This window comes from Dermacoccus sp. BD5 (assembly GCF_044878485.1).
GTDB lineage: Bacteria > Actinomycetota > Actinomycetes > Actinomycetales > Dermatophilaceae > Dermacoccus > Dermacoccus nishinomiyaensis.
On sequence record NZ_JANJER010000010.1, the window covers coordinates 57,043 to 113,839 of the forward strand.

Here is a 56,797-nt window from a genome sequence, read left to right on the forward strand (position 1 = left end):
CGCGTTCAGCCAGACGTATGCCGTCGATGCCGCGGAGATGCGGCGCGTCATCGACCCTCTCGCCCGCAAGCTCGCGGCGCGGATGGCGGCCAAGCGGCGCCGCGCGTCACATGGCCGCATCGACATCCGGCGGACGCTGCGGGCGTCGATGTCGACGGGCGGCGTACCGATCGAGCCGGTGTTCACACATCACGCGCCGAACCGTGCGGAACTCGTCATCCTCGCCGACATGTCGAGTTCGGTCGCCGGGTTCAGCCGCTTCACGATCCTGCTCATGCAGGCGATGCAGACGCAGTTCGCGCGCGTGCGCGTCTTCGGGTTCGTCAACACCGTCGACGAGCTGACCGCGGTCGTCAAGGAGGTCGGGCGCGACGGCGACCTCGTCGAAGCGCTCAAGGGCAACCGGCGCATGACGCGCGGGCACCGCAACAGCGACTACGGCCAGACGTTCGCCGACTTCGTCGAACACCACCTCGACGCGGTGACGCCGCGCGCCACCGTCCTCATCCTCGGCGACGCGCGCACGAACAACACCGACCCGCGCCACGACGCGCTGCGCACCATCGCGCAGCAGGCGAGGCACGCGATGTGGCTCAACCCGGAAGCCGAACCACAATGGGGCCAGGGCGATTCCGTCGCACACCGATACGCCGCGATCGTCGACATGCACGAGGTACGCACCATCACCGATCTGCGGGAGTTCGTCGCCCGCGCCTTGTGACGCCTGTGCCCCTCGAGTGCCGCCACGCCGACGACGTGCCATCACCTGCACGAGAAATGTGCAGCTGACGACGCACCATCAGCACCCCTCGGCCACGACTTACTCGATGAAGCCCTCGCTCTTCAACCACTCCTCGGCGACCTTGCCGGGATCCTTGCCCTCGACGTCGACGCGGGCGTTGAGATCGATGAGGGTGTCGTTGTCGAGCTTCTTCACGACCGGTTCGAGGATCTGCGCGATCTGCGGATACGTGTCGTAGATCGTCGTCTTGACCACGGGCGAGACGTTGTAGTTGGGGAAGAAGTGCTTGCTGTCGCTCATGACGTCGAGGTGGAGACTCTTGATCCGCCCGTCCGTCGTGAAGACCTCACCGAGGTTGCAGACCTTCTGGTCGATCGCCGAGTAGATGGCGCCGGTGTCCATCTTGCGGATGTTGCCGGTCGGCACGTCCTTGCCGTACGTCATCCCGTACGCCTTGAGCATGGGTTGGAAGCCGTCGTTGCGGTTCGCGAACTCCGACTCGATGCAGAACGTGCGCTCGCCGACAGGCACCTTCTTGAGATCCGACAGATCCTTGAGCCCGTACTTCTTCGCGAAGTCCTGACGCATGCCCAGGCTGTACGTGTTGTTCATGGGCGCAGGTTCCAGCCAGGTGAACCCGTTCTTGGCGTCCTCCGCCTTCACGGCCTCGTACTGCTTGCGCGAATCAGCGATGGGGTCGGTCTTGCCCATGTAGGTGATCCACGCCGTGCCCGTGTACTCCATGATGAGCTGCACCTGCCCCGTCAGCTGCGCCTGGCGCGAGGCCGCAGAACCGGGGATGGCGGTGAAGTCTTTCACCTTCGCGCCGCCCGACTGCAGCATGATGACGGCGATCTTGCCGAGGATCTGCTGCTCGGTGAAGTCCTTGGAACCGACCGCGATGTCGAGCCCGTCGAGTTTCTTCACCGAGGCCAGGGGGCCCGCGAGCTTGGCACTCGTCGTCAGCCCGCCCGAGGTGCCGAGGCCACAGGAACTCAGCGTCACGGCCGTCGTCACGGCGACGACGGCGCCCGTCGCTCGCCTCATTCGCTGGCGTGTCATCCGATCACATTCCCTTCGGCGTGAGCAGGGCTTCGAGCAGGCGCCCGGCCCATTCGAACGCGAGGGCGAGCAGCGCGATGAGGATGCCGCCGCTGACGAGCACGGGGTAGCGGAACAGCTTGATGCCGGTCGTGATGAGCTCGCCCAGGCCACCGGCGTTGATGAAGGCCGCGAACGAGGCCGTGCCCGCGACGAGCACGAGCGCGGTGCGCACGCCAGCCATGATGATGGGCGCAGCCAGGGGCATCTCGATGCGCAGGAGCGTCGCCATCTGGCTCATGCCCATGCCGCGTGCGGCTTCGACGAGCGTCTGGTCGACCTGCTGCAACCCCACCATGGTGTTGCGCAGCACCGGCAGGAACGCGTAGATCGCGAGCGCCAGCACCGCCGTCCAGAAGTCGAACGCGATCCACATCGCGAGCAGCACGATGAGGCCGATGACGGGCGTCGCCTGTCCCGCGTTCGCGATGGCGATGACGGGGCCGGAGAATCGCCGGAATGTCGGACGCGTCAGCAGCACTCCCAGCGGGATGGCGGTGACGAGCACCGCGACGGCAGCGGCCGCCGTCACCTTGAGGTGTTGCCAGAACAGGGTGCCGAGCAGGCTCCACTCGAGCTGGCGGGCCTCGATGTCGTCGAGGTCGGCGTTGAGGCGCCAGATCACCCAGCCACCGCCGACGAGCAGGATGAGGATGGGCAGGCCGACGATCATGCCGAACCGCTCACGCCCCAGGCGCTTCCTCATCGCTGCTCCCCCTCGTCGGCCTGAGCGTCGAAGTCGGTGGTCGAGGAGGTGTTGGCGACGACCGTCGAGCTCGCGTCAGCCTCTCCGTCGACGCGTTCGCTGAGTGCGGCCGCCTGCTCCTGCACCTGACGGATGTGCTCCATCACCTGCTGGAACGACGCGACGCCGCGGTACTCGCCGCGCCCGCCGGTGACGACGACGGCGCCGTGGCTCGAGGTGAGCATCGCGTCGAGGGCGTCGTTGAGGGTGGCACGCGAGTCGACGGTGATGAGGTTGACCCCACGGTTCTCGACCCGGGCGCCGCGCATCCGCTCGACGTTGATGAAGTCGACCGGGCGTCCGCGTTCGTCGAGCACGACGACGTTGGGGGAACCGCCACACTGGGCGGCCTCGCGCGCCTCGGACGCGTCGGCTCCGACGGTGACGGTACCCAGCTGCGTCGCGCCGATCTCGTCGAGGCGTGTCAGCTGCAGCGACTTCAGCGCGGAACCCGAGCCGACGAAGTCCTCGACGAACTCGTTGGCCGGCGCCGCGAGGATGTTCTCGGGGGTGTCGTACTGCTCGATCCGCCCGCCCTCGGAGAGGATGAGGATGCGGTCGCCCAGCTTCAGTGCCTCGTCGATGTCGTGCGTGACGCAGATGATCGTCTTGCTCAGCTGGCGCTGGATGCTGAGCATCTCGTCCTGCAACCGCTGCCGGGTGATCGGGTCGACGGCGCCGAACGGCTCGTCCATGAGGATGACGGGTGGGTCGGCCGCCAGGCCACGGGCCACGCCGACGCGCTGCTGCTGCCCGCCCGACAGCTCGCGGGGGTAGCGGTCGCGGTAGCGCGCAGGGTCGAGACCGACCATGTCGAGCAGTTCGTCCGTGCGCGCGGCGATGCGCTTCTTGTCCCACTTGAGCAGCCCCGGCACGACGCCCACGTTGTCGGCGACGGTGAGGTGCGGGAACAGCGAGCCACCCTGGATGACGTAGCCGATCTTGCGGCGCAGGTCGTCGACCTTGTGGTTCTTGACGTCGTCACCGTCGATCGTGATGCGCCCACTCGTCGGGTTGATGAGCCGGTTGATCATCTTGAGCGACGTCGTCTTGCCGCAGCCGGAGGGGCCGACGAACATGACCATCTCGCCGGCGGGGACGGTGAGGCTGAGGCCGCCGACGGCCGCCTTCGCCTGGCCCGGGTACTTCTTGACGACGTCGTCGAAGACGATCTCGGCGCCCGTGACGTCATGGCTGGCGGGCTGCTCGTTGACGGTCTCGGTGACGGGAGCGTCGTGGTCGGTGCGGAACAGATCAGGCACGGATACCCCTGGGGATCGTCAGTCGGCCGATGCCGACGAGAATGAGGTCGAGCACGAGGGCGAGGATGACGATGCCGATCGTGCCGACGAGGGCGAAGTTGATGGCGTTGACGCCACCGTTCTGAGACAGGCCGGTGAAGATGTAGCCGCCGAGGCCGGGGCCGAGGGCATAGGCGGCGATGGCCGCGACGCCGAACGACATCTGCGTCGAGGTGCGCACCCCCGCGAGGATGACGGGCCACGCAAGTGGCAGACGCACCTTGAGCAGCGTCGCCACCTTGCTCATGCCCATGCCGCGCGCGGACTCGAGCAGGTTCGCGTCGACAGCCTGCAGACCGACGACGGCGTTGCGCAGGATCGGTAGGACGGCGTAGAAGGTGACGGCGATGACCGACGGCACCGCACCGATGCCGACGAGCGGCAGCAGGATGCCGAGCAGCGCGAACGATGGCAACGTCAGGCCGATCGCCGAGAAGATGTTCGCGAAGCTCTCGAGCTTCTTGTTGCGGATGACGATGACGGCCAGGACGAGCGCGATGATCGTCGCGAGCAGCACGGATTGCACGACGAGCGACGTGTGCTGGTAGCTGCGGTAGGCGATGTCCTCCCACCGGTCGGCGATGAAATCCCACACAGGCCTCACCCTCCCTTCCTTGACGGTGACGCAGAGCGTCCTGGGCCGCCGTCATGGGCTGGAGAAGCCACACCCAGGCGGGCTGGATCGCCCGGATCACGCGGGCTGCAGTTCGCTTCAGCCTATGGGCAACCTCGGCAACACGAGCCGTTCGACGTCGTTGTCAGGGTTGGACCGCGCCTCTTGACGCCGCCTCGACGCGTCGCCGTGCCGTGTGCTGACGGCGAATGCGGCGCGCAGGTAACGAATAGCTCACGATGCGCTGAATACGGCGAATCACCGTGTCGCCGGCGCGATCGGGCGGCGACACGGCTGTGCCTCGGCGCTGACCGATCGCTGCCTCTTCGACCCGATCCGGCGGTAGCGGCTTCGCGTTGACGGGTCCACGCCGCGTCACGAGACTGGGCGTCATGACTGTTCTCCCTGCCGGTGCCCTTCCGTGGCAGACCTACCGTGACGTGCGGCTGCGGGCATTGTCGACGAACCCAGAGGCTTTCGGGTCGACGTTCGCCCGTGAGAGCGAGTTCACCGAGCAGGTCTGGGCCGAGCGCGCGATGAGCCCCGGCACGTACCTGTGGATGCCGGACGCGGGTGAGCCGGAGGCGTCGAGTCAGGTCGCGCCGCGCGCCGACGGGCTGATCGGCCTACGACCGGGCCAGATCTACTTCGACGACCCAGCCGTCGTCGGCGCACTGGGGTACGAGGCGCACGCGATCGCGTTCGTCGTGCAGATGTGGGTGGAGCCGGCGCGCCGCGGCGCCGGCGTGTTCGACGCGCTCGTCGACGCCGTCATCAGCGATGCGCGCGAGCAAGGGCTGCGCGCCATCGGGCTGCACGTCTACCGCGCCAACGAGCGCGCGGCTGCGGCGTACCGGCGTCGCGGGTTCCGGCTCGTCGAGAACCCGACAGCCGAGTGTCCGGCCGACGAGGCCGAGTACCTGCTCCCTCTATGACCCGCTGCAATCCTCCGGCCCCCAGCGGCCGTGCCCGTCCCCATCCGCGATTCTTGGTCACTTCTGCGATTTTCGTCCCCATCTGCGATTTTCGGTCACCTCGACGAATGTGACCGAGAATCGCAGATGTCAACGAAAATCGCAGATGGGTGCAGGGAGCGGGGGCTCAGAAGAACCAGCCCTCCGGCAGCGGCTCGCCGTCGGGGCGCGCGCCGTGGGCGTGGCCGTCGAGCGACGGGATGCCTGACGCCTCCATCGCCGCGACGTCAACGTAGTGCTCCCGCCCGAACGCGAGCGGGAAGACCTCGTCAGGCATCTCGAGGATGCCGCGCGCGTCCGACTGCGAGGCGTGCGCTGCGAGCGCCGCGCGCTTGCTCTCGAGCCAGGGCGTGACGTCGACGTAGAACGAGATCTCGCGCTCGGGCAGGCCGAGCGGGTTGCCGTCGTCCATGGGCTGATCGGGGTTGAACCCCTCCCCCTCGGGGTAGACGCCCGCCTCGACGGCCTTGCGATACATGACGCGCATGCGATCGCGGTTCATCGTCGATTCGAAAAGCCTCGGCGTCGCGCGCGTCAGCTCGAGCGCCCGGTGCATCACCGGGTGCACCTTGACGTGGTCGGGGTGGCCGTACCCGCCATGCCAGTCGTAACCGACGACGACGTCGGGGGCCTCTTCGTCGAGGATGTCGGCGAGCCGCTGGCCCGCTTCGGTGAGGTCGGCGCCGTGGAACGCCTTCTCGCCAGCGTTCTGCTCCCACCCCATCATGCCGGAGTCGGCGTAGTCGAGCCACGCGACGCGCGCCGTGCCGAGCACCTGCGCCGACCCGGCGGCCTCGGCGCGTCGTCGATCGACGACGCTCTCGCCGGGCGCGAGGTCGTCGGGGGCATCCCCGTGATCACCGTTGGTCGCATACACGACGACGACACGATGTCCCTCGGAAACGGCTCGCGCCATCGCCCCCGAGGTCTGGCTCGCTTCGTCATCAGGGTGAGCGTGGAAGAAGAGAATCGTCGACACGCCCCATAGTTTCCGCCATCGGGCGGCATCAACCGCAATCGTGACCGGCGCGCGAGGACGATCTGTGGCCGCGGCGACCCACGATCCCGGCCCGCGTGCACTCCACGAGTCGGCGCTGCGACGATCGAGGACGTGCCTACTGGGCGGCCGTCTGCGTCACGTGACCAGCCACCGCACCCGCCGGGAACACGCCGGAGCCCCCCGGCTCGTGCGCCGGGGGGCTCTCGCGTCGAGGACGAGGCTCTTCAGAGGGAGCGTGCGCGGCGACGCAGCTGCATCGCGCGGATGATCTCGACGATGCCGGTGACGAGCAGGAACACACCCGCGATCCAGACGAGGGTCGCCAGGGACGAGATGGGCGAGGCGACGAGCACGATGCCCGCGAGGATGCCGATGACGCTGGAGACTATGATCCACCCGCGGTCCTGGCCCTTCGTCGACAGGCCGAGGGCGAGCATCGTCATCGAGTTCATGATCCAGCCGATGCCGATCCACAGCCCGAGCAGGGCGACGGAGTGCGTCTCGCTGCGGAAGCAGAGCAGACCGAGCACGACCGACAACGCAGAGACGAGCAACGACGCGGCGCGCACGAACCCCGGCATCGGCGCCGCCAACCCGACGAACAGCCCCACGAGGCCGCTCAGCAGCAGGAAGACGCCGAACAGTACACCGATGACGACGGTGGTCGGCCCCGGCCAGATCAGGGCGATCAGACCGACGATGATGCTCACAGCGCCGACGCCAGCGATCGCCTGCCACGCGTGCGAGGCGAGACGATGCAGCGGCGTCTCGACGATGGTGCCTTCGAGGCTCATAGTAACTCCTTCGCGACGGGTGGGTCACGAGAAAGCGCTCGGTGTGCGCCTCCCGCCCCACATCCCGATTGTCCCACAAGCTCATGGGCGAACCCTGGAAGCAGGACATGCCCTACAGACTCACCCGGCCCAGGCCATAGCTCGCGGCCGAGCCGTCACTGCAGGACTTTCTCGATCACCTCACGCAAGTAGGGCGCCGTCGCGCTGTTGTCGTCTGCCGCGACGTCGGCCGGCGACCCCGCGACGACGACGCGGCCGCCGTCCCTGCCCGCGCCCGGCCCCATATCGATGACGTGGTCGGCCTGCGCGACCATGCGCATGTCGAGCTCGGCCATGACGACGGTGTTGCCCGCGTCGGCGAGGCCCTGCAGGTGGCGCATGAGGCGGTCGCTGTCAGCCGGGTGCAGGCCGGCCGTCGGCTCGTCGAGGACGTAGAGCGTGTCTCCGCGCGAGGCGCGCTGCAGTTCGGAGGCTAGCTTGACGCGCTGCGCCTCACCACCGGACAGCTCGGTGGCGGGCTGCCCCAGCCGCAGGTAGCCGAGGCCGACGTCGCGCAGCACCGCGAGGCTGTGATGGATCGAGCCTTCACCGTCGAAGAACGCGTGCGCCTCGTCGACGCTCATCGCGAGCACGTCGGCGACGGAGCGTTCGTGCCACGTCACCTCGAGCGTGCTCGCCTCGTACCGCGTGCCGTGGCAGTCGGGGCACGGCGTGTAGATGCTCGGCAGGAACAGCAGCTCGACCATGACGCTGCCCTCCCCCTCGCACGTCGGGCAACGACCGCCGGGCACGTTGAACGAGAATCGACCCGCCGTGTAGCCGCGGCGCTTCGCCTCGTCGGTCGCCGCGTAGAGCTTGCGGACGTGGTCGAACAGGCCCGTGTAGGTGGCGACGTTCGAGCGCGGCGTGCGTCCGATCGGTTTCTGGTCGATGACGACGACGCGGCGCACGCCCGGGGGCGCCTCGGTGACGCGTCCGCGAACGTCATCGACGTCGTCGCCGAGCAGCAGATCGGTCTCGGGGTCACCCGTCAGCTCGGGTTCGGGAGCGCCGCCGCTGCCGAGGTGCTCGCGCAGCAGCGCGGGCACCGCCTGGCTGACGAGGCTCGACTTGCCCGAGCCGGAGATACCCGTGACAGCGCTCAGGCATCCGACGGGAAAGCTGACGTCGAGGCCCTGCAGGTTGTTGCGCGTCACGTCCGCGAACGCCAGCCAGCCTTGCGGCTCGCGGGGCGAGCGCCGCGAAGAGGCGCCGGGGGCGTCGTCGTCGCGGGGAAACAGGTAGCGGCGGGTCTCGGACTCGGCGACGTCAGCGAGCCCGGACGGCGTGCCGCTGTAGAGCACTCGGCCGCCCTGCTCACCGGCTCCGGGGCCGATGTCGACGAGCCAGTCGGCTTCGTGGATGACGGTGAGCGAGTGCTCGACGACGAACACGCTGTTGCCGCGCTCCTTCAGCCCGTGCAGGATGCCGATGAGCGCGTCGAGGTCGCGCGGGTGCAGCCCGGCAGACGGCTCGTCCAGCACGTAGACGACGCCGAACAGCTTCGACGACAGCTGCGTCGCGAGGCGCAGGCGCTGACGTTCGCCGCCGGAGAGCGTCGGCGTCGTGCGATCGAGCGAGAGGTAGCCCAGGCCGAGGTCGATCATCGGTTGCAGGCGCGTGACGAGGTCGGCTGCGAGACGTTGCGCTGCCGCGCGCTTCTCGACCGAGAGATTAGGCGTGCGCCGCACGTCGGGCGCGGCATCGTGCGATGCTCCGCCACCTGCCACGCGAGCCTGCGTCAACGCTTCCCGAGCTTCGGCGTCGAGCACGTGATCGTCCTGGTGCGCGACCTCGGCCGGGCTCCAGTCGTCAGCGGTGACGGAGCGCGCGATCTCGGCGAGGCGCTCGAGCGGCAGGTGCGAGAAGGCGGCGATGTCGAGCCCCTCGAACGTCACGGACAGCGCTTCGGGCTTGATCTTGGCGCCGTGGCAGGTGCCGCACAGCTCGCTCGTCAGGTAGCGCGAGGCGCGCTTCTTCGTCGTGGCGCTCTTGGCGTTGGCGAACGTGTCGAGCACGTAGCGTCGCGCTCCGATGAAGGTTCCCTGATAGCTCGGCTCCATGCCCTGCTTCTGCGCACGCCTCGTCTGCTCCGGCGTCAGGCCCGCGTACACGCCGACGCTGGGGCGCTCCTCGGTGAACAGGATCCAGTCGCGGTCCTTCTTCGGCAGGTCCTGCCATGGCGTGTCGACGTCGTAGCCGAGCGCGACGAGGATGTCGCGCTGGTTCTGCCCCGCCCACGCGACGGGCCAGGACGCGACGGCGCGCTCGCGGATCGTCAGCGACGGATCCGGCACCATGCTCTTCTCGGTGACCTCGTAGACACGGCCGATGCCGTGGCACGTCGGGCAGGCCCCTTGGACGGTGTTCGACGAGAAATCCTCCGCGTAGAGCATCGCCCGCCCCGGCGGATACCACCCGGCACGCGAGTAGAGCATGCGCACAAGGCTCGACAATGTCGTCACCGTCGCGACATCGGAGCGCGCGCCGCCCCCACCGCGCTGTTGCTGCAGTGCGACGGCAGGCGGCAGGCCTTCGACGACATCGACGTCCGGCACGCCCGCCTGGTCGATGAGGCGCCGCGCGTACGGCGCGACGGACTCGAGGTAGCGCCGCTGCGACTCGGCGAACAACGTGCCGAACGCCAGCGACGACTTGCCCGAACCGGACACACCGGTGAACACGACGATCGAATCGCGCGGCAGGTCGAGCGCCACGTCCTTGAGGTTGTTCTGCCGCGCGCCGCGGACGACGACGCCGTCACGCCACGCGCTCGGCTCCGCCCGGTCGAGTGTTGATGCCTGCTCCTCATTCACGCCTGCGACGTTACCCGCCGGCGGCGAAAACCCCGGAGTTCCGCGGAATCTCGAGACGCCGACACCCGGTTGTCGGGGGTCGGTCCCAGACTGCGAGCGTGACCGACATCACACCCTGCATCTGGCTCGACGACACGGCGGAGCCGGCCGCCGATCTCTACCTCTCCTTGCTCTCGAAACTCGCGGCGCGTCGACACCATCCGCCACCCCGACGACCCCAAGGCCCTGGGCCCCAACGCCTCTCGCGCCGGGCAGGTGATGCTCGAGCACGTCGAGCTCGACGGCCATCCGTTCACCCTGCTCAACGGCGGCCCGGTCTTTCCGCAGACTGAGGCCGTCAGCTTCCAGGTTTCCTGCGCCGACCAGGACGAGGTTGATCACTACTGGAACGGCCTGACGGCAAACGGTGGCTCCGAGAGCCCGTGCGGCTGGTGCGAGGATCCGTTCGGCGTCAGTTGGCAGATCATTCCGCGCCGTTTCACCGAGTTGATGCAGACGCCCGACCCCGCCGTCGTCGCACGCGTCTCACAGGCGATGTTCTCGATGACGAAACTGGTCGTCGCCGACCTCGAAACGGCGGCCGCCGGCTGAGCGGGGCAGGCACGACGAAGGCCCCCACCGCGGTGAGGGCCTTCGCTCGAGAGACTTGGATCCCCCGACCGCCTGGTGCTCTGGGGTCATCAGGTTGCCGGGGGCTTCACCCATTGTTACCCAGGACTTAACCTCGCAACAGTCTTGGGGGTGAAATTTCTGCGAAATGTGAGCGGTGAGACACCGGCCAGGGCCGTGGGGAGGGGCAGGTGGCCCTGGCCGGTGTCGTGGGCGAGCGGTCGTCCATCCGCTCGCGATTCGCGCCGACGACGAGGAGATGGACGTCGATCGGTCACGAGGTTCCTGCGATCCGGCGTGGTGGCGCCCCGGTGCGCGCCGAACACCACGAACGTCGCGCGGCGTGTGGGGCGCTCATCTCGGCGTCACGATCTGCGTGACTCACCGGTGCAGGAGGTCTGTGGGGTCGGCGGGGTCGGGCCCCGTCAGGAGGCGACGATCTTGCCGTTGCGGATGACGTAGGCGGCGCGGCGGTCGAGTTCGAGACTCGTCGCGGCGTTCGTCGTCGACGTCACGGTGCTCGCGTGCCGGACGCCCGTCGCGACGCCCGCGGCGGAGGCGTCGGCGGCGCTCAGTGTGCCGACGCCCATGACGGCGACGGCGGAGCTGACGGCGATGCCGCGTCCGAGCGACTTGAGGGAGCCGAAGATCGAGGTGGACTGTTGGCTGGTGTGCTTCGTGGTGTTCATGACGTTCACTCAACGCCCGGTGTCTATGGGCTTTCTGTGACGCTCTTGTGGCGTACCTACGGGCGTCGCAGACCGCCCCGCGACTCAGCCATGGCCTACGACGTGCGCACGATTCAACCACGATCGTCAGGCAGGAGATAGGCGTCCTCGCGACTCGGAGGGCGAATCAGGCAGAACGGAGAGCGCAGGCCCATGGCGGCAGAGCAGAGGCGCAGCGTCACCGGGCGCACGCGGGCCAGCCGCCCGGCCTCATGGACCGTCCAACGCTCAGCCCTGCTCCGGGGAAGCGGGGCGATCGGCCCCGCCGCCTCAGCGCTCGACCCCACGAAGGCCTCCCGAGACAGCCGGCAGCCCTCGACCGTCATGAACCACGTAGGCTCGCCCTCGTGAAGAGCGAATTTGCCACCATCGCCGCCGGCGTCGTCATGCTCGTGTTCGGGCTCGCTCTCGTCGCGGCGCTGGGCAAGGGCATCGCAGGGGCGATTCGTCGTCGCAGCTGGCCCGTCGTCGACGGTCATGTGCGTCTCGGCACCGGCAAGGACGGGCGCGAGAACTCGCTCGCACGCATCCGCTACACCGCGCCCGACGGCAGCCGTCAGCTCCTCGAGACCCCGACGGGTGGCATGAGCACGAACGGCCGCGACGGCCAGACGCTGCCGCTGCTCGTCGACCCGCACGACCCGGCGCACGCCGTGCCGAAGGCGTCGGGCGGCACCCTCGCGACGATGGGGTGCTTCGCCGCGATCAGCCTCTTCTTCGCCGTGTTCGGCGCGGTCGCCATCATCACCGTCCTCACCTGATGACGGGCACGCAGGCGCCCCCTGCCACCTCGCCAGCCGACGACCGGCTACGTGCGACGCGTCTGTTCCTGCTCGCCGCAGGTCTGTTCGTCTTCCTCACCGCCGAGATGTACCCCGTCGGCGCGATGCCCGACATGACGCGCGACCTCGGCGAGAGCGACGCCGCCGTCGGACGCCTCGTGACCTGGTACGCGGTCGGTGTCGGCGTCGCCGCCATCCCGCTCGTCATGCTGACGCGACGCCTGCCGCGCCGCCGCGTCATCGTCGCGTGCCTGCTCGCCCTGTTCGTCTCGATGGCGATTGCGGCGCTCGCGCCGAACCTGCTCGTCGTGACGATCGCGCGCTTCATCGGCGCCGCCGCGCATGGCGTGATCTTCGCGGTCGTGCCCGTGGCCGCGGCGAGTCTCGCGCGCCGGGGCGCCGAGGCGAAATCAGTCGCGAGCGCCTTTCTCGGCGCGAGCGTCGGCGTCGTCGCGGGGCCGCCGTTCGTCGCCGCCGTCAGCGACCATCTGGGGTGGCGCGTCGCGAGCGGCATCATCGCGGCCATCGCGCTCGGCGTCGCGATCGCGAGCCAGCTGAAGCTGCCGCCCCTCGAACCGGAGGCGCCCGGCGAGTTCTCGCTGCGCCTGCCGCGCGCCATGGCGGGGCCGTTCTTCACGCTGTGCGCCGTCGTCGCGGTCGTCGTGACGGCGCACAACGCGGCGTGGGCGTTCATCGCGCCGATCCTGGCGGCGAAGGGCATCTCGGGCACCGCGTTCGCCGTCGAACTGTTCGTCTATGGCGTTGCCGGCGCGCTGACGACGGCGTACGCGAGCCGACACCTCGACGCGCATCCGATGCGCGTCACGCTGCTCGCCCTCGGCTGCATGGTCGTCGCGCTGCTCGCGCTGACGTTCTCGCCTGCCGCCGCGGTCGCCGCCATCGCCGCAGCTGCGTGGGGTGGTGCGTTCGGTGTGCTGCCGGTCGCGTTCCAGACGCGTGCGCTGTCGATGACGCCGGGTTTCACGGACGCGTCGACGCCGATCTACGTCGTCGCGTTCCAGGTCGGCATCAGCCTCGGCGCGCTCGTCGGCAGCGCGCTCATCACGCACGTCGACGCGACGACGCTGCCGCTGTTCGCCGCCATCGTGACGGCGCTCGCCGCATCAGCCCTCGCGCAACAACATCGCCCGGAATCGAGTCGTCCCTGACGTGTTTTCGGGCAAAGAGCTCTGCCGTGCACGGCCGCGCAGGAGGTCAGGACCAATGGCCCCCTCGGGCGCCCACCGTTCGGAGGCCGAACCCCCTAGGCTTGAGGGTGGCAAGTTTCGCGCGACCGCGCGAAACGACGGGGCGCGCTGCGCCCACACTTCGGGAGATGCGATGCGAGACAACACCGGCCTCGGCCTCGGCTACCGATTCGCCTGGCGCCTCGAGTACATCGGCGTCTCGTGCTTCGGCCCGGCCCAGCACATGCCTGCGACCGATCCGAAGCGACGCCTGCGCCGCGAGCGCGCCGCCCGCGTCATCGCCGCGCACGAGGCGCGCGGCACCGAGGCGCCCGAGTGGGTGCGCCAGATCGTCGAGACCGGCGGGGACGCCCCCGTCAAGCAGCGTCGCGCCGGCAACGCACCGGCGGCCTGAGCTCACCCCGACGAGGTTGTCGGTGCCGGATGCAAGACTGACGGCATGTTCTCCTTCGAGAGTCTCGAGCTCCCTGTGATCGCCGCGCCGATGGCGGGCGGCCCTTCGACGAGTCGGCTCGTCATCGACTCATCGCGCGCCGGCGGGTGGGGCATGCTCGCCGGCGGCAACAAGAACGTCGACGCGTTGGCCGACGAGGTCCGTGACGTTCAGGACGCGGGCGTCGCTGCCGGCGTCAACCTCTTCATCGCGGGGCCGCAGAGCACGGATGCCGCGGCCCTCGCGTCGCTGCGCGCGAAGATGCAGCCCGTGGCCGAGCGTTTCGACGTCGAGCTCGGTGAGCCGACGTGGGACGACGACGACTACGCCGCGAAGGTCGCGTGGCTCGTCGCGCATCCTGTCGACGTCGTGACGTTCACGTTCGGGCTGCCGTCCGACGCCGACGTCACCGCGTTGCATGCGGCGGGTTCCTCGCTGGGGGCCACCGTCACGTGCCTCGACGACGCGCGCACCGCCGTCGCACGGGGGATGGATTTCCTCGTCGTCCAGGGCCCTGACGCTGGCGGTCATCGCAGCACGTTCGACCTGCACGCCGACCCCGACGAGGCACCCCTGCCCGATCTGCTCGAACAGATCCGCGCGGCCGTCGACGTGCCGCTGCTCGCGGCCGGCGGCATCGCGACGCCTGACGACACCGTCGCGGCGCTCGGCATGGGCGCCGTTGCGGTGCAGGCGGGTACGGCGTTCCTGCGCTCATCGTCGGCAGGTTCGTCGGCGACGCATCGTGCGGCGCTCGCCTCGGACGACTTCACCGATACGGGTCTGACGCGCGCCTTCTCGGGGCGGTTCGCGCGCGGTCTCGTCAACGAGTTCATGTCGATGTTCGACGGCGTCGAGAACGTCGCGCCATCGGCCTACCCGGAGGTCAACCGGATGCTCGCACCGCTGCGTCGCGCCGCCGCCGAGGCGGGCGACCCGCAGTGGACGCACCTGTGGGCCGGGGCCGGGTGGCGTCGCACGGCGTCCGCGATGCCGGGGCGCATGATCGACGGTGACGCCGGCCGCATCACACGCTGGCTCGCGGGCCGCGAGGGCTGACGCGCCGTCAGATCTCGCGGACGACGCGCGCGGGGTTGCCGACGGCGACGACGTTCGCGGGCAGGTCCTTCGTCACGATCGAGCCCGCGCCGACGACGGTGTTCTCGCCGATCGTCACCTCGGCAACGTCGAGGCAGACATAGCCGAAGTTCGCGAACGTGCGCGCCCCCCGGTTGGGGCTCGCGTTCCTCTCGGTAGATCTTCAGGACGGCCGGGGTCGCGGGCCAGGCATTGATCAGGTGCAGATCACCACCGTCATCCCGATAGGCGATGACGGTCAAGACCCGGCCCGCCGACGGGGAGTACCCGATGGACCGAGTAGACCTACTCACCCCGCGGGCCCGTCTGAGTGCTGTACTGACGACGGCCGCAGCCGGCGGCCCTCGATGACAGGGGTGACAGGCATCATGACGTTCTTCCGCGCAGGGTTCTTCCGCACAATCGGCGTCAGCGTCGTTCTCGCCGCGGGGCTCACAGCCGTTTCGGCGTGCAATCCGATCGACGAGAAGGTTTGCTCGAGCGGCTCCTACCCCGTCAAGGACAAGGGAGACGGGCCCGGGCAGACGTGCGTCAAAAGCGGCGATCCGATCCCGTCCGGATACACGACCTACGCACCCGGGCAGACGCCGACGACGCCGTGAACTGCGCGGCTCGGCGATCCGTGCCGTGCTGAGACAGCATCCAGGCCGCCCGTGATCGCCACACTCCGTCATCGCGCCTGCGAGCCCCCGTCGCTTGCAGACATGGAACGACCGCACCCGATCAGAGAAGGTGGCAACCTTCGGGTGCGGTCGTTCGGCGTGTGCGGTACGGATCAGCTCGTGGCGGCCACCCCCTCCCCCGTCAGGTCGCGGCGGCCGAGGCCGTCCGACGCCTTCGCCGTGGCGTAGAACGACGCTGCGAGGGTGGCGACGAGCAGCAGACCGGCGCTGAAGAGACGGCCGTCCATGACGGGCCCCTCGATCTCGTGGCCGGCGGCCTGCGCCCGCGCGGAGCCGTTGAGGAACGGCACGATCGCGAGGACGCCGATGCCGAGGACGACCTCCGTCAGCACGACGCGCGGAAACGTCACGAGGACGTACGCGAACACGTTGCTGACGCGCCCCGCCCGCTGCGCGCGGGCGATCTTCGGCATGAGGACGAGCTGGTTGTACGCCCCGGCGGCGACGAGACCGACGACGAGGACGATCTTCGCGAGCAGGAAGCGCCCGAACGGCGTCGTCACGAACTGCTCCCACGCCCCGACCTCGCGGTACGTCAGCCACACCCCGGAGACGAGCACCATGCCGACGGCAACGAGCGCGAGCACGCCGAACCGCGCCCAGATTCGTGCCCACACGTCACCGGCGCTGACGTCGAGATGGCGTCGCGTGCGAGCCAGCAGCGCGAGCGCGATGAGCCCGCCGACCCAGAGCGAGCCCCCGATGATGTGCGCCTGGATGAGCATCTTGGCGACGACGTCGCCGAACTCGACGGCCTTCGTCGGGATCGACGGCACGAGCGAGGCGGCGACCGTCAGCCCTGCGGCGGTGACGGCGGCGGCGTGCGACCAGCGCGGCATCCGGCCGAACAGCATCGGCAGCAGGACGAGCGCCGCAAGCACGATGCAGACGTTGGCGACGGTCACGAGCGCACCGGTCGAGATCCACTCGCCGGCCTTGGCGGGCTTCGCCAGGTAATCGGCGACGGCCGACGGGCGCAGCGCGTCGGCGTACGCCATCCCCTTGCCGGCCCGCGCGACGCGGGCCGCGAGCTGGAACCAGGCGACGACGAGCAGGACGATCGTGCCGACGGCTGCCAGACGCAGCGCACGACGCGTCAGGAGCGCCGCATCATCGGGGTTCACCGTCGTGTCGCGTCGGACGGCGGGCCGGACGACACTCAGGTACGTCCAGACGCCGCCGATGGCGCAGGCCAGGCCCATGAAATAGGCGAACTTCGTGAGGATCCGCCACACCGGCGGGATGACATCGGGGAGGGCCGTAGCCGTGACAACCATGCTCATAGTGAGGTGAGCCTAACCTTACTCAGAATCCTGGTGTCGATTTGGCCCACATGAAGTGACGAAAATCCGTCCGGCGGTCCGTCGTCGCTCTGCCGCGACATCCCCGAAGCGCACCAGGACGCGCGAATGGGGCGCCCGCCGGCGATCACCGCAACCGATGCGCCGCGGACGTCACCTCATCCGTCAGCCGCGCGAGCGCCCGAGTCTCGAGGCGCCAGCACTGCCAGAACAGGGGCACGTCGAGGTCGCCGACGCCCGGCACGCGCCTGAGGTGATCGTCCTCGTCCGCGAGCCCCTCCGGCACCATGCCCCATCCGAGGCCGGCCCGCACCGCCGCGGCGAAACCCTCGGCGGACGGGATGACATGCTCGACGCGCGGCTCGAGGCCGACATCGGCGAGGATGCGACGCTGCAGGTCGTCGCGGTCGTTGAAGCGCAGCGTCGGCAGCTCGGCGAGGCGCCCCGAACAGCGCTCCCACAGGTCGCGACGCACGAGCGGTACGTAGCGCATGACGCCCAGCTCACTGACCGAACATCCTTGCACCGCAGCAGAACTCGCCGTCACCGCACCCAGGACGGCACCCTCGCGCAGCAGCCGCGCCGAGTGATCCTGATCCTCGACGAAGACCCGCAGCCGCGCGTCACCCCACTCGGCCACCGTGGTGAGCACCTCGACGAACCATGTCGCGAGCGAGTCGGCGTTGACGGCGACCGGCAGGTCGACGACGTCACCCGGCAGCGTCCGACCCGGCACCGCCGAACCGAGCGCGCGCTGCAACTCGGCGTCGACGAGAGCCCGCTGCCGCGCTCCGCGCAGCAGGACCTCCCCGACGGCGGTGGCGCGCACGGGCGAGGTCCGCACGAGGACGACCTGCCCGACTGCCTGTTCGAGCGCCTTGATGCGCTGCGAGATCGCCGACGGCGACACCCGCAGCGCGGCCGACGCCCCGTCGAACGTCCCCTCGTCGACGCAGGCCAGGAGCGCCTCGAGCCACTCGTCACGCAGTTTCATGGCGCCACCCTAGTGAAGCAGCACTGAAGTACCCACAGTTTCATGAACTGTCCTTCATCCACGCACACCCCTAACGTCACTGCCATGACGCACCTGCTCACCGGCTTCCTCACCGGCCTCGGCCTCATCGTCGCCATCGGATCGCAGAACGCCTTCGTCCTGCGTCAGGGGTTGCTGCGTCACCACGTCGGGCTCGTCGTCGTCATCTGCGCGATCGTCGACATCGTCCTCGAACTCGCCGGTGTGCTCGGCATGGGCGCGATCGTCTCGGCGCATCCCGATGCGCTGCGCGTCATCAAGTGGCTCGGAGCGGCCTACCTCGTCTGGTTCGGGCTCAACTCGTTCAAGAACGCCCGCCACGCCGGCAGCCTCGACCCCGCCGAGGCGCCACCGATGAGTCGACGCGCCGTCGCGGCCACGGTCGCCGGGCTGACGTTTCTCAACCCGCATGTCTATCTCGACACGGTCGTCATGCTCGGTACCGTCGCGAACTCCCAAGGCGCGCAAGGGCGTTGGTGGTTCTACGTCGGGTCGATCAGCGCGAGCGTGCTGTGGTTCGTCGCGCTCGGGCTCGGCGCGCGCCTGCTGACGCCCCTCGTCCGCAACGCCCGCACCTGGCAGGTCATCGACACGGTCGTCGGCGTCATGATGTTCGTCTTCGCCGCACTGCTCGTGACGTCGTCCTGACCGCCCCACCGCGCCGCACGAGCGTCCGAAGGCGCCGAACTATAGCCCGGCGCGTAGAGATCGCGGCAAGATGCGAGCACCGGACTAGGTAGAAACCCGTTCATCTGTCACGCTGGTGCCGTGACTTTCTCTGTGTGGTTCGACGGCGACGAAACCCTGTGGGACAGGCGGGGCCACATGCTCACCGGCCTCCTCGACGAACCCTCCCACGTCGACGACGCCACGCGCGCGCCCGAGCTGTTCCCCGACGTCCTGCCCGCCATGGTCGACCTGGCCGAGCGCGGCAGCGTCAACCTCATCCACTACGCACCCATGCCCGCCGGCCACGAGCACGTCCTGCCCCCGTTCGCCGCCCACGTCGACGCGCCCGGAGCACCGTCGGACCTGCCGCCCGAGCTGCACGACACCGAAGCCGACCTCAACTGGCTCGCCACGTTCGAGCGCATCGACGCCGTCATCGCCGAGAGCGGCTCCGCACCCGACGACGTCGTGCTCATCAGCAACACCGTCGGACCCTTCGCGAAGGCGGCCGAGCGCGGCTGGCTGACGGTGTGGCTCAACCGCGACCGCGTCGCCAACCTCTCGGAGACGATGCCCAGCGCCGAGATCCACTCGCTGCTCGACCTGCCCGAGGCCCTCGACGCCATCGACGAGGCCCGCGCCATCATCGCGGGGCTCATGCCGAGCAGCGAGGCGACCATCGCGACGGCGCTCGACGGCGTCACCCCCGCCTGAGGCGACGGGGCACAAAAACACCACGCGCCAGGGTGTTTCGCTCACAAAAACACCCGTTGACTACAGTTGATGGCCGCACCGATCGGTGCGGCCATTGCCGTCCCCGCGCACTGGTGACCGCCTACCGAAGGACGACCCACCATGGTCGACTCCCCCGCCAGCCACGGCGCGTCATCCGCGACGCCTGAGCCCGGCGCTGTGAACTCGCCCGACGTCGACGCACCCCGCGTCGCCCTCTCCGGTGGCCGCACACGGCCGTCGCTCGACGACCGCGGTTTCCTCGGCCACCCCTCCGGCCTGGGCACGCTGTTCAACGCCGAACTGTGGGAACGCTTCAGCTACTACGGCATGCGCGCAATCCTCGCGTACTACCTCTACACGGCCGTCAGCGAGGGCGGGCTCGGCATCGACCAGCCGACAGCCCTGTCGATCGTCGCGACGTACGGTGCGTCGGTCTACCTGCTCAGCGTCGTCGGTGCGTGGCTCGCCGACCGCGTCATCGGCGCCTTCCGCGCGACGCTGTACGGCGCCGTCGTCATCATGCTCGGCCATGTCTTCCTCGCGCTGCCGATCGCGGCGATGTCGTGGGTCGGCATCGCCACCGTCGCGCTCGGAACGGGTCTGCAGAAGGCGTCCATCTCGGCGGTCGTCGGGCAGCTGTACGACCGCGAGGACGGCCGTCGCGACGCCGGTTTCTCGATCTTCTACATGTCGGTGAACATCGGCTCGTTCTGCGCGCCGTTCGTCGTGACGTTCCTCAAGGACAGGTGGGGTTTCCACGCCGGATTCTCCGCCGCGGCTGTCGGCATGGCCTTCGGGCTGATCGGCCTGTTCGTGTTCCGCAAGCACCTGCACGGCGCAGGAACGAACCCGACGAGCCCGCTCACCGCGGCCGAACGCGGCACCGTCATGCGACGCGTGGGGCTCGGCGTCGTCGGCGTCGCGGCCGTCGCCGCGATCTGCTTCGCCCTGTCGGGGACGACGGCGAACGGCGTCATCAACACCGTCACGGTGATGTCCGTCATCGCCGCGGTCGGCATGTTCGCGATGATGTTCAAGAGCCCCAAGGTGAGCGCCGCCGAACGCCGCCACCTGCAGGCGTACGTGCCGTTGTGGATCGGCGCCGCGCTGTTCTGGATGATCTTCGAGCAGGCCGCGAGCAAGATGGCCGCGTTCGCCGCCGAGCGCACCGACCTCGGCTCGATCTTCGGCATCAAGGTGAACGCCGAGTTCTTCCAGAGCGTCAACCCGCTGTTCGTCGTGGCCCTCGCGCCCGTCTTCGCCGCGATGTGGCTGCGCCGCGCCGGCAAGTTCCCGAGCACCGGCGCGAAGTTCGCGTTCGGCGTGCTCATGGCCGGCCTGTCGTTCGTGCTGCTCGCGTTCTACTCGAACCTGTGGCCGCACGGCCCGACGGCGCCGATGTGGGCGCTCGCGAGCGTCTTCGTCGTCCAGACGATCGGCGAACTGTGCCTGTCGCCCGTCGGCATCTCCGCGACGACGAAGCTCGCACCCGCCGCGTTCACGACCCAGGCGATGGCGCTGTGGTACCTGACGTCCGCCGTCGGCCAGTCGGCCGCCGCGCAGGCCATCCGCCTCATGGAGGGCCTTGGCGACACGACGTTCTTCCTGACGCTCGGCCTCATCACCGCCGGCTTCTCGCTCGTCCTCATGGCCCTCGTGCCGTGGATCGGGCGCCACATGCGCGACGTCGAAGCCGTCAAGACGGCGTGAACAATGCGTCGTGACGACGCGCTGAGCTGACGCCTCACTGAGGTGACGCCGGAGACGCGCAGGAGGGGCAGGTGGATGACCACCTGCCCCTCCTGCGCGTTACGTCGACATCTGCGAATCTGGCTCTTCAGAGTTGAGTGTGGGCGCGCCGGTTGGGTCGGGTAGCTGGGGAAAGGTGGGGACGCCACGAAACGTCGTCCCGCACCAGCCGGGTCAGCTGCGCCATGGCGTACACGAACACCAGGTCGAAGAACAGCTCTAGGTTGCCCACCGACCCGCTGCCGCTGTCCCGCGCGGCGGCCTCGCTGCCCGGCTCAGAGTTCTCTGACATCCGCGAAATCATCCCCTTTCAAGCCCGGCAACTCCCACCCTCACCGACGGTGCTGCCGCGCTGTCCGGAGCGCTGCCCGGACTGACCGGGCTGCGCGCCTGGGCAGGATCACAGCATTTCTAGTGGTCGCGGTCCGCTCGGCGGCGGAAACGCTCGATCCAGAGCATCCAGGTCTTCGCGGGTCAGCTCCACGTCCAGTGCTGTGGCGTTGTCGCGCACATGCTGCGGGCTGCTCGCCTTGGGGATCGTGCAGAGCGAGTCGCGGCGCAGCACCCAGGCGATGGCCGCCGCCGCGGCGCTGACGCCGTGACGGGCCGCGACGTCGTTCAGCGTCGCGTCCTGAAGGATGCGGCCCTGCTCGATCGGCGAGTACGCCATGACCGGCAGCTGGTGGTCGGTGCACCACGGCAGCAGGTCGTACTCCGGTCCTCGCCGCGACAGGTTGTACAGCACCTGATCCGTGGCCAGCCCGCTGCTGCCCGGCACGTCCCGCAGGTCGGCGAGGGCCCGGTGGTCGAAGTTGCTGACGCCCCAGTAACGGATTTTCCCGTCCTCGACCAGCTGTTGGAAGGCCGCGACCGTGTCCTGCAGCGGGTACCCGCCCTGCCAGTGCAGCAGGTAGAGGTCGACCCGATCGGTGCCCAGGCGTTTCAAGCTGCGTTCGCAGGCCGCGATCGTGCCGGAACGGGAGGCGTGGGACGGCATGACCTTGCTGACCAAGAACGCCTCGTCACGGCGACCCGCCAATGCTTCACCAAGCACCTCCTCCGCGCCGCCGTCGGCGTACATCTCGGCGGTGTCGACCAGCGTCATGCCCAGCTCGAGGCCGGCGTGCAGCGCGGCGACCTCGTCGCGGCGGCGGCCGGGGTCCTCTCCCCAGCCCCAGGTGCCCTGGCCCAGCACAGGGATGAACTCCCCGCTCGGCAGCGTTATTCGCCGCATCCGCGATAACTTCCCTTCTGGTTGTGCTGAGGTGGGACGTGGGCTGAGATCCTCGAAGGGCCAGCGCGTCCCCGGCCAGTGCTTGCGGTACCGAGGTGCCGGGTGTCGAGCCGGTCATTAGCCCCGCCTGCGCCATGTGGCGTACCGGGCTGCTCACGAGCGGTTTCCGGCGCCGGTGGGCTGGTCGGCCTGACTGAACATTACCGGAATGGCGGAACAGAAGGCCCGGAAGTCATCGGGTGAGCGGCTGGTGACCAGGTTCCCGTCTCGGGCCACCCCCATGGTCCACCAGGTTCGCCCGGTCGAGGCCGCGGTGGCGGTAGTCGTTGCGTTGCACCACTCGTCCGGGGCTGGGCTGGCGGTATTCGGCGCCGACCACCGCGTCAGCGTCCGCGAAGAGGAGGGCGTTGAGCATGGTCTGCAACAGGCTGCGCATCATGTCCGGCGAGGCCTCGGTGAGCAGCTCGCGAAGAATCGCAGATGGGTACGGTGCTCTGACAGCTGCCGACCGTCACGTCACCACCAGGCGTGGAAGTGGTGGACGGGGCCGTGGCCGTCGCCGCGCCCGACGTCGAGGTCGCCACTCGCGGCGAGCGCCTCCGTCACGTATTCCTTGGCCTCCCGCGTCGCCTGCGCCCACGAATCGCGTTGCGGCCGGAGTGCCGTCATCGCCGCCGACAGGGTGCATCCGGTGCCGTGCGTGTTGCGCGTGTCGATGCGCGGCGCGCTCAACCGGGCGGGCTCGTCGCTCTCGGCGGGGACAAGGAGGACGTCGTCGCTCTTCGCGCCGCCGCCATGGCCGCCCTTGAGCAGCACACCAGACCCGAGGGCGACGAGGGCGCGCGCGACGTCATCGCTCGCCTCGCGTGGCGCGTCGTCGAGATCGAGCAGGACGGCGGCCTCCGCGAGGTTCGGCGTGATGACGTCGACCTCGGGCACGAGACGCTCGCGCAGCGCGGTGACGGCGTCCTCGTCGATGAGCCGGTCACCGCTCGAGGCGACCATGACAGGGTCGAGGACGCGCGGCACCCCGCGCAGCGCCGGGTGGTCGGCGAGCACGTCAGCGACGGTCTCGATGACGGCCGCCGAACCCAGCATGCCGATCTTCAGCGCGTCGATGCGGACGTCGTCCACCAGGTTCTCGAGCTGCGTGCGTACCTGCTGCGACGTCATCTGCGTCACCGCCGCGACGCCCCGCGTGTTCTGCGCGACGACGGCCGTCACAACAGCGCACCCATGCGTGCGCAGGGCGCCGAAAGCCTTGAGATCAGCCATGATTCCCGCACCGCCGCTGGGGTCGGTGCCGGCGATCGTCAGGACGTTGGGGGTGCTCATGTCAGAGCCTCTCGGCTCGCGTCAGCGGAACGTGGTCGCGCCCACCGGCCGCAGCAGCCCTGGGGCATCCCTCGCCGGGGTGTCATGCCGGGCCCGCGTGGTCGGGCCGCTCGAGCTCGAGTGCGCCTCGGCCGCCGTCGACCGGGCGGACTTCGGCGAGAGCCTCGTCGAGTTCGCTCCGCAGCGCCTGGGTGGCGGCGAGCGGATCGGGCTGCCCGCAGATCGCCGACACGACGGCGACGCCCTGCGCGCCGGCGGCCACGAGCGCGCGCAGGTCCGGCAGCTTCACCCCGCCGATGACGACGTTGGCGAACCCGCCGGCCCGTGCCGCGTCCGTGATGGCGCCGACGCCGTCAAGCCCGAGCGGTTGCGCTGCGTCCGGCTTCGTCGGCGTCGCACGGAACGGCCCGATGCCCAGCAGGTCGACGGTGCCACGCGGCAACCTCGTTGCAGCAGCGACCTGTTCGAGGTTCGACACCGACCAGCCGAGGTGGAAGCCCTCACCGACGACACGGTCGGCGAGGCGCCGCGCCACGACAGGATCGAGGTCACTCTGGCCGAGGTGCACGCCGTCAGCCCCGACGGCGAGCGCCACGTCGAGACGGTCGTCGACGACGACGCGGACGCGCCGTGCTGTCGTCGAGGACGAGATCGGGGTCGCCGCCGCGGCCATCTGCTGGCCGGCACCCGTGGGCGAGTCTCGCTCGACGCGCGGGGCGGGGCACTCTTCGTCATGTAGGCCAGCCGATCGGCCACCAGCGGCCCGCGGCGTCGGCGTCTGCGCGACGGCGGGATGCGCACCCAACGCCGCAACGGCGTCGATGACCCGCGTCGTGAGAGAGCACAATTCGCGGGTCGAAGCGTCGTGGTCGCGGATCTGGATCATGTCGACACCACCGCGCGCAGCAGCCTCGGCCGTCTCGACGACACCGTCGGGCCCGCCACACAGCGCCGTATCGGTGACGAGGTACAGCTCGACGCCGCGCCCGTCCGACATCACGACGCCACTCGCAGATCGAGCGTCGCTGCGACGCTATCGCCCTCGAGGCGCGCCAGGGCGTCGAGGAGTTCGACCGCGAACGAACCCGGGCCGCTCGCCCAGTGCGCGGCGTCCTCGGCGGCGAGCGTCATCGTCGCGGTCGCGGCGGCGGCAGCGAGCTGCGCCGACCCGGCGACCGGTAGGTAGGCCGCGACGAGCGCTCCGAGCGCGCACCCGACGCCCGTCACCTTCGTCATGATGGCGTCGCCGTTGCCGATGCGCACCGTCGGTGCGCCCGGCGCGACGACGGCATCGACGGCACCGCTGACGGCGACCGCCCCGCCCGTGCGCTCCGCGAGTCGCGACGCTGCCGCGAGCGTCGCGTCGACGTCGTCACCGGCGTCGACCCCGCGTCCCGCACCCTGTTCGCCGGCCAACCCGAGCACCTCGGAGGCATTGCCGCGGATGACGGCCGGGGCGTGTTCGAGCAGGTCGCGAGCGAGCTGAGTGCGCACCGGCAGGGTGCCGACCGCGACCGGGTCGAGGCACCACGGGCGCCCGGCCTCGGCGCGCGCGGCAGCCGTCGCGCGCATCGCCTCGGCTGTCGCCGCCGTCACGGTGCCGACGTTGACGAGCAACCCGTCCGCGATACCGGCGAAGATCGGGCCCTCCTCGAGCGAGTCGACCATGGCCGGCGACGCTCCGACAGCGAGCAGCACGTTCGCCGTGAAACCGGTGACGACGGCGTTCGTCATGCACTGCGTGAGCGGTGCGGCGTCACGTACGGCGTCGATGACGCGCCCGATCGCTTCGGGGGTGATGGCGAGCGCCTGAGCTGACGCGTCCGTGCCCGCCTCGTGCGCCGCGTCGGGGGACTGTGCGTCGGGGCGGCTCCTGCCGCCGCTCCTCTGGCTGGCGCTGCGTGTCGCGTCGCTCGACGCGCCTGGGGTGTGGTCGGGCTCGTTCGTGGGCGCAGTCATCGTGCGTCTCCTTCCTCCGCCGGCATGATCCGGATCAGGTGTAGGCACCCTCGTGAAGAGGATGCTGGCGGTCGGCTTGCGCCTCTCAGCCGTGATGGCTCCCGCGGGACGACCCCAGCTTCGCAGATGACGTACCCCGCGTGGGCGTCGTGCCCCACGGACGCAGGTGCGGAACGTCGATGGCGTGTGGACGTGTTCGCCCGGCCAGCCCCACCGCCGTACCCGTACCTCCCCCTCGCGCGTCACGACGCCGAGCGAGAAACACACCGCGCCCATCACAGTCCGTCGCGCAGCACGCGTCAGCACCGACGAGCCCGTCGCGTCATCACCCCAGGAAGTTCGCGTGGGGCCTGGCGGCAACGGTCACCTGCGCCGCCCCCAACGGGTGGGTCACGTAGCCTGGTGGCAGATCAGCCACCCCGCGCGCGAGGAGTCAGACATGCCCCAGGCCCAGATCGGCATCTTCGTCGATGGTGCGACGTCGAGCGAGTACGTCGAGTTCGAGGTCGAGCCCGGCTCGCTGACGAAGCTGTCGCAGCTGCTGCCGCTGTTCGAGGCCGAGCAGGACGACGTGGGCGTCAATTTCGTCGTCGGCGTGCGGCCGTCGCTGATGCAGCAGATCGCCGCCGATCACGCCCCCGAGAACGTTCATGACTTCGACACCGACGTCGTCGGAACCGACGGGTACGTCATCCCCGGTACGCAGCGCGACCTCGTCTTCTGGGTGTTCGGCGGCGCGCGCGACAAGGTGTTCGACGCGACGCGTCACCTCATCTCGTTGACGCGCCAGGTCGTGCCCGGCACACGCGTCGTCGACGAGACGGAGGGCTGGGTCTACCAGACGAACCGCGACCTCACCGGTTTCATCGACGGCACCGAGAACCCGACGACGATCGAGCAGTACGACGAGGCCATCGTCGCCGACGGCAAGCCGGGCGCCGGCTCGAGCGTGCTGCTGCTGCAGAAGTGGCCGCACAAGCAGGCGAAGTGGGAGGCCCTCTCCACGGAGGAGCAGGAGAAGGTCATCGGCCGCTCCAAGGTCGACTCGATCGAGATGGACCCCAAGCCCGAGACGTCGCACGCCGAACGCACCGACCAGGACGACTTCGGCCACATCGTGCGCCGCAACATGCCGTTCGGTGACGTCGGCGAGCACGGCACGATGTTCGTCGGCTTCGCGTGCGAGCAGAAGCGCCTGCACGACATGCTCGAATCGATGGCCGGCGTCGGTGACCACCCGCGCGACGAACTGACGAAGTACTCGAACGCCGAGACCGGCTCGTACTACGTCATACCGCCGGTCGATGCGTTCAAGGGCTGACGGCGATCCCTCGTCGTCGCGCCCGAGAGCGGGCGGCTGATCGAAGACGGGCGCAAGATGGCGACTAACTCACGAGTAGGCAGGCATCCACGTGCCTACTCGTGAGTTACCCGCCACGCTGCGACCTGCAGCAGGCCCTGATGTGCGAACCCGACGCGCGGGGTATCCCGGCACCCCACGCAGAACCCACCCGAAATCCGCGCGACACGGTACGTCGAGCACGCCTAGGCTCGGACGATGACGAACCCCGCCGACCTCGAACCGATCCCGGTGCCGCGCCTCGAGCGTGACGGTGTGGTGCTGCGCGCCCACACGATCGACGACGCCGACGAGGTGACGCGACGTGGCGCCGACCCGCTCGTCCAGCGGTGGACGACGACGCCCGCGAACTACACGCGCGACATGGCGCTCGAGTTCGTCACGCGCATGACGGGGCCGAGCCGCGACGCGATCTGGTGGGCCATCGAGGTCGACGGCCGCATGGCAGGTTCGATCGACCTGACGACGTGGGGGCGCGGTTTCTCCTACGGCGCGGCGAGCGTCGGTTTCGCGCTCAGCCCCTGGGCGCGCGGGCGGGGCGTGATGACGCGCGCCGTGGCGGCGGCCGTCGAGTATGGCTTTGACTCGCTGGGCCTCGACACCATCATCTGGGAGGCGTACGCGGGCAACGTCGGCAGCTGGAGAGCAGCCTGGGGCAACGGCTTCCACGAGTTCACCTACATCTCCAGCCTGCTCGTGGGCAAGGACCGCCTCGAGGACGCCTGGCACGCCGTCCTTCGGGCCGACGAACCGCGAGAGCCGCAGGGCGATTGGCACCTGGCGATCGAGAACTCCACCACGCCTCGACACCAGCGAGGCCTCTGAACGGCCAGCCCCGCCCCCGCCAGGCGCGGCCTGCTCCCCGACGTGACACACCTGCGATTTTCGTCCACATTCGGCATTCGCCAGTGCCCGACGACGATCGCAGCGTCGCGCCCGCCGGGCGTCATGGCTATCGGGCGAGCTCACCGGCACGTCACGCGGAGACGAAAGCGCCGATGACGTCGCGCACCTGCCGCCCCGCGACGAACAACCGCGGCGAATGTGGACGAAAATCGCAGATGCGGACGCGTATCGCAGCTGGTCACAACCAGCGGCCGACCTGTTCGTGCTGCGGGCCGGGGAGACGTCGGACGGGGGTCTTCCAGTCGACGCCGTACTGCTTGCCGACCCACCACCACAGCCACGCCGTGATGCCGAAGATCAGCGGCAGCGAGAACAGCAGCGCAGCAGGGTTGACGGCGCCCTGCTCGAGCGAGTTCGGCGTCAGTGGCGCGAGCAAGAACGACATCGTGTTGTTCGCCGCATGCACGAGGATCGCCAGTTCGAGGCCGCCGGAGCGCCACACCAGCGCTCCCATGCACAACGCGAAGCAGGCGATGTCGATCTGGCCGACCCAGTCATACCCGTGGCCGAGCATGAACAGCGGCACGGGCAGGATGATGCCCCACAGCGGCGACTTCAGCCACGTCCCGAGCGCCTGCTGCGGCATGCCGCGAAACAGGTACTCCTCGCCCGCGCACTGCAACGGCGTCAGCACGAGGATGATGACGTACGACGCGACGAGTGACGCCGAGAGAGGCGGCACCGTCAGTTCGTCACGGCCGAACAGCAGAGGCGGCACGAGGATCACGAGGGCATAGATCGGCACGACGACGCGCGCAGCGCGCCCCAGCAGACCCCAGCGGAATCGCCCGAACACCGAGTGGATCGACCCGCGACGCCCCGCGCCCCACCACGACGCGAGCACGACGATGGGGACGAGCGCAGCAAGCGGACCGAGCATCGCCATCAGGTCGGCCGGGTTGCCACCGTCCTCGAGGCTCTCGCTCGCAGCGGGCAGGCCCAGGCCCTCCCATGCGAGCACGACGACGCCCAGCGCGATCATCATGACGATCGTGACACCGAACGCCACACCCAGCATCGCGAAAGGACGCCACCATTGCGCGACGCGCCAGTCGATGCGTGCCATGCGGTGATACGGCAACGGCTTCGGTTGCTCGAACGCCCACGCCGGGGGTGGCTTGCGCGGACCGGCTTGCGCTGCAACGGGATACGCAGCGCCGGTCGACGCCGGCGCCAACAACACCCCAGGCGGATACTGAGGCTGCGGAGCTGACGGCTGGGACCAACCAGCCGGCGCAGGCGCACCCGAAGCTGCGGGCCGGGGAGCTGACGGCGGGGGCCACCCGCCAGGGGCAAGCGCTACAGCCTCGGGAGCCCCTGGCGCCGGGGGAGGCGACCCTATCGATCCTGTGGGCGGCAGTGACCAACCGTGCGGCATGGGTGCGCCTTCGTGCCATGCGTTGGGCTGCTGCTCCGTCGGCGCCGCGGCGTCGCTCGCGGAAGCTGCCGACGTGTGCGCCCGGGAATCCGGCGCGGGCGAACCCGGAACCGACGCCGGGGTCTGGCGCGGTCGCGGGGGAACGTAGCGCCAGGCGTCGTCGTCTGGATGGGTGCGTTCGTCGGTCACGACGCCTACTGTGTCACGCGTCGATGAGGGTGCGCTGGGCACCATGACACGACGCGGTGAGCCGGCGCTCGGCCTTACGACATGAGATGGCAGGGGTCGTGCGGTGTCGTCGTATGGCTCGGGTGACCCGTCCCCCACCGTTCACACGCTGCACACCGTCTACTGGGCACAGCCGATCGATGACGGCCTGCGCCACGACGCCGGCGAATGCCGCGCCCATGAACACGGGGAGCGCGACGTCAGGCCGCGCGTCGTCAACACGACGGGGGCATTCACGGGAGCCCTGTCGGCCGTGCCCGTCAACAACGCGGACGGCGCGACGGTGGGCCACCCGTCATGCAAGCCCGCCGTCGGACGATCTGGTCGTGCCCAGCGAGCGACTGCTTTCTGACGCCGCACCACCCCCCGTCACCTCGTCCGACGGCTAACAGAGACGGCGCACCTTGAGACACCCGGCCCCACCTGCGAATTTCGTCCACCTTCGCAATTTCCCTCCACCTTCGCGAACCGCGTCCCCATGTGCGCTTCTCGGTCACATCTGCGTTTTTCGTCCACGTTCGCGTCGTCGCCCCCGTCACGAATGCGGACGAAAATCGCAGATGGGTACAGGCCGGCGGCGCCAAGAAGACGAGCGTAGGGGGACACGCCCCGGCGGCCGAGCCGGCCACGCCAGGCCGATTTCACCGCGCGGACGACACCCGGCGGGCGGCGCCGAACGTCAGCCCTGCGAACCGCGCCACAGGCGCATGGCGACGACGAGCGCCCCGACGAGCGCCGCAGCCATGAGGCACACCGCGACGGGGTGGGCGCCGGTGCTCGCCATGCGGATCAGGACGACGGCCATGACGGCCAGCGAGATGCCGACGCCGAGCGTCACGATGAGTCGTTCCGCGAGTGAGATCTTGCGGTGTTCGTGGTTCATCGTGCACCTTTCACCTGCCGACCTCGCGTTCAGCCGAACGCCCCCGAGGCCCTGCGCGCCGACCTCCCCCGAGCTCATCATCCCCACCCTATCTGGACGTCTGACTGAATTTCCGGACATCGCCTCCAGACACGCCGACCCCACCGCCACCCGCCCCGCGAAAGCACCGCCGGCTCCGGTCATGGCGGGGCAGAGTCTCACGGGGAGGCACACCCACCCATGAGGGCAGCGCCGGCTCGCCTCACCGGCAACCTCTAGAATCACGGCGTGAACGAACAGCCCGCAGAGGACGACGACGCCCGTGACGACGCGTCCGTCACACCTGAGCAGGAACAGCTGTTCGCCGAGACCGCGATCGATGCCGAGGACATGGCGACGACGTTGCGCGTCATCGGGATGCTGCACGAGCTGCCCGCGGGCCACCCCGACATCGAGACGGTGAAGCGCGCCGCGGGCACGATGTACAAGCGGGTGCGCAAGACGCGTCGCGCGGAGGCGAGAGCTGCTGAGCTCGGCCCGTTGCGCGAGCAGGACGCGAAGGTGCTGGCGTCGACGGCGACGGGTTCGCCGCTGCGCATCGACGACGAGACGAAGGGAATCCCGTTGACGTCCAACGTCATCGGTGAGGTCGCCGGAGAGCTCAACACGCCGCGCGGGTGCTACATCTGCCACGCCAAGTACACGACCGTCGACGCGTTCTATCACTGGCTGTGCCCGAACTGCGCGGCGATGAGTCACGCGAAGCGTCACCAGCGCGTCGATCTGCGCGGCAAGCGCGCCCTGCTGACGGGCGGTCGCGCCAAGATCGGCATGTACATCGCGCTCATGCTGCTGCGCGACGGCGCGCACCTGACGATCACGACGCGTTTTCCCCGCGACGCTGCGCGTCGTTTCGCGGAGCTCGCCGACTCACCGGAGTGGATCGATCGCCTCAAGATCGTCGGCATCGACCTGCGTGACCCGACGCAGGTCATCGCCCTCGCCGACGAGGTCGCGGCCGACGGCCCGCTCGACATCCTCATCAACAACGCGGCGCAGACGGTGCGTCGCTCGCCGGGAGCGTACTCGAATCTCACTGCGGGAGAAGAGCTTCCGCTGCCGCGCGACGTCCAGCTGCCGCAGATCGTCCAGTTCGACCGCATCAGTGACGCTCACCCCGCGAACCTCGCCGGCACCCTCGCGGCCTATCAGCACACCCACGCCACTGACGAAGCCGAGCCCCAGCCCGACGCCGGACGTGACGTCCACGCGCCCGGCGTCACGCCCGCGGCCGGCCCGCTCAACCCGTCCGACGCTCACGACCCGGCCCGCAGCGCGGCGGCGATGACGTCGCTCGCTCTGTCGGCGGGTCAGGCGAGCCTCGAGGCGCATCAGGCGGGTACGGCGGTCGACGCGGGTGGCCTGTTGCCCGACGTCGTCGACACGAACAGTTGGAAGCAGAAGGTCGAGGAAGTCGATCCGCTGGAACTCCTCGAAGTGCAACTCTGCAATTCAACAGCGCCGTTCCTGCTCGTCAGCCGTCTGCGCCCGGCGATGCGTGCGGCCGTCGCGCGGGGGGCGCGGCGCGCGTACGTCGTCAACGTCTCGGCGATGGAGGGGCAGTTCTCGCGCCGTTACAAGGGCCCCGGCCACCCCCACACGAACATGGCGAAGGCGGCGCTCAACATGATGACGCGCACGTCGGCGGGCGAGATGTTCGCGACCGACAAGATCCTCATGACGGCCGTCGACACCGGCTGGATCACCGACGAACGCCCGCACCACGAGAAGCTGCGCATCGCCGAGGAGGGCTGGCACGCGCCGCTCGACCTCGTCGACGGCGCCGCCCGCGTCTACGACCCGATCGTCATGGGCGAGAACGGAATCGACCAGTACGGCGTCTTTCTCAAGGACTTCGCCGAGCACCCCTGGTGACGGGGGCGCTCAGGCGGAATCACTCGTCCGCCGGGCAGGGGCAGGCAGATTCTCGTCACCCACGCCCTCTGTCGCGAAGCCAACTAATCTGACTCCATGACCGACGACGAGCGCCTTCAAGCCGAGCAGCGTGCGCGCAGGCTGATCGACGAGCAGCTCACGCGGGCCGGATGGGTCGTTCAGGATCTCAAGGATCAGGCCCTTGGCGCGGCGGTCGGCGTCGCCGTCCGTGAGGTGACGATGAAGTCGGGGCATGGACGCGCCGATTACCTGCTGTATCTCAACAAGGGCGTGGTCGGCGTCGTCGAGGCGAAGCCGATGGGCAAGACGCTGTCGGGCGTCGAGTGGCAGTCGTCGATGTACGCCCAGGGCCTCACTGATGCGCAGAAGCTGCGCGCGACGATGGTCGACGGCAAGTTGCCGTTCGTCTTCGAGGCGTCCGGGTCGGAGACGCATTTCACGAACGGTTACGACCCGCATGCTCGCGCGCGGGCGGTGTTCAACTTTCCGAAGCCAGAGACGCTGCTCTCGATCATCGCCGATGCACGCACCAACCCCGACGCGCCGACGTGGCGCGGCGCCCTGCAGACCATGCCCGAGCTCGACGAGCGGGCGCTGCGTCCGGCCCAGATCACGGCGATCACTGGCATCGAGCGCAGCCTGCGCGAACAGCGGTTCGACCGCTCGCTCGTGCAGATGGCCACCGGTGCGGGCAAGACGTACACGGCTGTGACAGCCAGCTACCGGCTACTGCGGTTCGGCGGCTTCAAGCGCGTCCTGTTTCTCGTCGACCGCAACAACCTGGCCGATCAGACAGCGGCCGAGTTCACCAACTTCCGTACGCCTGACGACGGCCGCCGCTTCACCGAGCTCTACCCCGTCGACAAGCTGAAGAGCGACGCTCCGGCCGATTCGGCGAGCGTCGTCATCTCGACGATCCAGCGCGTCTTCAAGACGCTGCGCGGCGAGAACGTCCCCGCCGGCGACGACGCGATGCTCGACAGCCAGATCCCCGACAAGCCGGTGACCGTCACCTACAACGCCGCCCTGCCGCCCGAGACGTTCGACCTCATCATCGTCGACGAGGCGCACCGTTCGATCTACGGGCAGTGGCGGGCCGTGCTCGAGTACTTCGACGCGCACGTCATCGGGTTGACCGCGACGCCCGGCAAGCAGACGTTCGCATTCTTCCGGCAGAACCTCGTGAGCGAGTACACGTACGAGGAGTCGGTGTCAGACGGCGTCAACGTCGACTTCGAGATCTTCCGCATCGAGACGGAGGTGACGGCTGAGGGCAGCCGCATCGAGGCGGGTACGCATGTGCCGCTGGTCGATCGTCGGACCCGTGAGAAGCGGATGGAGACGCTCGACGAGGACGTCGTCTATACGCCCACCCAGCTCGATCGGATGGTGACGTCGACGTCGCAGATCCGTCTCGTCCTGGAGACGTATCGCGACAAGCTGTTCACTCACATCTTCCCCGGTCGCAGCGAGGTGCCGAAGACGCTCATCTTCGCGAAGGATGACGCGCACGCCGAGGAGATCGTGCGGTGCGTGCGTGAGGTGTTTGGCCGCGGCAACGAGTTCGCCGCGAAGATCACGTACAGCGCGAAAGATCCGAAGGGGCACCTCAAGGCCTTTCGCACGAGCTCTCAGCTGCGTGTCGCGGTGACGGTCGACATGATCGCGACCGGCACGGACGTGAAACCGTTGGAGTGCGTCATCTTCATGCGCGACGTCAGCTCGGGGCAGTACTTCGAGCAGATGAAGGGCCGTGGGGCGCGCACGATCTCGAAGTCGGACTTCCAGGCGGTGACGCCGGATGCCGAGGCGAAGACGCACTTCGTCCTCGTCGACGCCGTGGGCGTGACCGAGCACGAGTTCGTGGCTCCGCCGCTCAACCGTGAACCCGGCGTCAGCCTGGAGAAGCTGCTCAAGAAGGCTGCCGCGTACGAGCTGACCGAGGACGAGACGGCGACCCTCGCATCGCGCCTGGCCGCGTTGGAGCGTCAGGTGAGCGACGCCGAACGCGCCGAGCTGGACGACGTCGCCGGGCCGAGTTCCGATCTGGGCTCCATCGTGCGCGGGCTCGTGCACGCCGTGAACCCGGACGTGCAGGCGGCCGCCTCTGAGGGCGCGCCCGACCCGGCAGCGGCGGTGCGTGACCTTCTCGACGAGGCGGTGGCGCCTCTGGCCGACAACCCAGTGCTGCGTTCACGCATCATGGAACTGCGGCGGCAGCACGACCGCATCATCGACGAGGTCACGCGTGACACGATCCGGCGTGCCGAGGGGGTTTCGCGCGCCGACTCCGCGCTGGAGATCGTCGAGTCGTGGAAGAAGTACCTGGAGGACAACCGCGACGAGATCACGGCGCTTCAGGTTCTCGATGAGTTCAAGACCCACCGGGTGCCCTTCAAGGCTCTCGACGACCTGGCCCGGCAGATCGAGCGCACCCCGGAGCGGTGGACAACCGAGAAGTTGTGGGCGGCCTACGAGCAGTTGGACGGCGCCAAGGTGCGCCCGAACCCGCACGCCCGGGCCACCGACCTCGTGTCGCTCCTGCGCTATGCGTTGGATCTCGACGATGAACTCGTGCCGTACGAGGACGTGGTGCAGGAGCGCTATGAAAGCTGGCTCGCGCAGCAGGCGCAGGCGGGCGCGACGTTCTCGGAGACGGAACGCTGGTGGCTCGACCGCATGCGCGACTTCGTCGTCACCTCGGCCGGCATCACGGTCGACGCGCTCGACGCGGAACCGTTCACCCAGCGCGGCGGCGTCGACGGCGCCCTGCGCGACCTCGGCGACAACGCCGGCAATCTTCTCGAAAGCCTCGACAAGGAGCTCACCGCATGAACGCGCCCAACGGATGGCGGGTGGCCCCGATCGCCGATGTGACGGTTAAGCCCGTCAAGTCCGATCCGGCCACCACCGGGCGCGAGACCATTCGGTACGTCGACATCGGTCTCTTGGGCGGCCCTGTCTCCCGGCTCGATGACGCTCCCGAGATCCCCTCCATAGACGCACCGAGCCGGTGCCGACAAGTCATCATGGGTGGAGACACCTTGTACTCCACCGTCCGCCCGTACTTGCGGAAGGTCGCGTTTGTCGGCGATCGCCTTGATCACCAATTCGCCTCGACCGGCTACTCGGTCCTCCGCCCAATGCGCGACATTCACCCCAAGTTCCTCTACCTATTCACGCTCAGCCAGGCCTTCGAGGACTCGCTCTTCCCTCTCCAGAAGGGCGTGAGTTACCCCGCGGTGTTGGACAAAGAAGTCAGGAGCCGGCCGATCTGGTTTCCGCCGCTCCCCGAGCAGCGGCGGATCGTGGAAACGGTGGAGGAGCAGATGGCCCACCTCGACGCCGCTGACGCGTCTCTTGCCTCCGTCGAGCGACGCGTCATCGCCTGGCGCGAGGGGGCCCTGGAGCATCTCATCTGGCATACAGGGGCCGACACGGTATCTGTCGGCGATGTACTGCGTGAGCCCATGAGAAACGGGCGGTCCGACCGAGCGGTGAGCGGAGGAGAAGGAACGCGGGCTCTCACCCTCACAGCTGTCACGAAGCGCAGTTTCACGGAGCAGTACACCAAGATCACCAGCACGCCCGCCAAGGTGGTCCGCGACTTGTGGCTGGAGCCCGGAGACATCCTCGTCCAGCGCTCCAACACGCCAGATTTGGTAGGGACGTGCGCTCGCTACCAGGGGCCGAGGGAGTGGGCCATATTCCCGGACCTCCTCATTCGTCTTCGGCCGGATGAATCGCGGATGCGAAGTGACTTCCTGGAACTTGCCCTGAGGTCCAGACGGGCTCACAAGACACTACGCAGCAAGGCCAAGGGGCTCGCCGGATCCATGCCCAAGATTGACCAGGCAGCGGTGGCCAGCACGCTTGTGCCCTGCCCACCCCCGGAAAATCAGCTAACCCTTGCATCGAAAGCGCATGACATTCTGGAACAATCCGAAGCCTCGCTCATTGCCATCGAAAAGTCCCGCCTGCGATCAGCAGCCCTGCGCCGGGCTGTGCTTGCGACCGCGTTCTCTGGGCGATTGACACGCAACCACAGATCGGAAGGCTGACGCATGCCCCTCTTTGCGGAGCGAAAGCGACTGGCCGAAATCGCCGCACGGGAGGCAAACGGCGAGTCATTTTGGACGGGCGAAATCCCGGGCCCTGCCCGAGTGAAAATCGGATCTACGTGGGCCCTGGCCGAACAGAATGCACGAATGAACTGGGGTGTCTACCTGTCCCAGGAAGTTCGGTTCATGCTACTTACGGACTTGGGGGACGACTCTGCCCCCTCGCGTTCGAGCGACTGGCAGTCCTGTACTGACACTGACATCTGTCTGTCAGCACTCGAGGCCCTGATGCATGTGGCCAAGAGACATGATGCAGCCGCTGCGGAATTTCTTGAAGAAGTGATAAATTCCACCTTCATCGCTCACCGAGTGGCTTTTAAGAGCGTCGATTTCGAGTTCGTCCCCTTCGAGTCCGACGCGCTCCATAAGGATGTCGTAGAGCCGACGCTCCGCCTCCTCGTCACCGAGAAGCACAAGGACGCCCATGCCTCGTTCCTGGCAGCGCTCAAGCAGATCGCGGCCGGCGATGCTGGCAATGCGATCACAGACGCCGGTTCAGCCCTGCAACATGTTCTGCAAGATCTCGGGTGCAGTGGCAACGCGCTCGGACCCTTGTGGGCCGACGCAAAAAAGAAGGGGTTGGTGACTGGCCACGACAAGAACCTGCTCGACGGCATCAGCGCGTTCATCAACTGGGCCAGCGCCGATCGGAGCACCACTGGAGACGCTCACAAGAACTCGACAGCGTCTCTCCCTGACGCGTGGCTCATGGTGCATGTGACAGGGGCACTCATTCTGCGACTGACCGACACCACTCCCCGAGCCGCAACCACTGAAAGCGAGCTGACATGACCATGTGGGGCATTCACAACGACACGATCGGTGACGAACTCGTCGCCGGCGGGTTCATCTCACTCGGGTGGGAGGAGATGCCGAATCTGCGCATGCTCGGCGACGACCGCGAGCGCATGAAAGCCGAACTGCTGAGCCGATACCCCGGGGCCAAGCCCGGCGCCATCCCTGTGTGGGCCGGCATCCTGCTGCGATTCGCCTTCACGATGCGCGAGGGCGACATCGTCATCGCGCCGGACAAGGCGACGAGTACCCTCAACTTCGGCCGCATCGTCGGCCCGTACGAGTTCGATGCCCTCGCCCGCCGCCACCCACACCGCCGTCCCGTCCAATGGCTCAAGACCGACGTGCCGCGGGGGCTCTTCCCGCAGAGTGCCCTCCACGAGATCGGCTCTGCTCTCACACTGTTCCGGGTGAAGCGTCATGAACAGATCTTCAAGGCCTTCCTAGACGCCCCCACCGAAGACGCGTTCCTCACCTCGCCCCTGTCGCACGAGAGTGACCCGACAAGCATCACGCCCGAGCTGAACGACGAGACCAGCTCTGAGGCTGTCGAACTGCCGGATGCGGAAGCCATCGAACAGTCGACATCGGACTTCATCATCCGTACGTTGCTCGAAGAGGTGAGCGCCCGCGAGTTCGAGTTCTTCACGGCCGACCTCCTCATCGCCATGGGCTACGTCGCGCGCGCCACGCGGGCGAGCGCCGACGGCGGTATCGACGTCATCGCGCACCGGGACGCCCTCGGCCTGGAACCGCCCCTCATCAAGGTGCAGTGCAAGCACAGAGCAGCAACGGAGAGCCGCCCTGACGTACAGAAACTCCTCGGCACGCTCACCTCGAAGGACGAACACGGCCTGTTCGTCACGCTCGGCACCTACAGCCGCGAGGCACGGGACGTCGAACGCGAGCGCCAGAACCTGCGCCTTCTCGATGGCCCGGATGTCGCGCGCCTCGTCGTCACGCACTACCCAAACCTGCCGTTGACGTGGCGCGACCGCCTGCCGTTGCGTCAGGTCTACGTCGTCGAACGGCGGGATTCGTAGGGCCGGTCAACCTTCCGCGCAGGCGTGGCTTCCCAGCGCCGCGACCGATCCGGACAGGCTCCTGATTTCTCCCGGGCCCTGCTTCGAGCTAGTCTTGGTACCCAAGTACCATTTGGTACCACTATCGATAGGGTCGTGACATGCCTACGCTCGCACCGATCAAGGTGTCCGAGGAGACGGACGCGCTCGTCTCCCACACCGCGCATTTCCTCACAAAGTCCAAGAAGAGCGTCGTTGAGGACGCTGTTCGTGAGTACATCGACAACCACCGCGACGAGATCAACGGCGCAGTCCGCGACGCGCTCGCCCAGCTCGACGGCTCCCGCGGCGCAGCCGTTGCCATGCTCGCCGACATCGACGAGAGCGAACTCGACGACCTCGGCGGGGTTCCGAAGGCCTGAAGACCCCGCATAGACGGCCAACATCGCGAGTCCTGCAAGACGCGGGGTCCGCCGTCCCCATGCTCGACCACGGTTTCGCTCCTCCTCGCACTCGGCAGTGAGCAGTTATGAGTCCGGCCCCTCGAAAATCTGTCCAGAGTCCCACTCACACTCCAACAGTCAGATTCTGAGTTGGAGTCTGAGAGTGAAGGCTGCCCCGCTGTGCGGCCGCCAAGAACCCTCGATGCCCACAAGTACCGGCCGATCGGCGCTGCCTACGCTGCCGCGCCGTCGCGGCCACGCGAGCCATAAGGTAAGCGGATCGACTCATTCCGACTCTGCAAGAATGCCCGCTCCATCAGCCAAGGGGACGCATGACCACCGCACGTCAGCTCGTCGACAAACTCTGGTCGTACTGTGACGTCCTGCGCGACGACGGCGTCGGCGTCATCGAGTACACCGAACAGCTCACCTACCTGCTGTTCCTCAAGATGGCCGACGAACGCGCCAAGCGGCCCCTCAAGGCCGAGCGAATCATCCCCGAGGAGTACTCGTGGGATCGCCTCGTGCAGGCCACCGGCAACGATCTCGAACTCGAGTACACGCGCATCCTCAACGGCCTCGCCCGCGAAGAGGGCGTCATCGGCACCATCTTCCGCAAGGCGCAGAACCGCGTCACTGACCCCGCGAAGCTGCGCCGCCTCGTCGTCGACCTCATCGGCAAGGAGAACTGGTCGCAGACAGGCACCGACATCAACGGCGACGCCTACGAAGGCCTCCTCGCCAAGGGCGCGAGCGACAAGGGCTCGGGCGCCGGGCAGTACTTCACACCCCGCGCCCTCATCCAAGCCATCGTCGACGTCGTCGACCCAGGAGTCGACGACCGCGTCACCGACCCCGCCTGCGGCACGGGCGGCTTCCTCCTCGTCGCCCACGAGCACGCCTCAGCGAATGTCAACGAGATGACGCCCAACCAGCGGCACAACCTGCAGCACTCGTTCGCGCACGGCGTCGAACTCGTCGACGGCACCGCTCGCCTCGCCGCGATGAACCTGCTGCTGCACGGCATGGGATCGAGCAACGGCGACTCACTCATCGACGTCCGCGACTCGTTGAGCGTCGACACGGGCGAACGGTGGTCGGTCGTGCTCTCCAACCCACCCTTCGGGCGCAAGTCATCCGTCACGATGATGGGTGCCGACGGACGCGAGAGCCGCGACGACCGCGAGATCGAGCGCCAGGACTTCGTCGCCACGACGAGCAACAAGCAGCTCAACTTCGTGCAGCACATCATGACGATCCTCGAGACCAACGGTCGCGCCGCAGTCGTGCTGCCCGACAACGTCCTCTTCGAAGGCGGCGCCGGTGAGACCATCCGCCGCAAGCTGCTCACCGACTACGACCTGCACACGATGCTGCGCCTGCCCACGGGCATCTTCTACGCCCAGGGCGTCAAGGCCAACGTGCTGTTCTTCGACCGCAAGATGGCGCGGCCTGGCCGGCCGTGGACGCAGAAGCTGTGGGTCTACGACCTGCGGACCAACAAGCACTTCACCCTCAAGCAGAACCCGCTTACACGGGCGGACCTCGACGACTTCGTCGACAACTACCGCGTGGGCGAACGCGAGAACCGCAAGGAATCAGAGCGGTGGAAGGCCTTCACCTACGACGAGATCGTCGCCCGCGACAAGGCCAACCTCGACATCACCTGGTTGCGCGACGAATCACTCGAGGACCTCGCTTCCCTGCCATCACCCGATGTCATCGCGCGCGAGATCGTCGAAGACCTCACCGCAGCCCTCGCCGAGTTCGAAGCCGTCGCGACAGCACTCGAAGAGCAGCTGGGGCACACGCACGCCGGGGACACCACCGCATAAACGAACCCGGCATCCGTTGCCCCCGCTCATGGGGGACTACGGCTGTCGGGTGTGATGTGCGACCCGTCACGTGCCCCCGGCGTGCCCGATTGCGCGCCATCGCGCGCGAAGAGCGCCCCGCAGGCCGCACGGTCTTCCAAGCAGGGGCGAAACGCTTTGCTAGCGTCATGACATGACTGCCACCCCTGCCAGAGAGGGCTCGTCGACGCCTGCAGGCGCGTCGTCGGCCCCGTCAGGGCGCGGCGGCTCCCGCGGCATCGTGCCGCGCGAGGACGCCTCGTCGCTCGTGTTGCTGTTCGCCGGTGCCTGCGCCGTCACGATCGCGGCGACGCGCGCGTACCTCGTCCTGACCGGCTACCCGCGGGTCGGCGGCGAGGTCTCCCACATCGCGCCCGACCTCTGGGGCGGGCTGCTGCTGACGATCGCGTGAAGCTCGGTTCGCTCGCGGCGTCGATGTACCTCGCGTCAGCGGCCGTCGGTGTCATCGCAGGCATCCTGTCGCTCATCGCGTTCCGCGCCATGAGCCCGAAACACCAGAACGTCGAGCGTGCGTTCCGCCACGGCTCCATCGCGATGGTCCTCATGCTCGCCGTCGCCAACTCCCTGCGCGCCTACACGAGCCAGTTCGAGATCCTGCTCGAAGCCGCCCTCCAGGCCCTCGCACTGTTGACACTCAACCTCTGGGCCCGCGCCGAACGCGCGAGACAGGAAGCAGCCCGCCTCCCAGAGACCCCCCATCCCGCAACGAACTCAGAGCACGTCGAAGGAGCACCCCCAGCATGAGCACCCCCACCCGTCACCACCCCGCGGTGGCGAACGACCACGGATGGCTGCCCAAGCTGCTGGGGCTGCTCGTCGCCCTGGGCGGCGTGTGGTCGCTCGTGTCGATCCCGCTGCCGCGCAGCGACTTCGCCGACTGGGTCGACGACCTCTTCGCCGTCGTCGGCGTCCCCGCCGGCCCGAGTCTCTTCCTCGCCCTGTGTCTTCTCATCACCGCCGCCGCTCTGAAACGCGGGCTGCGCGCCGCGTGGGTCGTCGCCCTCGCCGTCCTCGCCCTCCAGTTCGTGGCCTGCGCGATCGTCGCCGTCAGCATCTGCACGGACAGCCTCGACGAGGACGTCGACGACATCACGATCGCCCTCATCGTCCTGACGACGATTGTCACCGGCGCATGGCTCGTCCTGCTCGTCATCCGGCGCAAGGACTTCCCGGCCCGCATGCGCTCAGGCTCCCTGCGGCGCGCGATCGGCACGCTGCTAGCCGGTCTGCTCGCCTGCATCGCCGTCATCTTCATGCTCTCCTGGGCGGCCCCCGGCGACCTGCACGGCGGTGAGCACCTGTGGTTCTCGATCCGCAGCGTCACCGGCATCTCCATGCCGCACGGCATCTCCGACGGCGCCAACGGGCCCCACTGGCTCGCCGCGTTCGCCGGCATCCTCGCCGCAGGCGTGCTGCTGCTGACGGTGTGGCGCTACACCGAATCGGCCGAACGCTCCGAGGTGCAGTCGGCCGCCGACGAACTGCACGTACGCCGACTGCTCGCGCTGCACGGCAACCAGGACTCGCTCGGCTACTTCGCGACGCGCCGCGACAAGTCGGTCGTGTTCTCCCCCGACGGCGAGGCCGCCGTCAGCTACCGCGTCATCGGCTCCGTCTGCCTCGCCTCCGGCGACCCGCTCGGAGCGCGCGAGTCGTGGCCCGCCGCCATCGGCGCCTGGCAGGCCCTCGCCCGCGAGCACGCGTGGCGCTCCGGTGTCCTGTCCGCCTCGGAGACGGGTGCGCGCGCCTACGTCGAGGCCGGGCTCAAGGCCCGCCCCCTCGGCGACGAAGCCGTGGTCGAACTCGACACGTTCAGCCTCGAAGGGCGCGCGATGCGCCCCGTCAAGCGCGCCGTCGCGCGCGTGCGTGAGGCCGGCTGCACCGTCGACGTCGAACGCCACTCGCGTCTCGACGCCGAGACGCTGCACCAGATCACCGAACTGTCCGAGAAGTGGCGTGGCGACGAACCCGACCGCGGCTTCTCGATGGCCCTCAACCGCCTCGAGGACGCGACGGACGGGCGCTGCGTCGCCGTCCTCGTCCGTGACGCACAGGGTCAGATCGTTGCACTGCAGTCGTTCGTGCCGTGGGGCATGCGAGGGCTGTCGCTCGACCTGATGCGCCGTTCCCCGAAGGCGCCCAACGGCGTCAACGAGGCGATGGTCGCGGCGCTCGCCGACGCGGCGTCCGACCTCGGGGTGCGCGACGTGTCGCTCAACTTCGCGATGTTCCGCTCCGTGTTCACCGGTGCCGACAAGGTGGGCGCCGGCATCGGCGTGCGCCTCGCCGACCGCATCCTGTCGATCGGCAACCGCTTCTGGCAGCTCGAATCGCTGTACGAGGCGAACGCCAAGTACCTGCCGCGCTGGGACACCCGGTTCGTCTGCTTCGACTCCGTCGGCAGCCTGCCACTCATCGGCATCGCCTCCGGCCGCGCCGAGGGCTTCCTGCCCGGCCACGCACCGCGCCCCAGCCACGACGCGGACACGATCGTCCACCTGCCCGACGGCGTCGAAGCACCGCTGGCGCAGCTCGTCGCCGCGCAGGACGAGGAGCTGCTCACGCCCGCACGACCCGTGCAGCGCCTCACCGAGCAGCAGCGCGTGCGCCACTCCAAGCTCGACGTCCTGCGCGAGGCCGGCATGGAGCCCTACCCCGTCGACGTGCCGTACACGATGACGGTCGATCTTGCCCGCAAGGCGATTGCCGAAGGCAACGAGGTGGGCGCCGGCGTCGTCTCCCTCAGCGGCCGCGTGCGAGCGCTGCGCGACCTCGGCGGCGTCGTGTTCGCCTTCATCGAGGAACACGACGTGCGGCTGCAGGTCGTGCTCGAGGCGGGCGCTGTCGATCCGCAGCTCATGCGGTTGTGGCGACGCACCGTCGACGTCGGCGACCACGTCTCCGTGACGGGCACGCTCGGCCACAGCCGTCGCGGCGAACCGTCGCTGCTCGCGTCGTCGTGGTGCATGGCGTCGAAGTCGCTGCGCCCCATCCCCAGCGACCACACGGGCTTCACCAACCCCGAGGCACGCGTGCGTCAGCGCTACCTCGACCTCATCGTCAACAAGGATTCGGCAAATCTGCTGCGCGCGCGCTCGCGGGGCGTCAGCGCTCTGCGTCGCGCGTTCGAGAAGCGCGGCTACATGGAGGTCGAGACGCCGATGCTGCAGGCGGTGCACGGTGGCGCGAGCGCGCGACCGTTCCGCACGCACATCAACGCGTACAACGCCGACCTGTACCTGCGCATCGCGCCGGAGCTGTTCCTCAAGGAACTCGCCGTCGGCGGCATGGACCGCATCTTCGAGCTCAACCGCAACTTCCGCAACGAAGGCGCCGACGCGACGCACAACCCGGAGTTCACCTCCGTCGAGGCGTACGCCGCGCACGGCGACTACAACACGATGCGCGTGCTGACGCGCGAGCTCGTCCTCGAGGTCGCCACGGCCATCCACGGCGAGCCCGTCGCCGTCCGCCCCGACGGACACGGCGGCGTCGAGCGCCTGCGCCTCCACCACGAGTGGCCCGTCGTGCCCGTGCACGAGGCGGTCTCGAAGGCGACGGGCACGACGCTGACGTCGAACACGCCGCTCGAGGAGGTGCGCGCCGTGGCCGACGCGCACGACGTGCACTGGGCGGAGACGATGACGGCCGGTGAGGTCGTGCTCGAGCTGTACGACGAGCTCGTCGAGGGCCAGACGACGATGCCGGTGTTCTACACCGACTTCCCACTCGAGACGTCACCGCTGACGCGCACGCACCGCACCGACCCGAAGCTGTCGGAGCGCTGGGATCTCGTCGCGTTCGGCGCCGAGATCGGCACCGCGTACTCGGAGCTCGTCGACCCCGTCGACCAGCGCAACCGCCTCACCGAGCAGTCGTTCAAGGCCGCCGCCGGCGACCCCGAGGCGATGGAGGTCGACGAGAACTTCCTCGCCGCCCTCGAGTACGCCATGCCCCCGACGGGTGGGCTCGGCATCGGCGTCGACCGCCTCATCATGATGCTGACGGGCAACAACATCCGCGCCACGCTCGCGTTCCCGTTCACGCGACCCAACGAGGGGCAGTGATGGCGTAACCGTCGCCTTGTCGCCTTGTTCAAAGCGTGGCGCGCATCGGTCGGCCAGGAGCTCTCTCCTCGTCGACGGATGCGCGCCACGCTTCGTCGTGCGGGGTGTGGACGGGTCGGGCTGCGGCGCGGGTACGTTGAGCCACGGCGGGGTTGGGGCGTTGAGGCGGGGCCGTCGGGTCTGGCGAAGATTAAAGTCTGAAGGGCCGATGCAGATAACGGTGCGGTGAACGCCGCGCGTCATTGCGCCGAAGTGCAGGTGAATGAGTGACGATGGGGGCATGCGTGACATCTCGGCGACCGACGGGGACGCCGACCGACGACCCCCTGCGCCGCGTGACCCTGTTTCACGGGAAACCACGTCGGGCTTCGCCGCACCGGACGAGGCGGCATCGGCTGACGCGCCATCCGATACGGGCGGGTCGTCGCTGCCCGGATATTCGCTGACGGACGTGCTGTTGCACGGCCCGGTGCTCATCGCGCAGGGGCGTCAGGTGCAGCGCGACGTGCCGCGCCTACCCGGTGCGGCCGGGCGCGAGGGCGTCACGAGCACGATCTGCGAGCACCACGCCGAGCGGGACGGTCACGAGCCGCATCTCGTCGTGCTCGGCGACAGCGTGGCCGACGGTGCCGGCGTCGAACACCATCGCGACTCGATCGCGGGGCGCCTCGCGAGCCGCATGTCGGATCGGCTCGAACGGCCGGTCAGCTGGCACGTGCTCGCCCGCTCGGGCGCCGACGCCCGCGACGTCGCCCACCTCACCCAGCCCGCGAGCGCCCAGGCGCAACTCGCGCGCGCTGACGTCGTCGTCATCAGCGTCGGTGTCAACGACGTGAAGAACCTGCGCACCGAGGAGGCGTGGCGCGTCAGCCTGACGAAGCTGCTGACCCGCGTGACGGCGCTCGCAGGCGGCTCCCCCGTCATCCTGCTCGGATTGCCGCCGATCGAGGCACTGCCCGCCATGCCGCAGCAGCTCGGTAATGCCCTCGGCGGGCGTGCGCGTCGGTTCGAGGCAATCGCTGCGGCGATCGTCGCGGACTACCCCACCGTCCGCCACGTACCGCTGACGAATCCGAAATGGGCGCGCGACAAGGCCTTCGCCGACGACGGATTCCATCCCTCGCCGTGGCTGCACAAGAAGCTCGCGAAGGAGATCGACGCGCTGCTCGCGTGATCGGCGTTCGTGCGCGCACGGCGCTATCGGAGCCGGGCCGAAGCGACCAGGCCCGGCCAGGTGAGTCACTTCGTGCTCGTCGAGTCGGTCACGACTGACGCAGCGAGCACCATGTGACGCAGCCGGCCTGAACCCTTCGGGGTGCGGCCCGGGAATGGGCGAGGCCGGGGCCCGCGTTGACGAATGCGTGAGTGATTTCGACGCCGCCCAGAACACCGACCTGCGATCCCCTGACGAGACCTCCCACTCGGCCGGCTCCTTCGCGAAGAAGGCAGCCGACATTCCGCTGTCGATCCTCGACCTCGCGCAGGTCGGCAGCCATGAGAGCGTCGGCGACGCGATCCGCAGCAGCGTCGAGCTCGCGCAGCGGGCTGAGGCGACGGGTCGCTTCGAGCGCATCTGGTTCGCGGAGCACCACAACATGAAGAACATCGCGTCGGCGGCGACGTCGGTGCTGCTCGCGCATGTCGCGTCGCAGACGCAGACGATCCGCGTCGGCTCCGGCGGCGTCATGCTGCCGAACCACTCGCCGCTCACGATCGCCGAGCAGTTCGGCACGCTCGCCGAGCTGCACCCGGGCCGTATCGACCTCGGCCTCGGACGCGCGCCCGGCACGGATCAGCGCACCTGGCAGGCGCTTCGACGTGACCCGCACGCGAGCGACCGCTTCCCGCAGGACGTCGTCGAGCTGCAGGGGCTGCTCTCCGACACGAGCCCGCTCGCGGGCATCGAGGCGATCCCCGGCAAGGGCACGAACGTGCCGCTCTACATCCTCGGCTCGAGCATGTTCGGCGCGAAACTCGCTGCGGCACTAGGCCTTCCGTACGCGTTCGCGAGCCACTTCGCACCCGATCAGCTGCAGGCCGCCGTCTACGCCTACCGCTCGGAGTTCAAGCCGAGCGCCCAGCTCGACGCGCCGTACGTCATCGCCGCGCTCAACGTCGTCGCGGCCGACACCGACGACGAAGCGTCCGCGATGTACGAAAAGGTGCTGCGTTCGCGCGTCGAGATGATAGCGACGCGCTTCGGCATGGCCGATCGCGACTTCACCGACGCCGAGCTCGACATGCTGCTCGACTCGCCCGCCGGTCACCAGGCCAAGCACATGCTCACCTACACCGCGATCGGCGGCCCGGAGCGCATCGCCGCGTACCTCGAACAGTTCGCCGAGCACGCCATGGCCGACGAACTCATGATGACGAACTCCGCCCGCGGCCTCGACGCCCAGAAGCGCGCACTCGAGATCGTCGGCGGGATTCGCTGACGAACCCGCCCGGCGAGATCGGTGGCGGACAACGGCTCGGGCCCGTCCTTCACGAGATGGCGGGTGACTCACAGGTAGGCAGGCAACTGGCCGCTTACCTGTGGGTTTACCCGCCATCCTGCATGGCGACGCCGCGACGTCACCCGTTCAGGTCTGCGAACGCGCCTCGCTCCTGGGCCGCGAGGAGGTCGGCGTGGTCGCGCTCGACCTGGTCCGCACAGTCCTGCGCGTACGCGGCGAGGGCCTCGTCGAAATCCTTGGCACCCTTGAGGTAACCCCGAAGCGCTGACGGGTGGAGCGTGCGCGTGTGCCCGTGCGCGAGGATGACGGCGCAGACCTGACCGAAGTCGTCGGGCATCTGCCCCGCGAGGTCGAGCGGATCGATCGAACCCTTCGTGTTGCGGAACTGCCGCAACGGTGACGCGGGCAGGCGCCCCTCCTGCGTCGAAAGGACGTAGTCGACGGCATCACGCTGCTGTGGCTCCGACAGCGCTGAACGAGCGATATCGGTCGGGGCAACACGTTCGGCGGCTGCGCTCGGCGTCGAACTGCGCCTGCGGTGTGAGGTCGGCTGCGTCGGCCGAGGGGTCGAGAGCGATGACCATGCCGTCATCTTCGCGCTGCCGCGTCACGGCCATCGGGCCTGACTCGGAACGCTTGACCTGGCGACTCGATGCCCGCAACCGCCGCGAATGGCCGCTATCGGTGGCAGATGCCAGGATGGCGAACATGACTTCCGTCGTCTTCGTCTGCTGGGGAAACATCTGCCGCTCACCGATGGCCGAGCGCGTCGCCGCGAAATATTTCGCCGAGCACGGGCTCGGTGACGTCGAGCTGACAAGCGCCGCCACGTCGCGCGAGGAGATCGGCAACCCCATCGACCCGCGCGCCGTCCGTGAACTCGAGAAGGCCGGGTACGACGCGTCGAACCACGCGGCGCACCAGATCACGCGCGACGAGATCGATGCCCGTGACCTCGTCGTCGCGATGGAGGACATCCACCTCGAGCGCATGCGCGACATCTACGGTGGCGAGCTGCCCGACCACGTCGTCCTACTCACCGACCACGACCCGCAGGCGAACCCCGGCGACGGCGTGCCCGACCCCTGGTACGGCGGCCAGGACGGCTTCGTCACGACCCTCGCGACGATGGAACGCGCCATGCCCGGCCTCGCCGACGCGGTTCGCACGATCAAGCAGAGCTGACGGCGCTCAGCGCACGAGGTCGGTCTGCACGAGCGGCCCGGTGGGGGTGCTGCCCGGCGCGCCCGACGACGTGCCGTCCAACGTCGCGATGACGCGGCGGGCGTACGCCGGGTCACTCATCGCCTCGACGAGCAGCTCCTGCCACCCGAAGTCGGTCGAGCTCGCCGTCGCCTCGTCGAGACCACCGATGAGCAGCGCACCGGTGGCGTGACGCTTCGTTGCCGACGACACGCTGCTCCATCCCGACGGTGAGCACGCCCGGCAGGCTGCCGGCCTTGAAACCCGTCGCGACGTCACCGCTCGCGGGCTGCCATTGGAGGTGACGACGCATGACGTCGGCGTCGGCGATCGAGCCGGCGGCGCCGCGATCGTAGAGACGGACGAGGTCGTGGGCGCTCGTGCGTGTGCCGTTGCCCTGGGCCCGCACGCGCAGCCGCTTGAGCGCCGGCGCGTGGGCGCCGTCAGCCGGGTAGTACCAGCGCTCCCAGTCGCGCAGGGTGACGCGCGCGTCAGGATCGAGTCGGCCGCGGCTCACGGCCTCCGCATACGTGGCGAGGTGGAGCGCCTTGATCGCCGACGCCGACTGCTGCGGCGAGCGCGCCGAGAGTGTCGCTCGTCAGGGCTGCGGTCATGGCGTCGCGGCGCGAGAGACCACGCGATGGTCATGTCACGCGAGCTGTTGCGCCGGGGAACTTTGGAGGCGCACGCTGGGTTGTACGAGTCAAGAGATCCATCGACGCAGGGAGACCACGATGTCATTCATGGACAAGATCAGGGCCAAGGCCACCGAACTCGGCCTCGACGAGAAGGCCGCCCTCGCCAAGGAAAAGGCCGCCGCAGCAGCCGACGCCAACCGTGACAAGATCGCCGGCGCCGTCGACAAGGCCGGCGCCACCGTCGATTCGAAGATGGGCGGCAAGTACAGCGACAAGATCAGCAAGGCGCAGGGCGCTGCGCTCAAGGGCGTCGACAAGGTTGCTGAGCAGGGCGCCGGGGCAGGCGCGGCAGCAGGTGCGGGCGCCGGCACGACGACGGGTTCGTTCGGCAAGACGGCCGTCGGCTCCGAGCGCGCCTACGACGCCGACCTCGCGGCCGGCGCACAGGACAGCGGTGAGACGGCGACGCAGCGCACCGTCGGCCAGGACGGCATGTCGGCGGCTGATGACCAGTCGCGCGGTGAGAACCCGGTCGAGCGCGCCATCGGCGCCGACGCACCGTCGTCGTCGCTCGACCCGAACACGTCGTACCAGGGCGAGGGTCTCGAGTCGGCCGGCTCCGAGGGCGACTTCGGTGGCGAGCGCCGCGCCAACACGAACGGCGACGGCGAGACGCCGATGCGTCGCGGCGGAGACGCTCCGCAGAGCTGACGCGAGCGCGCGACGCCCGCGGTGGGCGGCACTGAGCGACATTCCCCAAGGGTGGTGGTGCCGGGTCTCATGGCAACCTGGCCCCACCGCCCCACTCGGATCTGCCCGCGTCGTGGCAACGTCCGTCCGCCGAACGAGTGCCCCTTTGGGGGGCATCGCCAAGGGATGAAACCATGGCGGGCATGGACCCCCGGATCAGCCTCGCGCCGCACATGTGGGACGGCCAGCACGAGCTGCGGTGGTCGATCGAGCGCATTGCCGACGAAGCCCTCGACCGCGCGGGCGTCGAACTCGACCCGCGCGGCTACCTCATCGGCATCCCTGACGGCGACGATGCGCTGCCCGTCCTCGTCGAACCACAGCGCGACGCGTTCGACGTCACCCGCCTCGAGAATTTGCACCCGCACTTCACGTCGCTGTTCGAGGAGCGTCGCGCGCGCATGTGCCCGTCGCGCACCGACGATGAGTCGACGGCGACCTGGCACCCCGACCACTACCTCGCCGCTCTGCGCGAGGGGTGCCGCCGCGACGTGATGCGCGAGGCCCTGACGCGTGCGGCGACGTTCGACGACCGCGTCGTCCACGTCGGCATCAGCATCGTCGTCGGCGACTATCGCGTCTTCCCGGTGCTCGCGGTGCTGCGCGACCCTGCGAGTGAAGTGCCGCGCCTACGCACGACGTTCGCTGACGGCCTCGGCGTGCCCGGCAACTTTCCCGAGGCCGTCATCGACGACGTGCTGCGCGCCGCGAGCCACGAACTCGACCGCGTCCACCCCGGTTCGCTCATCGGCCTCGACGCCGGCGCGGTGCTGCGTTCGGCGGCCGACACGTTCATCAACGGGTGCGCCTCACGCGCCGGGCAGAAGTTTCCGCACGGCCTGCGCGACGCGTGCGACGCCGTCAGCGCGCAGACGTACGAGGGCCGCGCGAGCCTCGGCTCCGTCGTCCTCGCCCCCCAGGGACACCCCGACGTCGCGTGCGAGGTGACGTTCGAGCACGACGTGCCCGTCGGCGTGCCACGCTCGTTCCGCAAGGCCCTCGAGATGACGGGCCCCGGCTTCGAGCTGCTGTGCGACGGGCGCACCGTCTACGGCATCGGGCGCATGCTCGAGGGGTACGCCCCGGCGACGGAGGAGGTCTTCGAGATCAAGGTCGTCGGCAACGGCGCGTGGGAGCTGTGGCACGCCGACACGCCGTTCCTGCGCGTCGACAACGGCGAGCCGAGCCTGCCTCGCGACGTCATCGACGTCGAGACGTTCGCGCACGCCGTCAACCGCGTCTTCCCCGACGCGCTCAGCGAGCACGTCGACGCGCTGTGGGGCATGACGCAGGCCTGCGTCCGGCAGCAGCACGGCACGATGCTCGTCGTCCACCCCGACGCGCGCCGCGAGGGGGAACGCCTGCTGCCGCAGGCCTACACGATCGAGCCCACGCACCTGGGCGCGCACGCGTTCGATGCGCTGACGAAGATCGACGGCGCCGTCCTCGTCAGCCCTGACGGCAAGTGTCACGCCGTCGGCGTCATCCTCGACGGCGCAGCCACCGGCACCGGCGACATCTCACGCGGTGCTCGCTACAACTCGGCCATCCGGTACCTCGCAGGGCGAGGCAAGGGCTCGATGGTCATCATCGTCAGCGAGGACGGGCGCGTCGACATCCTGCCGCACGTGGCGCGGCGCGTGCGGCGCGCGTCGGTCGAACGCGCCGTCGCACAGCTCGTGCGAGCCGCCGACGGCACGACCGACTACGAGAAGTTCTCGCGCCTCGACTCGCGTGCCGCAGCGCTCGAGTTCTACTTCGACGCCGAGCAGTGCGAGGCCGTCAACGAGGCCCGCGAGAGCGTCGAACAGCAGCGCTGGGCCGAGGAGCGTGTGCGCATGCAGGTCGTGCCCATCGCGCCGCACCCGGCCATGGACGACTCGTACTTCATCTCACCGGGAGCCGAAGGGCCCCCGGCCCCGCCGAACTGAGCGTGCCGGCCCGCAGCGGCGTCCCCGTTAGGCTCGGGGACATGAACCTCGAGAAAGTCGTCTTCGGCTTCTTCGTGCTGCTGTCGGCCACGATGAACTTCGGTTTCTTCATCGGCGACATGGCCGAGCCGAAACTGCACAACATCAACGAGCTGTACGTCGCGATCTTCGTCAACCTCATCGCACTCGTGCTGAAGTTCGGCGACCGCACGCAGATCGGCGCCGTGCACCTCGCGACGTCGCTCGTCGCCGTCCTGCAGCTCGTCGCGGCGGCCGCGTACTACGTCCTGTCCGGCGGCTATCACAACAGCCCCGGGACGACGGCGAGCATCGTCAGCCTCTCCGGTGGCGCGCTGCTCGCGAACATCGTCTCGGTCGTCCTGCTCGTCTCGGAGACGATCTCCTACCGTCGCCGCTGAGCCATGAACAACCTGCTCGCCTTCCTCGTCCGACGCCCGACGCGGCACACTACTCGCGCGCGGCGCGCCGTGGAGATCCCCGACGAGGCGCCGTCGACGGACGCGATCTTCATCGTCATCCGACGCATGCGCGCGCCGCTGATCTTCATCATCACGGTGTTCGCGATCTCCGTGCTCGGCCTGACGCTCGTGCCCGGCCGTGATGAGGGCGGCCACACGACGCACCTGAGCGCGTTCGAGGCGTTCTACTTCATCTCCTACACCGCCTCGACGATCGGGTTCGGCGAGATCTACCCGTTCACGACGCCGCAACGCATGTGGGTGACGGTGTGCATCTTCATGACGGTCGTCGGATGGGCGTACGCGATCGGAACGCTGCTGTCATTGCTGCAGTCGGCCAGTTTTCAGCACGCGCTCGCGATGCAGCGCTTCCGCACGAAGGTCCAGCGCATCCGTGAGCCGTTCCTCATCGTCTGCGGGTACGGCCAGGCGGGGCGTCAGGTCTGTCGCGAACTCGACTTCCAGGGGCGCCGGTTCGTCGTCATCGACCGGCACGAAGGGCGCCTCGACCGCATCCTGACCGACGAGCTGCAGAGCGAGGTGCCCGCGCTCGAGGCGAACGCGAGCCTGCCCGCGGTGCTCGGCATGGCGGGCCTCGCCAACCAGCACTGCGACGGCGTGCTCGCCCTCACCGATGACGACACCGACAACCTCGCGATCGTCATGAACGCCACGGTGCTGCGCCCCGGCATGAGCGTCATCGCGCGCTGCACCGACGCGCGTGTCGAGGAAAGCATGCGCGACTTCGCCCCGAACGCCGTCATCAACCCGAGCGACCGCTACGGCGCCTACCTCGTGCTCGCGCTGCAACGGCCCGAGACGTACCGGCTCGTCACGTGGCTGATGGACCCGCGCGACCTGCCGCTGCCGCCGCGGTACGAACCGAAATCGGGCGGGACGTGGGTCGTCACCTCCGATGACGACTTCGGCGCCGAGGTGTCGAACGACCTGCATCGCGCCGGCATGCGCGTCGTCATGGCCGACCCGGAAGAAGGCCACCCCGACGTCAGTGGCGCGAGCGGTTTCATCGCCGGTACACGCAACGACACGACGAACCTCGCCCTCGCCGAGCACGCGAAGCTCGAGCGCAAGGACCTGTTCGTCGGCGTGCGCCAACAGTCTGACGCGCGCGCGTCGATCATCACGGCGCTCGGCATCGACTCGGTGTTCACGCCCACCGAACTCGTCGCGCAGGAGAGCCTCGCGCGCGTCATCACGCCGCTGTTCTGGAGCTTCGTCGAATACGCGGTGACGCAGCCGGAGGAGTTCGCCGAGCGCCTCCTGACGAACCTGACGAACCGCTGCGGCGACGTCGCGAAGGACCGCGCGATCATCGATCTCTCCGCGGCCGGCTCGCCCGCGCTGCATCGCTGGCTGCTGCACGCCGAACTGACGATCGGACAGCTGCTCGCCAACCCCGACGAGCGCGACTCGAAGCTCCCGCTCGTGGCGCTCATGCTCATCCGCAACGGTGAGCACATCTACGCACCCGACGACACGACGACGGTGACACCCGACGACCAGGTGCTCGTCGTCGGCCACCACTGGGGCCTCGAAGCACTCGTGCAGACACAGTTCAGCGACGCCTCCGCCGAATACATCGCCACCGGCGTGCAGGTGCCCGAGACGTGGGTGTGGCGGCGTCTGAACCGGTCGAAGCGGCGCAGTCGCTCGCGTCAGCCGGTGGGGTGACGGGGTTCGGGCTGGCCGTTCGGGGCTGACAGGCTCGGGGTCGCGTCGATCTTCGCCCGAAGACGCGTCGGATGTGACGCGTTTCCGGGCAATCAGGCCGAGTGGTCGGGGGCCTCCCATTCGCGACGCAGCAGCGAGTAGAGGCAGGCGTCGACGAACGCGCCGTCGATGACGCCGTCGTCGACGAAGTAGCCCTCTCGCCGGAAACGCAGCTTCTCGAGCACGCGGCCTGACGCGATGTTGCCGGCGAAGACGTCGGCCTGCACGCGGTGGACGTCAGGGAGGCTGAACGCGTGGTCGACGAGTGCACGCACCACCTCCGTGCCGATCCCCTGGCCGATGACGGCATCGTCGAGTGCGTAGTGGATGCGCGCAACGAGATGCGGTGTCGGAGCGTCGTCCTTCGTCCAGGCGCGGCTGATCGCGAATCCGCAGTCACCGATCACGTGCCCCTCTCGTTCGACGACGAACTGGACCTCGGATCGTTCGTCGCTCGGCTTCGTCATGCGTTCGATGCGCCGCTGGAACTTCTCCCGAAGCTGCGCTGAGGCGAGGCCGCCGTGGCTGAGCCAGCGGTAGACGTTCGGGCGGGTGCGGTAGGTGACGACCGCGTTGATGTCGTCATCCGTCATGACGCGCAGGACGGTGCGCCCGGTGACGAGCGGGTGCCTCGGCGCTGCCGACGGAAGGGTGGTGCGGCGCTGTTCGCGGGGTTCGGTCACCGTCCTGTTGTACCGCGAGACGCCCGCCCGCTCTGCCGGGCCCCAGCCCGTGGGATCGGCTCTGGCGTGCCGCCCGTCGGCGGTGGCTGGCGAACGTCGACGAAAATCGCAGATGTGTACGGGGTGGGCGCCCTCGTGTGGTGGGGCAGGCGCGAAGACGCATGATGCGCGGGCCGTCGACGAGGGCTGACGCTAGGCTGACGGGCGAAACGAACCGCCACAGAAAGGCATCATCATGTCGCTTTCCGAGAAGCTGCTGCAGCCGTCCGTGCGTCCCGCCGTCGCGAAGGATCTCGCTGCCACGATCGACTCCGAGGTCTCCGGCAAGAAGGGCCTGAGCGGCGCCGCGATCAAGACGGCGTACGCGGGCGCGAAGAAGAAGGTCGACGTTGTGTCGGCGCTCAACGACAACCTCGACCAGATCGTCGCGATCTTCGACCCGTACTGGGACGCCTTCGGTGGCCAGGGCGACTTCGGCGCATACCTCAAGGGGCGCGGCGACGAGGTGAGCGCCGACATCCTCAAGATCGCCGATGCGCGCGCCAACTCGACGTCGCGCGACCAGATCGCGAAGGTCTACGGCACGTTCCGCGGCAAGGCCGCCGACATGATCAAGGACGCACTGCCCGCCATCGGCGCGACGCTGCAGAAGCACGCCGCCTGACCGGCCCGCTCGACGCTCCCGTATCTGACGGTGCGGGGGCGTTCGCGTCTCGGGCTTCGAGCGTGCCCCGTTCGAGGTCACTGCGGTGTGGGCGGGCCTGGCACCGACGGCAGGCGGGCTCGAGGCCGTGAGCAGCAACTGTCTGACAGCGGGGATGCCCTCCCACCAACCGCCGGCGTCAACAGGCGCCACCGCTGCCACGTGCGCGTCATCGACGTCGGCGGCCTCACCGCTCAAGCGCGCGAGCACATCCGGACGCGCCTCGACCCGCCGCGCAGACCCGCACCGCTGACGATGCAGCGCGCGGCGAGAGCGTCGAGGGCCTCGTCGATGGTCGGTGCGACGACGGCGTCGTCGATGACGCTCTGCCGGATGAACCCGGCGTCCGCCAGACCCTGCACCGCGTCGAGCAGCGGGCGCCAGAACCCTTTTACGTCAAGGAAACCCACCGGCTTGTCGTGGTAACCGATGGTGCGCCACGTCCAGACCTCGAAGATCTCCTCGAGCGTGCCGAGGCCGCCGGGCAGCGTGAGAAAGGCGTCGGCGCGCGTGGCCATGCCGGCCTTGCGCGTGTGCATCGTGTCGACCTCGTAGAACTCCGTGAGGTCGTGCCGCCCCCATTCGCGCTCGACCATGAGCGACGGAATGAACCCGACGACCTCGCCCCCGGCGTCGAGCGCGCCCTGGCTCACCGCACCCATGAGGCCGCCGCCGCCCGCGCCGTACACGAGCGTCAGACCCCGTTCGGCGATGACTCGCCCCGCGTCGTACGCCGCGTCCATGAGCGCCGGGTGGGCGCCCGGCGTCGACCCGCAGAACACGGCGACGCTGTGCATCGTTCGGGCGTTCGCGCCCGCTGAAGTCGACGACGCCGCGGTCGGCGTCGCCGCGATGCGGCCCGATGTGGCGGCGCCCATCCCGTCGCCATGCACGGCGTCCGCGCCCCTCGCGTCGCCAGGGGCCGTCGAACCGCGGACGGGTTCGTTCGCGCGCTCGCCGTGGCCCTCTCTCGCGCCGGTTTCACTCATGCCCTCACCCTAGAGCCGGGCGGTGAAAACGCACCCTGCCTGCTGGGCGAGCGTCCGAGTGGACGCCGCGCCCCGCGTCCTGACACCGTGACGGCGTGCCTTCCTCCCGCCCCATCGACGACCTGTTCACGTTCACCCTGCGCGCCGGAAGCATGTTGCTGCGCAACGGATCTCCGTCGGCCAACGTCACCCAGGCAATGCTGACGATCACCCGCGTCAACGGTTTCGCGACCACGACGGCGAACGTCACGATGGGTCAGATCACGCTCAGCTACACGCCCGCGGACGACGCGACACCCGTCACGCGCGTTCAGACCGTCGGCGCGGCCGGCCTCGACGTGCACGTGCTGACGGTGCTCGAACACATCGTCGAGGATGTCGTCACCTCACGCATCGACATCCGTGAAGCGCTGCGACGTCTCGACGAGCTGGAGGCCGAACCGCCGCAGACGCGCACTCTCAAGACGCTCGGCACAGCGGCGATGGGCTTCGGGTTCGCGTGGCTGCTCGGCGGGTCGCTGGGCGTCTGCCTCATCGC

At 68.9% G+C, this 56,797-nt stretch carries 53 protein-coding genes and 2 pseudogenes (2 of these 55 running past the window's edge); 32 read left to right on the forward strand and 23 right to left on the reverse strand.

Annotated elements, in window-relative coordinates; translation table 11 throughout:
* Positions 1-721 carry the end of a VWA domain-containing protein gene (locus NQ706_RS09075; protein ID WP_051806274.1) on the forward strand. 962 nt of this gene lie to the left of the window's left edge, so only the last 721 of its 1,683 coding nucleotides appear in the window; its start codon lies beyond the left edge, outside the window; it ends in the stop codon at positions 719-721.
* Between the two features lie 99 nt (positions 722-820).
* On the opposite strand, the gene NQ706_RS09080 is transcribed toward NQ706_RS09075, so the two are convergent.
* Genes NQ706_RS09080 through NQ706_RS09095 form a run of 4 tightly spaced genes read right to left on the reverse strand, consistent with a single transcriptional unit; the run spans position 821 to position 4,484 of the window.
* Positions 821-1,804 carry a glycine betaine ABC transporter substrate-binding protein gene (locus NQ706_RS09080; protein WP_038569779.1) on the reverse strand — a complete coding sequence of 328 codons (984 nt, stop codon included), beginning with the start codon at positions 1,802-1,804 and terminating at the stop codon, positions 821-823.
* A 4-nt stretch (positions 1,805-1,808) separates the two neighbouring features.
* A complete protein-coding gene (locus NQ706_RS09085) occupies positions 1,809-2,549 on the reverse strand; it encodes an ABC transporter permease (protein ID WP_038569781.1) in 741 nt (246 codons plus the stop codon).
* The gene (locus NQ706_RS09090) at positions 2,546-3,850 is read right to left on the reverse strand and encodes an ABC transporter ATP-binding protein (RefSeq protein ID WP_038569782.1); all 1,305 of its coding nucleotides are present in this window, start codon (positions 3,848-3,850) and stop codon (positions 2,546-2,548) included. Before NQ706_RS09090 ends, NQ706_RS09085 begins: the two co-directional genes overlap by 4 nt.
* Positions 3,843-4,484, reverse strand: a complete 642-nt coding sequence (locus NQ706_RS09095; protein WP_038569784.1) for an ABC transporter permease — start codon at positions 4,482-4,484, stop codon at positions 3,843-3,845. Before NQ706_RS09095 ends, NQ706_RS09090 begins: the two co-directional genes overlap by 8 nt.
* A gap of 410 nt (positions 4,485-4,894) precedes the next feature.
* Here NQ706_RS09095 and NQ706_RS09100 point away from each other — a divergent pair, with 410 nt between their 5' ends.
* Positions 4,895-5,437, forward strand: a complete 543-nt coding sequence (locus tag NQ706_RS09100; RefSeq protein WP_038569787.1) for a GNAT family N-acetyltransferase — start codon at positions 4,895-4,897, stop codon at positions 5,435-5,437.
* Between the two features lie 166 nt (positions 5,438-5,603).
* On the opposite strand, the gene NQ706_RS09105 is transcribed toward NQ706_RS09100, so the two are convergent.
* The 3 genes from NQ706_RS09105 to NQ706_RS09115 all read right to left on the reverse strand — a co-directional run bounded on the left by NQ706_RS09105 (position 5,604) and on the right by NQ706_RS09115 (position 10,125).
* Positions 5,604-6,455 (reverse strand): PIG-L deacetylase family protein, encoded by an 852-nt coding sequence (locus NQ706_RS09105; RefSeq protein ID WP_038569789.1) that lies wholly within the window; start codon positions 6,453-6,455, stop codon positions 5,604-5,606.
* A 245-nt stretch (positions 6,456-6,700) separates the two neighbouring features.
* Positions 6,701-7,270, reverse strand: coding sequence for an HdeD family acid-resistance protein (locus NQ706_RS09110; RefSeq protein WP_038569791.1), 570 nt, complete (start codon positions 7,268-7,270; stop codon positions 6,701-6,703).
* A gap of 155 nt (positions 7,271-7,425) precedes the next feature.
* Complete coding sequence (locus tag NQ706_RS09115) at positions 7,426-10,125, reverse strand: excinuclease ABC subunit UvrA (protein ID WP_038569793.1); 2,700 nt, start codon at positions 10,123-10,125, stop codon at positions 7,426-7,428.
* A 258-nt stretch (positions 10,126-10,383) separates the two neighbouring features.
* On the opposite strand from NQ706_RS09115, the gene NQ706_RS09120 reads away from it, so the two are divergent.
* On the forward strand, positions 10,384-10,716 hold the full coding sequence (locus NQ706_RS09120) for a VOC family protein (RefSeq protein WP_143181243.1): 333 nt from the start codon (positions 10,384-10,386) through the stop codon (positions 10,714-10,716).
* A 443-nt stretch (positions 10,717-11,159) separates the two neighbouring features.
* Here the strand turns inward: NQ706_RS09120 and NQ706_RS09125 are convergent, their stop codons facing one another.
* Positions 11,160-11,423, reverse strand: a complete 264-nt coding sequence (locus NQ706_RS09125; protein WP_150112816.1) for a hypothetical protein — start codon at positions 11,421-11,423, stop codon at positions 11,160-11,162.
* 386 nt (positions 11,424-11,809) lie between these two features.
* On the opposite strand from NQ706_RS09125, the gene NQ706_RS09130 reads away from it, so the two are divergent.
* From NQ706_RS09130 to NQ706_RS09145, 4 genes are all read left to right on the forward strand, one after another.
* Positions 11,810-12,223 carry a DUF3592 domain-containing protein gene (locus tag NQ706_RS09130; RefSeq protein ID WP_038569799.1) on the forward strand — a complete coding sequence of 138 codons (414 nt, stop codon included), beginning with the start codon at positions 11,810-11,812 and terminating at the stop codon, positions 12,221-12,223.
* Positions 12,223-13,413 (forward strand): MFS transporter, encoded by a 1,191-nt coding sequence (locus NQ706_RS09135; RefSeq protein ID WP_038569801.1) that lies wholly within the window; start codon positions 12,223-12,225, stop codon positions 13,411-13,413. The genes NQ706_RS09130 and NQ706_RS09135 overlap by 1 nt, the downstream gene beginning before the upstream one ends.
* Positions 13,414-13,585: 172 nt before the next feature.
* Positions 13,586-13,846: a hypothetical protein gene (locus NQ706_RS09140; protein ID WP_038569802.1), complete on the forward strand. Its 261-nt coding sequence runs from the start codon at positions 13,586-13,588 to the stop codon at positions 13,844-13,846.
* Between the two features lie 45 nt (positions 13,847-13,891).
* Positions 13,892-14,944: a nitronate monooxygenase family protein gene (locus tag NQ706_RS09145; RefSeq protein ID WP_051806276.1), complete on the forward strand. Its 1,053-nt coding sequence runs from the start codon at positions 13,892-13,894 to the stop codon at positions 14,942-14,944.
* Positions 14,945-14,951: 7 nt separating this feature from the next.
* Here the strand turns inward: NQ706_RS09145 and NQ706_RS09150 are convergent.
* Positions 14,952-15,062: pseudogene (locus NQ706_RS09150) on the reverse strand (sugar O-acetyltransferase); the annotation flags it as partial.
* Between the two features lie 289 nt (positions 15,063-15,351).
* Here NQ706_RS09150 and NQ706_RS09155 point away from each other — a divergent pair.
* A complete protein-coding gene (locus tag NQ706_RS09155) occupies positions 15,352-15,585 on the forward strand; it encodes a hypothetical protein (RefSeq protein ID WP_143181244.1) in 234 nt (77 codons plus the stop codon).
* Between the two features lie 173 nt (positions 15,586-15,758).
* Here the strand turns inward: NQ706_RS09155 and NQ706_RS09160 are convergent, their stop codons facing one another.
* Together NQ706_RS09160 and NQ706_RS09165 are read right to left on the reverse strand one after the other, a co-directional pair.
* Positions 15,759-16,949 (reverse strand): copper resistance D family protein, encoded by a 1,191-nt coding sequence (locus NQ706_RS09160; protein WP_038569807.1) that lies wholly within the window; start codon positions 16,947-16,949, stop codon positions 15,759-15,761.
* 145 nt (positions 16,950-17,094) lie between these two features.
* Complete coding sequence (locus tag NQ706_RS09165; RefSeq protein ID WP_038569808.1) at positions 17,095-17,961, reverse strand: ArgP/LysG family DNA-binding transcriptional regulator; 867 nt, start codon at positions 17,959-17,961, stop codon at positions 17,095-17,097.
* 84 nt (positions 17,962-18,045) lie between these two features.
* Here NQ706_RS09165 and NQ706_RS09170 point away from each other — a divergent pair, with 84 nt between their 5' ends.
* The 3 genes from NQ706_RS09170 to NQ706_RS09180 all read left to right on the forward strand — a co-directional run bounded on the left by NQ706_RS09170 (position 18,046) and on the right by NQ706_RS09180 (position 21,114).
* On the forward strand, positions 18,046-18,648 hold the full coding sequence (locus NQ706_RS09170; RefSeq protein ID WP_038569811.1) for a LysE/ArgO family amino acid transporter: 603 nt from the start codon (positions 18,046-18,048) through the stop codon (positions 18,646-18,648).
* Between the two features lie 120 nt (positions 18,649-18,768).
* Positions 18,769-19,383, forward strand: coding sequence for a hypothetical protein (locus NQ706_RS09175; RefSeq protein ID WP_150112817.1), 615 nt, complete (start codon positions 18,769-18,771; stop codon positions 19,381-19,383).
* A 141-nt stretch (positions 19,384-19,524) separates the two neighbouring features.
* On the forward strand, positions 19,525-21,114 hold the full coding sequence (locus tag NQ706_RS09180) for a peptide MFS transporter (protein WP_038569815.1): 1,590 nt from the start codon (positions 19,525-19,527) through the stop codon (positions 21,112-21,114).
* A gap of 127 nt (positions 21,115-21,241) precedes the next feature.
* On the opposite strand, the gene NQ706_RS09185 is transcribed toward NQ706_RS09180, so the two are convergent.
* The 6 genes and pseudogenes from NQ706_RS09185 to thiM all read right to left on the reverse strand — a co-directional run bounded on the left by NQ706_RS09185 (position 21,242) and on the right by thiM (position 25,681).
* On the reverse strand, positions 21,242-21,445 hold the full coding sequence (locus NQ706_RS09185) for a low temperature requirement protein A (RefSeq protein WP_200874222.1): 204 nt from the start codon (positions 21,443-21,445) through the stop codon (positions 21,242-21,244).
* A 108-nt stretch (positions 21,446-21,553) separates the two neighbouring features.
* Entirely contained in the window at positions 21,554-22,348 is a 795-nt protein-coding gene (locus NQ706_RS09190; RefSeq protein WP_235181959.1) for an aldo/keto reductase, read from the reverse strand.
* A gap of 340 nt (positions 22,349-22,688) precedes the next feature.
* A pseudogene (locus tag NQ706_RS09195) lies at positions 22,689-22,862 on the reverse strand (transposase); the annotation flags it as partial.
* 41 nt (positions 22,863-22,903) lie between these two features.
* Positions 22,904-23,722: a bifunctional hydroxymethylpyrimidine kinase/phosphomethylpyrimidine kinase gene (thiD, locus tag NQ706_RS09200; protein ID WP_038569820.1), complete on the reverse strand. Its 819-nt coding sequence runs from the start codon at positions 23,720-23,722 to the stop codon at positions 22,904-22,906.
* An 82-nt stretch (positions 23,723-23,804) separates the two neighbouring features.
* Entirely contained in the window at positions 23,805-24,719 is a 915-nt protein-coding gene (locus NQ706_RS09205) for a thiamine phosphate synthase (protein WP_051806279.1), read from the reverse strand.
* Positions 24,719-25,681, reverse strand: a complete 963-nt coding sequence (thiM, locus tag NQ706_RS09210; protein WP_081873765.1) for a hydroxyethylthiazole kinase — start codon at positions 25,679-25,681, stop codon at positions 24,719-24,721. The genes NQ706_RS09205 and thiM overlap by 1 nt, the downstream gene beginning before the upstream one ends.
* Before the next feature lie 439 nt (positions 25,682-26,120).
* Here thiM and NQ706_RS09215 point away from each other — a divergent pair, with 439 nt between their 5' ends.
* Both NQ706_RS09215 and NQ706_RS09220 read left to right on the forward strand, forming a co-directional pair.
* Entirely contained in the window at positions 26,121-27,002 is an 882-nt protein-coding gene (locus NQ706_RS09215; RefSeq protein WP_006945140.1) for a Dyp-type peroxidase, read from the forward strand.
* Between the two features lie 237 nt (positions 27,003-27,239).
* Entirely contained in the window at positions 27,240-27,866 is a 627-nt protein-coding gene (locus NQ706_RS09220) for a GNAT family N-acetyltransferase (RefSeq protein WP_051806281.1), read from the forward strand.
* A gap of 259 nt (positions 27,867-28,125) precedes the next feature.
* Here the strand turns inward: NQ706_RS09220 and NQ706_RS09225 are convergent, their stop codons facing one another.
* Both NQ706_RS09225 and NQ706_RS09230 read right to left on the reverse strand, forming a co-directional pair.
* Positions 28,126-29,013 (reverse strand): CPBP family intramembrane glutamic endopeptidase, encoded by an 888-nt coding sequence (locus tag NQ706_RS09225; protein WP_051806283.1) that lies wholly within the window; start codon positions 29,011-29,013, stop codon positions 28,126-28,128.
* 1,219 nt (positions 29,014-30,232) lie between these two features.
* Positions 30,233-30,436 (reverse strand): hypothetical protein, encoded by a 204-nt coding sequence (locus tag NQ706_RS09230; RefSeq protein ID WP_038569825.1) that lies wholly within the window; start codon positions 30,434-30,436, stop codon positions 30,233-30,235.
* 267 nt (positions 30,437-30,703) lie between these two features.
* Between NQ706_RS09230 and NQ706_RS09235 the strand changes: the two genes are divergently transcribed.
* The 12 genes from NQ706_RS09235 (at position 30,704) to NQ706_RS09290 (ending at position 47,131) form a co-directional block, all read left to right on the forward strand.
* Complete coding sequence (locus NQ706_RS09235) at positions 30,704-32,350, forward strand: SDR family NAD(P)-dependent oxidoreductase (RefSeq protein ID WP_038569827.1); 1,647 nt, start codon at positions 30,704-30,706, stop codon at positions 32,348-32,350.
* A gap of 96 nt (positions 32,351-32,446) precedes the next feature.
* Positions 32,447-35,206 (forward strand): DEAD/DEAH box helicase family protein, encoded by a 2,760-nt coding sequence (locus tag NQ706_RS09240; RefSeq protein WP_038569829.1) that lies wholly within the window; start codon positions 32,447-32,449, stop codon positions 35,204-35,206.
* Entirely contained in the window at positions 35,203-36,432 is a 1,230-nt protein-coding gene (locus tag NQ706_RS09245; RefSeq protein ID WP_051806286.1) for a restriction endonuclease subunit S, read from the forward strand. The genes NQ706_RS09240 and NQ706_RS09245 overlap by 4 nt, the downstream gene beginning before the upstream one ends.
* Before the next feature lie 3 nt (positions 36,433-36,435).
* Positions 36,436-37,284, forward strand: coding sequence for a hypothetical protein (locus NQ706_RS09250; protein WP_150112820.1), 849 nt, complete (start codon positions 36,436-36,438; stop codon positions 37,282-37,284).
* Positions 37,281-38,330 (forward strand): restriction endonuclease, encoded by a 1,050-nt coding sequence (locus tag NQ706_RS09255; protein WP_038569832.1) that lies wholly within the window; start codon positions 37,281-37,283, stop codon positions 38,328-38,330. Before NQ706_RS09250 ends, NQ706_RS09255 begins: the two co-directional genes overlap by 4 nt.
* A 140-nt stretch (positions 38,331-38,470) precedes the next feature.
* On the forward strand, positions 38,471-38,731 hold the full coding sequence (locus NQ706_RS09260; protein WP_038569834.1) for a hypothetical protein: 261 nt from the start codon (positions 38,471-38,473) through the stop codon (positions 38,729-38,731).
* Positions 38,732-39,084: 353 nt separating this feature from the next.
* A complete protein-coding gene (locus tag NQ706_RS09265; protein WP_288756640.1) occupies positions 39,085-40,587 on the forward strand; it encodes a class I SAM-dependent DNA methyltransferase in 1,503 nt (500 codons plus the stop codon).
* Between the two features lie 172 nt (positions 40,588-40,759).
* Entirely contained in the window at positions 40,760-41,017 is a 258-nt protein-coding gene (locus NQ706_RS09270) for a hypothetical protein (protein ID WP_150112821.1), read from the forward strand.
* On the forward strand, positions 41,014-41,370 hold the full coding sequence (locus tag NQ706_RS09275) for a hypothetical protein (protein ID WP_038569837.1): 357 nt from the start codon (positions 41,014-41,016) through the stop codon (positions 41,368-41,370). Before NQ706_RS09270 ends, NQ706_RS09275 begins: the two co-directional genes overlap by 4 nt.
* Entirely contained in the window at positions 41,367-44,693 is a 3,327-nt protein-coding gene (gene lysX, locus NQ706_RS09280; RefSeq protein WP_288756639.1) for a bifunctional lysylphosphatidylglycerol synthetase/lysine--tRNA ligase LysX, read from the forward strand. The genes NQ706_RS09275 and lysX overlap by 4 nt, the downstream gene beginning before the upstream one ends.
* A 280-nt stretch (positions 44,694-44,973) precedes the next feature.
* Positions 44,974-45,867, forward strand: a complete 894-nt coding sequence (locus NQ706_RS09285; RefSeq protein ID WP_051806290.1) for an SGNH/GDSL hydrolase family protein — start codon at positions 44,974-44,976, stop codon at positions 45,865-45,867.
* 154 nt (positions 45,868-46,021) lie between these two features.
* A complete protein-coding gene (locus NQ706_RS09290; protein ID WP_235181960.1) occupies positions 46,022-47,131 on the forward strand; it encodes an LLM class flavin-dependent oxidoreductase in 1,110 nt (369 codons plus the stop codon).
* Between the two features lie 139 nt (positions 47,132-47,270).
* Here NQ706_RS09290 and NQ706_RS09295 read toward each other — a convergent pair whose 3' ends face one another.
* Entirely contained in the window at positions 47,271-47,744 is a 474-nt protein-coding gene (locus tag NQ706_RS09295; protein WP_081873768.1) for a DUF2252 family protein, read from the reverse strand.
* Positions 47,745-47,860: 116 nt separating this feature from the next.
* On the opposite strand from NQ706_RS09295, the gene NQ706_RS09300 reads away from it, so the two are divergent.
* Positions 47,861-48,337 (forward strand): low molecular weight protein-tyrosine-phosphatase, encoded by a 477-nt coding sequence (locus NQ706_RS09300; protein ID WP_081873841.1) that lies wholly within the window; start codon positions 47,861-47,863, stop codon positions 48,335-48,337.
* A gap of 112 nt (positions 48,338-48,449) precedes the next feature.
* Here the strand turns inward: NQ706_RS09300 and NQ706_RS09305 are convergent, their stop codons facing one another.
* On the reverse strand, positions 48,450-48,872 hold the full coding sequence (locus tag NQ706_RS09305) for a hypothetical protein (RefSeq protein WP_038569846.1): 423 nt from the start codon (positions 48,870-48,872) through the stop codon (positions 48,450-48,452).
* Between the two features lie 226 nt (positions 48,873-49,098).
* Between NQ706_RS09305 and NQ706_RS09310 the strand changes: the two genes are divergently transcribed.
* From NQ706_RS09310 to NQ706_RS09325, 4 genes are all read left to right on the forward strand, one after another.
* Positions 49,099-49,704: an antitoxin gene (locus tag NQ706_RS09310; RefSeq protein ID WP_150112823.1), complete on the forward strand. Its 606-nt coding sequence runs from the start codon at positions 49,099-49,101 to the stop codon at positions 49,702-49,704.
* A 182-nt stretch (positions 49,705-49,886) separates the two neighbouring features.
* Positions 49,887-51,674 carry a DNA integrity scanning protein DisA nucleotide-binding domain protein gene (locus tag NQ706_RS09315; RefSeq protein WP_038569847.1) on the forward strand — a complete coding sequence of 596 codons (1,788 nt, stop codon included), beginning with the start codon at positions 49,887-49,889 and terminating at the stop codon, positions 51,672-51,674.
* A 41-nt stretch (positions 51,675-51,715) separates the two neighbouring features.
* Positions 51,716-52,093 carry a DUF6394 family protein gene (locus NQ706_RS09320; protein ID WP_038569849.1) on the forward strand — a complete coding sequence of 126 codons (378 nt, stop codon included), beginning with the start codon at positions 51,716-51,718 and terminating at the stop codon, positions 52,091-52,093.
* Between the two features lie 3 nt (positions 52,094-52,096).
* On the forward strand, positions 52,097-53,845 hold the full coding sequence (locus NQ706_RS09325) for an NAD-binding protein (protein WP_038569851.1): 1,749 nt from the start codon (positions 52,097-52,099) through the stop codon (positions 53,843-53,845).
* A gap of 92 nt (positions 53,846-53,937) precedes the next feature.
* Here the strand turns inward: NQ706_RS09325 and NQ706_RS09330 are convergent, their stop codons facing one another.
* Complete coding sequence (locus NQ706_RS09330) at positions 53,938-54,567, reverse strand: GNAT family N-acetyltransferase (protein ID WP_051806297.1); 630 nt, start codon at positions 54,565-54,567, stop codon at positions 53,938-53,940.
* A 235-nt stretch (positions 54,568-54,802) separates the two neighbouring features.
* Between NQ706_RS09330 and NQ706_RS09335 the strand changes: the two genes are divergently transcribed.
* On the forward strand, positions 54,803-55,231 hold the full coding sequence (locus NQ706_RS09335) for a DUF6918 family protein (protein WP_038569853.1): 429 nt from the start codon (positions 54,803-54,805) through the stop codon (positions 55,229-55,231).
* A 233-nt stretch (positions 55,232-55,464) separates the two neighbouring features.
* Here the strand turns inward: NQ706_RS09335 and NQ706_RS09340 are convergent, their stop codons facing one another.
* Positions 55,465-56,259, reverse strand: a complete 795-nt coding sequence (locus NQ706_RS09340; protein ID WP_235181961.1) for a TIGR00730 family Rossman fold protein — start codon at positions 56,257-56,259, stop codon at positions 55,465-55,467.
* A 95-nt stretch (positions 56,260-56,354) separates the two neighbouring features.
* Here NQ706_RS09340 and NQ706_RS09345 point away from each other — a divergent pair, with 95 nt between their 5' ends.
* Positions 56,355-56,797, forward strand: partial view of a threonine/serine exporter ThrE family protein gene (locus tag NQ706_RS09345; protein WP_038569854.1) — the beginning only. It continues 925 nt past the right edge of the window; only the first 443 of its 1,368 coding nucleotides appear in the window; its start codon is at positions 56,355-56,357; its stop codon lies beyond the right edge, outside the window.

Excerpts from the sequence above, each read along its gene's own strand:
- NQ706_RS09080 (WP_038569779.1), bottom strand. The coding sequence starts at position 1,804 with ATGACACGCCAGCGAATGAGGCGAGCGACGGGCGCCGTCGTCGCCGTG.
- NQ706_RS09085 (WP_038569781.1), bottom strand. The coding sequence starts at position 2,549 with ATGAGGAAGCGCCTGGGGCGTGAGCGGTTCGGCATGATCGTCGGCCTG.
- NQ706_RS09100 (WP_038569787.1), top strand. The coding sequence starts at position 4,895 with ATGACTGTTCTCCCTGCCGGTGCCCTTCCGTGGCAGACCTACCGTGAC.
- NQ706_RS09110 (WP_038569791.1), bottom strand. The coding sequence starts at position 7,270 with ATGAGCCTCGAAGGCACCATCGTCGAGACGCCGCTGCATCGTCTCGCC.
- NQ706_RS09120 (WP_143181243.1), top strand. The coding sequence starts at position 10,384 with ATGCTCGAGCACGTCGAGCTCGACGGCCATCCGTTCACCCTGCTCAAC.
- NQ706_RS09125 (WP_150112816.1), bottom strand. The coding sequence starts at position 11,423 with ATGAACACCACGAAGCACACCAGCCAACAGTCCACCTCGATCTTCGGC.
- NQ706_RS09135 (WP_038569801.1), top strand. The coding sequence starts at position 12,223 with ATGACGGGCACGCAGGCGCCCCCTGCCACCTCGCCAGCCGACGACCGG.
- NQ706_RS09140 (WP_038569802.1), top strand. The coding sequence starts at position 13,586 with ATGCGAGACAACACCGGCCTCGGCCTCGGCTACCGATTCGCCTGGCGC.
- NQ706_RS09145 (WP_051806276.1), top strand. The coding sequence starts at position 13,892 with ATGTTCTCCTTCGAGAGTCTCGAGCTCCCTGTGATCGCCGCGCCGATG.
- NQ706_RS09155 (WP_143181244.1), top strand. The coding sequence starts at position 15,352 with ATGACGTTCTTCCGCGCAGGGTTCTTCCGCACAATCGGCGTCAGCGTC.
- NQ706_RS09160 (WP_038569807.1), bottom strand. The coding sequence starts at position 16,949 with ATGAGCATGGTTGTCACGGCTACGGCCCTCCCCGATGTCATCCCGCCG.
- NQ706_RS09165 (WP_038569808.1), bottom strand. The coding sequence starts at position 17,961 with ATGAAACTGCGTGACGAGTGGCTCGAGGCGCTCCTGGCCTGCGTCGAC.
- NQ706_RS09170 (WP_038569811.1), top strand. The coding sequence starts at position 18,046 with ATGACGCACCTGCTCACCGGCTTCCTCACCGGCCTCGGCCTCATCGTC.
- NQ706_RS09180 (WP_038569815.1), top strand. The coding sequence starts at position 19,525 with ATGGTCGACTCCCCCGCCAGCCACGGCGCGTCATCCGCGACGCCTGAG.
- NQ706_RS09185 (WP_200874222.1), bottom strand. The coding sequence starts at position 21,445 with ATGTCAGAGAACTCTGAGCCGGGCAGCGAGGCCGCCGCGCGGGACAGC.
- thiD (WP_038569820.1), bottom strand. The coding sequence starts at position 23,722 with ATGAGCACCCCCAACGTCCTGACGATCGCCGGCACCGACCCCAGCGGC.
- NQ706_RS09205 (WP_051806279.1), bottom strand. The coding sequence starts at position 24,719 with ATGTCGGACGGGCGCGGCGTCGAGCTGTACCTCGTCACCGATACGGCG.
- thiM (WP_081873765.1), bottom strand. The coding sequence starts at position 25,681 with ATGACTGCGCCCACGAACGAGCCCGACCACACCCCAGGCGCGTCGAGC.
- NQ706_RS09215 (WP_006945140.1), top strand. The coding sequence starts at position 26,121 with ATGCCCCAGGCCCAGATCGGCATCTTCGTCGATGGTGCGACGTCGAGC.
- NQ706_RS09220 (WP_051806281.1), top strand. The coding sequence starts at position 27,240 with ATGACGAACCCCGCCGACCTCGAACCGATCCCGGTGCCGCGCCTCGAG.
- NQ706_RS09225 (WP_051806283.1), bottom strand. The coding sequence starts at position 29,013 with ATGGCACGCATCGACTGGCGCGTCGCGCAATGGTGGCGTCCTTTCGCG.
- NQ706_RS09230 (WP_038569825.1), bottom strand. The coding sequence starts at position 30,436 with ATGAACCACGAACACCGCAAGATCTCACTCGCGGAACGACTCATCGTG.
- NQ706_RS09240 (WP_038569829.1), top strand. The coding sequence starts at position 32,447 with ATGACCGACGACGAGCGCCTTCAAGCCGAGCAGCGTGCGCGCAGGCTG.
- NQ706_RS09245 (WP_051806286.1), top strand. The coding sequence starts at position 35,203 with ATGAACGCGCCCAACGGATGGCGGGTGGCCCCGATCGCCGATGTGACG.
- NQ706_RS09250 (WP_150112820.1), top strand. The coding sequence starts at position 36,436 with ATGCCCCTCTTTGCGGAGCGAAAGCGACTGGCCGAAATCGCCGCACGG.
- NQ706_RS09255 (WP_038569832.1), top strand. The coding sequence starts at position 37,281 with ATGACCATGTGGGGCATTCACAACGACACGATCGGTGACGAACTCGTC.
- NQ706_RS09260 (WP_038569834.1), top strand. The coding sequence starts at position 38,471 with ATGCCTACGCTCGCACCGATCAAGGTGTCCGAGGAGACGGACGCGCTC.
- NQ706_RS09265 (WP_288756640.1), top strand. The coding sequence starts at position 39,085 with ATGACCACCGCACGTCAGCTCGTCGACAAACTCTGGTCGTACTGTGAC.
- NQ706_RS09270 (WP_150112821.1), top strand. The coding sequence starts at position 40,760 with ATGACTGCCACCCCTGCCAGAGAGGGCTCGTCGACGCCTGCAGGCGCG.
- lysX (WP_288756639.1), top strand. The coding sequence starts at position 41,367 with ATGAGCACCCCCACCCGTCACCACCCCGCGGTGGCGAACGACCACGGA.
- NQ706_RS09285 (WP_051806290.1), top strand. The coding sequence starts at position 44,974 with ATGCGTGACATCTCGGCGACCGACGGGGACGCCGACCGACGACCCCCT.
- NQ706_RS09290 (WP_235181960.1), top strand. The coding sequence starts at position 46,022 with ATGGGCGAGGCCGGGGCCCGCGTTGACGAATGCGTGAGTGATTTCGAC.
- NQ706_RS09295 (WP_081873768.1), bottom strand. The coding sequence starts at position 47,744 with ATGACGGCATGGTCATCGCTCTCGACCCCTCGGCCGACGCAGCCGACC.
- NQ706_RS09300 (WP_081873841.1), top strand. The coding sequence starts at position 47,861 with ATGACTTCCGTCGTCTTCGTCTGCTGGGGAAACATCTGCCGCTCACCG.
- NQ706_RS09310 (WP_150112823.1), top strand. The coding sequence starts at position 49,099 with ATGGACAAGATCAGGGCCAAGGCCACCGAACTCGGCCTCGACGAGAAG.
- NQ706_RS09315 (WP_038569847.1), top strand. The coding sequence starts at position 49,887 with ATGGACCCCCGGATCAGCCTCGCGCCGCACATGTGGGACGGCCAGCAC.
- NQ706_RS09320 (WP_038569849.1), top strand. The coding sequence starts at position 51,716 with ATGAACCTCGAGAAAGTCGTCTTCGGCTTCTTCGTGCTGCTGTCGGCC.
- NQ706_RS09325 (WP_038569851.1), top strand. The coding sequence starts at position 52,097 with ATGAACAACCTGCTCGCCTTCCTCGTCCGACGCCCGACGCGGCACACT.
- NQ706_RS09335 (WP_038569853.1), top strand. The coding sequence starts at position 54,803 with ATGTCGCTTTCCGAGAAGCTGCTGCAGCCGTCCGTGCGTCCCGCCGTC.
- NQ706_RS09340 (WP_235181961.1), bottom strand. The coding sequence starts at position 56,259 with ATGAGTGAAACCGGCGCGAGAGAGGGCCACGGCGAGCGCGCGAACGAA.